Here is a 57,671-nt window from a genome sequence, read left to right on the forward strand (position 1 = left end):
CAAGTGGAACCTTGCACATGGATGTCGAGGGTGTAGATTCATTTATTACCTATGCAGCCACAGATGCTTTTGATTGGAAATTAATCAGCATTACACCGTACCAAGACATTGTTCAAGATGTACAGAAAATGAGGAAAAAGACATACCTCCTTGTACTTTGTTTTATTATTGGAAGCATCTTATTATCCTTTTATTTTTCCAGAAGGCTGTACGCCCCGATCCTTTTGGTTATTCAAAACTTCAAGGTTTTGGAGTCAGAGAAGCGAAATGAATTCTACTATAGAAAACAAAACTTTTTAAGGAAAATGGTACTCTCTGGCGATATCATCTCTGGGGATACCCTGCACTCTCGATTTCATACCTATAAAGTAGATCTCGAACCTTCAGATTCCTATTTGATTCTATTAGTGAAAATAGATCGATTTGCTGAATTATGTGCGAAGTATAGTCTTGGTGATCGAAACTTACTGAAATTCGGTATGGTTAATATTATTTGGGAATTGGTTTCAAAGGCTTATAAACATGAATGTATCGAGATCGAGGAAGATCAAATTCTAGTACTGATCCAATACAGATCAGATGCTTTATACCCTTCAGAGAACGAATTGCTCGTCTCCCTTGCGAAAGAGATTCAACAGAACACACAACAGTTTTTACATATTGGGACATCCATTACCTTTGGCGAAGTATTTGAGACTTTATATCCGCTCAACTTTCAATATTTAAAAACACTTGATTTATCGTATTACAGATTGATCTTGGGTCACCAGTGTATCATCTTTCATGAGAAGATAAAGTATGTGACAGAAGATTTCAAATATCCGCAGGAGCTTGAGAAAGAACTGACAGATACGCTAATTCAAGGGCAGTTCATGGAGGCTAAACATGCCTTATCCAACATGATTGGAAGTGCTTCTAAGTATAGTTTTACAATTCTTAATTCAGTACTTATTCGTATGCTGTTGTCCATTCGTTACGCGATTGAAGTGGTAGAAGCGAATCAATCCATTAAAGTTAATTTCAATTTCAACACCTATCTGGCTAATCTTCAAAAGATGGAAACGTTAGAAGACATTCAAGCCGATTTTTATCATTTGTTTGAGAATCTATCCATGGAGTTGGAATCCAAGAAAGATAATAAATACATCAAGTTGCTTGAAGACGTGAATCAAATCATACAAAAGGATTTTGCAAATCTAGCTTTATCCTTGGATACCATTGCGGAAAAAGTGAATTTATCACCCTCCTATCTAGGGAAATTGTATAAAAAGCACCGACTCATCTCTGTTACCGATTATATGAATAACGTACGACTTGCTTATGCAAGTGATCAGATTGCTTCAACCGAAGAGACCATCAATGACATTATGGAAAAGTCAGGGTTCACAAGTCGCAGTCATTTTTTCACACTATTTAAGAAAGCTTATGGCGTGACACCTAATCAGTATAGAAGTAATGCCAAAAGTCAAACAAGTTGAGAGGAAAGAGGTGAGGAAGATGGAGTATACAGATTTCGGGAATACAGGGCTAAAGGTGTCTGCATTAGGTTTGGGCGGCGCTCCACTTGCCGGTGATTTTGGTGAAACGGATGAAGCTGAAGTGCAGGCTCTCATTCATGAAGCGCTTGATTCAGGGATTAATTTCATTGATACAGCTCCTAAATATGGAAGCGGGGAATCCGAGCGTCGTATCGGTAAAGCGCTTAAAGGACGTCGAGATCAAGTTATTCTTGCGTCCAAAGCAACGCGATTTGACATGAGCTATGATTATGACACGACAATTCGTTCTGTGGAAGATAGCTTACAGAGGCTGCAAATGGATTATATTGATATTTTACAAATTCACGATGTGGAAACGCAGTCCTATGATCTAATTACGAATGAGACAATTCCCGCATTGGAGAAGTTAAGGCAGGACGGTAAGATCCGTTTTCTGGGTGCGTCGACAAGGAACTTACCTTTACTTATGAGCTATATGCTGACGGATCGGTTTGATTTGATTCAATTTTACGCGCGGTACATGCTTATCGATCACACGGCTAAAGATGAAGTTATTCCGTTGGCAAAAAGGAAAAATATGGGCGTTATCAATGGAAGTGTCCTCGGGCTTGGCATGCTTGCGGATGCTCCGGCACATTTTCTAGAAGAGGATGTTCGTATAAAATCCCTTGATCGGATTGCGAAGTTAGCGTTCTTGCGAAAAACGGAGCCGTTTGGACTCATCGAGCCTGCGATGAGATTTAGCTTAAGCAATCCGGATATTCATGTAACATTAACGGGGATATCTTCGCGGAGCACACTTCGTACAAATCTGTCTTTCTGTGATGGAAAAGGGTTAGAGGCCGAAGCGCAGCAACAGATATTTGACTTATTTCAAGGGCAGCCATTGTTTGAATAAGTGAGTACGAAAGGGGAAGCGTGAAATGACAGCATCTCATCATGATAAATCAATGCCATTTGTCCGTGCATCTGGACGTGTGACGCCGCCGCAGTGGGCGATGCAGGAGCAGCTTCTTTTTGAAACTTTGAATCGTGCAGCTAAGGAATTCGTGGCAAGATATACGCATCCGGACGGTACGCTCATTTGGTTTGAGCATTGGCCAGGGATGGACGGCTCCGATGACCCTTATGAAGGCTTTATGAATTTGGCACTCTTATATGTAATTGGAGGAAGCAGCGAGCTGCATGAAATATCCCGTAAAATATGGGATGGTATTACTTGGCAGTGGACCGAGTACGGGCAAATCCACCGAGAATTTGATGCTTATTATGACTGGATGCATCATGGTGAGGGGTACTTGTATCTTTATTTCTTAGGTTTGGCAGGGCCATCAACACTCAAGGATCGCCTACGTGCGATAAATTTTGCGGCGATGTATACAGGAGATGACCCGGATGCTCCAAACTATGATAAACAATTGAAGCTGATTCGATCCCCATTGAATGGAAGTAAAGGCCCACGGTTCGAAGTGTCTAAAGAGGATTGGAGTACGCACCGCGGTATCTTGGATGATTACTTAGCTCCTTATGAAGACATTCCAGGCGTGGACTTCCACAGTCTCAAATGCCAATGGAGCGATGATGAGGTCTATCAACATTTGATTACGATGATGAATGAGCGAATGAATCGCGGTGATGTGCCGCTAAATTTGAATGCGACCGGGTTAATTACCCACGCATTTCTGCATACCGGAGACGAGAGCTTGAAGAGCTGGGTGATTGACTATGTGAATGCCTGGGAAGAGCGAGCTCGGTTGAATGGCGGGATTATTCCGGACAATGTTGGGCTGAATGGAGATATCGGGGAATACAATGAGGGCAAATGGTGGGGCGGCTACTATGGTTGGAGATGGCCTCATGGGTTTATGACGATTATTGAGCCAATTACGAACGCTTGCATGAATAGGGTCTTGCTCACGGGTGACTTCAATGGGCTGCAGTTGGCCAGGGAACAACTGGACCAAAACTGGGAGCTCCGCATAGAACAGGATGGCAAATGGGTTGTACCTTACAAGTATTTTGACAGCGGTTGGTCCGATTATCGCGAGGCAACACCTCAGTATCCGGTCTACCTATGGTCCATGTCCATGGCGGATGAGGATTTGGAGCGAATTGAACGCATCCCGAAAGATCATGATTGGAATGAGGTTATCGTTCCGGGCTTCTCTGGCAAAGACCCCAAAACAGGTAGAGGGACGAAACACTATATCGGCAATACGCAGCCGTGGTATCAATACATTCGCGGACTTTTGCCAGATTATCCCGAGCGAATATTAGCAGCGAATTACACGATGATTGGCAATCAACTAGCCAAAATGCGTTCACCAGAAGGAGACCCCTACAGTTGGACAGAGCATTTCAACGAAGGCATATACTCCGCCATACACATCTGGCAGGAAATGTGTCCGTTATATTTTGAAGGCCTTGTACAGCTAACGCTAGGCGGACCTATGCACATCTCCCATGGGGGTTTGCAACATGGGCGCGTTCGATATTTTGATGCTGAAGAGAAGAGACCGGGATTGCCATCTGGCATATCTGCCCTGGTGGAGAAGCTTACGCAGGATTCAGTGACCGTTCAGTTGGTTAATACGAATCCTTTTGATGACAAGGAGCTCATTATCCAGGCTGGTGTTTTTGGCGAACATCGATTTGTGATCGCGGAGATTATTAATGAAGACGGTGAAATGACAGGAACAGTGGAGGTGAATGGGAAGTGGTTGTTTGTTTCTCTGCCAGCTGGAACAGGAATCACATTACGCATCTCGATGGATCGCTACGTAAATAGCCCAACATATGATTTGCCATGGCCGAATCCTCGTACCCCATCTGGTATCGTAGGGCGAGGAAAATAAGAAAAAACGGACAACAGATACACGTGTTGTCCGTTTTTTCTTGCTTAAATAAATGTTGTAAACGAACATTTAGTGTTATAAAATAACATTAACTATGAGAGAGGTGATCCGTAAAATGTCAGTACAACCAAGACTCAACCGGATGTTCAGCAAGCAGGGCAAGTGCTTTGATGTGGCGATTGATCATGGCTTTTTTAACGAAATGAGTTTCTTGTCCGGCATTGAAAATATGAAGCAAGCGATTGAAACGATTGTGGACGCAGCGCCGAATTGTATTCAACTCAGTATCGGTCAAGCGAAGCATCTCCAATCGATCCCAGGAAGCCAGAAACCAGGACTGGTTCTTCGCACTGATGCAGCGAACATTTATGGGAATACACTTCCGCGTTATGTGTTTAGTGAACTGATTCATCAGGCTATCGAGCAAGCCGTTCGTTTGGATGCAGTGTCGGTTTGCGTTAATTTGCTCCTGCTGCCTAACCAGCCAGAGCTTCATTATCAATGTGTTCAAAACATTTCACGCCTCAAAACAGAATGTGAAAAGTATGGCATGCCGCTGATGGTGGAGCCGCTCGTCATGCTGGCTAACGAAGCTAAAGGCGGTTATATGGTAGATGGCGATATTACGAAGATTCTTCCGCTCGTTAGACAGGCGGTTGAGCTTGGTGCCGATGTCATCAAAGCAGATCCGTGTGATCACGTAGAGGAATATTCCCGTGTTATTGAGATCGCTTCCAGTACTCCTGTCTTGGTGCGCGGGGGTGGCCGTGCAAGTGATGAAGAAATCATGACGCGTACGGTTGCATTGATGAAGCAAGGCGCGTCGGGCATCGTATATGGACGCAATGTGATTCAACATCCGAATCCCGCAGGGATGACCAAGGCGTTAATGTCAATTGTTCATCATGGCGCAACGGCCGAGCAAGCGCTTGCTCAGTTATCCGTTTAGTCCGTATACCGAGAAGGAGGATGTACGCATGTCTAAAACGATTATTCGCTTTGGCGTCATTGGCTGTGGACTCATGGGCAAGGAGTTCGCAAGCGCGGCTGCCCGTTGGTGTCATTTGTCAGGGGTAGATTTTGCGCCGAAGATTATAGCTGTATGTGATGCGAATGCTTCTGCTACTCAGTGGTTTCAAGAGAATATCCCTGGTGTAGAAGCTGCTTATACGGACTACCAAGAAATGCTGGCGAATCCTGATGTGGACGCAATTTACTGTGCCGTTCCGCACAATCTGCATGCTCAAATCTATATCGATATCATCAAATCTGGCAAACATTTGTTAGGGGAGAAGCCATTCGGAATGGATCAGGAGGCGAACACGCTTATCCAGCAAGCCATTCAAGAGAATCCTCATGTTATCGTCAGATGCTCTTCGGAGTTCCCATTTTTCCCAGGGGCTGCGCAAATTGCGGCATGGGTGCAAGAGAATAAGTTCGGGAGAATCATTGAAGTGGAGGCCGGCTTTTGGCACTCCAGCGATTTGGATCCAACGAAACCGATTAATTGGAAAAGGCAAATCGCCACGAATGGCGAATATGGATGCATGGGAGATTTAGGCATGCATGTCCTGCATTTGCCGATGCGTTTTGGGTGGAAGCCCCAATCGGTGAGGGCGCTCTTGTCCAAGATTGTGCCGCAGCGGCCTGACAGCAGCGGAACTATGGTGCCATGTGAAACGTGGGATAATGCGATTCTGGCCTGTGATGTACAGACTGAGAGCCAACAATTTCCAATGGTGCTATCGATGAAACGAATTGCCCCAGGCCATGCCAATACGTGGTTTATTCGGATTACGGGCACAGCGTTTTCTGCTGAATTCACGACTAAAAATCCGAAGCAAGTGGCCTTCTTACCCTATACCCCAGGAGGGGTTCAAGCGTGGCATGTGATGGATATGCCATATAAATCAGCTTACACGACGATTACTGGGGGCATTTTCGAATTTGGCTTCTCGGATTCGATTCTTCAAATGTGGGCTGCGTTCTGCGATGAGCTGGTTCACAAAGAAGCCATGAAACAATCGTTTCATTGCGCGACCCCAGAGGAAGCGGCGGATAGCCATACCCTTTTTACCGCAGCCTTGGCATCACATCGAACAGGTCAAACGATACCGATTGACTGGAGGAACTAAAGTTGTCCAAGATGAATCAAGCGGAAGTAATCGTAGCTGGACATATTTGTTTGGATATTATCCCAGCGATTCATGGCGGGCATACGGCGCTGGATTCCTTATTTGTACCGGGAAAGCTGGTTGAAGTTGGCAAAGCAGTGATCTCTACAGGAGGCGCTGTTTCCAACACGGGGATCGCGCTTCATCGTCTAGGCAGCAAGGTTAGTCTCATGGGCAAAGTGGGCAATGATTTATTCGGCGATGCGATCCTAGCGAAACTGGGAGAACATGATCCAGCGTTAGCAGAGAACATGATTATAGCTTCAGGGGAAAACAGCTCTTATTCGATCGTAATTAGTCCGCCGCAGACGGACCGCATTTTTTTGCATGCGACGGGTGCTAACGATACTTACACTGCGGCTGACCTCCCTATCGAACAGCTGCAAGGAGCGCGGCTATTTCATTTTGGCTATCCCCCACTCATGCGCAGCATGTATCAGAATAACGGGGATGAGCTGGTTATGCTGCTGAAAAAGGTGAAGCGTGAAGGGCTGACCGTGTCCCTTGATCTTGCGAAGCCTGATCCTGCGTCAGAAGCTGGCCGTGCGGATTGGCGAAGCATTTTAACCAAAGCACTTCCTTATGTGGATGTGTTTCTGCCTAGCTTTGAAGAGATCGTCTACATGCTCCATCGAGAACGATATGAGCAATGGATTCAGGAATCAGGCTCGGGAGATTTACTCCCTTATGCAACAGGAGAATTCCTGGCTGAGGTAGCGGACGAACTGATGGATATGGGCGTGGCAATCGTCGGATTAAAGCTAGGTGATCATGGTCTATATGTGCGTACGACAGGGGAAGAAGCTCGATTATTGGCCATGGGAAAATGTTCACCTACAGAACCCATACGTGAGAATTGGCTGGATAACGAAATGCTTTCAACGTGTTATCAAGTCGACGTTGTTGGCACAACGGGGGCTGGTGATTGCACGATTGCGGGATTTTTATATAGTTTCTTAAAAGGTATGGGGCTGGAGCAAGTTCTGCAAACCGCCGTAGGAGTCGGTGCATGTAATGTGGAGCAGGCCGATGCAATCAGTGGAATTCGCTCGGGTTCCGAGGTCTGGGAACGCATCAATAACGGTTGGGCTAAGCGCGAGATGAAGCTAAGCTTACCGAATTGGGTCTTGAATGAGCAGATGATTTGGATAGGTCCGCATCACCAAAAATGCCAGAGGAGCCGATAGCCGATGAAAAGAAGCCAAATTCGTCAAGCGCAGGAACGCACGGCACAAATTTTGCAATTGAGTGGAATTGTGTTAACGGCAGATGAAATTCGAAACATTGAAGTTGCTGGATTTGGGCTCGATCAATTGGACATTCAAGGTCTAGAATTGATAACCTATGTGAATACAGATCGATATTGCGCAAAGGAATTAGTCCTCTTCCCGAGGCAGACTTGTCCTGAACATGTGCATCCTCCAGTAGGAAACGATCCCGGTAAAATGGAAACGTTTCGCTGCCGCTCAGGACGGGTATGGCTGTACGTGGAGGGAGAAGCGCCTGCTGTCATTCAAGCAGAAGTTCCAGCCGGGAGCGAGGCGTACTATACGGTGTTCCACGAGATTGAACTGCTCCCAGGCGAGCAGTATACGATTGCGCCTGGCACGAAGCATTGGTTTCAAGCAGGGGATCAAGGCGCGGTCGTCTCTGAATTTTCCAGCACCAGTCGTGATGAGTTTGACATCTTTACCGACCCGCGCGTTGAACGGATGCCGCGTATTGAGGAAGATTAGTAACATCGATAATGAACATGGAGGCTTTCAACATGCACAACCCGCTCAATCAACGACAGCAGCAAATATTGGATCGCATGGCTGTCGATGGTGAAGTCAAAATGGCCGAGCTCAAAGAAATGTTCGACGTCACCGAGATGACCCTGCGCCGAGATATGGAGAAGCTGGAGCAGTGGGGGCATATTAAACGAACGTTTGGCGGCGCGATATTAGTCGGCAACGATATTACACTGCAGGAGCGGACCGGCGTCTTTATCGACGAAAAAATAAGGATTGGAAAACTAGCCGCGCAGCGGGTTCAGCCTGGGGAGTCGATCTTCCTTGACGGGGGATCGACAACGCTTCAGGTGGCTAGGTTTATACCAGCGAACCAGAATATAACGGTTGTGACCAATGCCCTTAATATTGCTGCTGAGCTGCAAGGAAAGCAGATCTCGACGATCGTGATCGGCGGCATGCTGATGGACCAAACGTCCACGTTGGTAGGTCCAGTAGCGACGCAGGCTTTGGAGCAAATGGCCTTCAATCGCGCTTTCATCGGCACAACGGGAGTGAGCTTGAAGCACGGCTTCAGCAACTCAAACATGCACGAGTCGGAGATTAAACGTCTTGCTATCCAACGAGCTTCTGAAGTGAATGTCGTGATGGATCATTCTAAGTTTGGCAGGCAGGATTTATTCTCCTTCGCCAGCCTAAAAGCGGTTGACCGCATCATGACGGATCAAATGCCGGATCAAGCGTTTGCGGAAGCCTGCAAGGAAGAAGCAGTAAACATTGTGACAAGCATCTAATTCAAGTGATCTTCTAAGAAAAAGCCGTCAACTTTGCTGCAGCAAGCGTTAACGGCTTACTCATTATTTTCCACGTAATAATTTGTTCTTCCGAGTACCGGAAACTCATAAATTCTTATGTGGTAAAGAAGACGAGATAGAAAATTATATAGATGTAAGGCGGGGTGTCATGATCATTCGAACTAGGTTTCCTGTCAAAACAATGTTTGCCAAGTTTTTCTTTGCCTATCTCCTCTTGTTAACGCTTGCAATAGCAGGTATTTCCATTTGGTTGTTCCACATTTTTTCAAACAGCGCGATTCGCCAAATCAATGAGCTCTCAGAGCGAACATTGATGCAAGGCCAGAATTCTACCGAATATCTGCTGAACCAAGCCATGCAAGTTTCCTCACAGCTTTCCTTCGAATATCCGATCATACAACAAATGAATACGGCTGTGAGTGATCCGATTGTCGAAAATAATTCATTAAAAAAGCTGAACGACATCATCTTTATCAATGAAAGTATTTATTCGATCGGTATCTACAATGGGAACAATGCCTCTTTTTTGACAAGCGACTACCCGAATATCGATAACGAAGCGATAGCGTTGTTGAATAGTTCTGACCCCAAAACAAAAGTACGCCTAATCCCCCGAAAATTAAAGCTGATTGCTAGCAAGAATATAGAAGAAAATGTGTATTCCATTTTTTATTACAATCGAGATAAAACAACCAATGCCATTCTTAATGCGCTAATTGTCAATGTGAAAGAAGAAGCTGTTCGGAATGGTATTAACCCGGATGAAAGGTTGGATCAAGGTAACATTCTCATTGTAGATTCAGATGGCAAGATCATCTCGGATCCGACTGGCGGCGAATTTTTGAAGGACTACTCCACAGTAGGTTCTATCCAGAAGGTATTGACAGAGACGGGGACTAACAGTTTTGTTGATATTAGCTCAAGTGGTGAGAAAGTGTTGGTAACTCATAGTTTCTCTCAGAAACTAGGTTGGCATTTTCTTCATGTTGTTCCGTATCAAGCAGCAGTAACCAGCATTAGCAAACTTAGAAATACTGTAATTTGGGTAAGTTTGATCTTAATTGCTTTAAGCGGGATAGCCGCATTGTTTGTGAGCGGGAAGCTTTCATCGCCGTTACGCGGACTTGTTGAAGCTTTGGAGCTAATGAAAGAGAAATCAAAGAACAATCTGAAAGTCGATTATTTAAAAGAGGTGCTATATGGAGTGAAGGATCCGCAGCCTTACAGCGAACTCGATTTTTCAATGCGTGTTGATTTGCTTGAGGGTACGAGCATCCTGATCCTTCGAATTGATGAACTATTTGATACAACTACTTTAGAAGTGGAAGAGTTTTCTGAAGATAGTCACAAACAAATGAGGCTGACCTTACTGAATTTGATATATGAATTTATGTACCCGCACTATGCCTATGAATCCCTTGAAATCAATAAAGATGTTGTTCTGTTAATCAATGATGACAACGCTTTCAATAGTAAACAGCTGCTAGCGGGGATATTGTCGAGTCTACAAGAACAGTTCAAACATTCTATGGACGCCACTGTCACAGCTGCATGGGGGACATTCGTAAATGATTGTACGAAGTACCATGCCTCCTATCGAGCAGCGTTAGAAGCCGCAGATTATCGAATTGTGTACGGCTTAGGCAGCACGCTAATGTATGAAACAGTCTTTGCCAATTTCAAACATGAGTTTGAGTATCCGCAGCAGCCATTAAAAACGCTTTTGGACGCCATTAAGTTAGGCAAAGAGGAATTAATTGGGGGAGCATTGGATGATATTTTTAATGCTTTAAAAGAATGCCAGTTTGAATTGATTAAGCTAGCGGTCAATCATCTCTTGCTTACGGTGTTTATTACGACGGAGCTTTCGATTCATGATGTAAAAGATGATCTCCTCACAAACTTTAACAATGCAGTTAACAAACTGAGGAAATTGGAGACGTTAGAGCAGATGAAGCTTTGGTTTGCTCGATATATTCTTCATGACATGCAGCGAATTAAGGAGAAAAGAAAGCACCTCAATTCGGACCTCCTAGAGCGGATACGTGATTTCGTCGAATGCTGCTACGCTAATACGGAGCTGTCCGTTGAAATGGTTGCGAATCGATTTGACTATAATCCGATGTATTTTGGAAGGCTCTTCAAGGAGTTATTTAACCAATCCTTCTCCGAATACATCACGGAATTGCGATTAAATAGGTCAAAGACCTATTTGGAACAAGATCACATCGCCATCAAAGATGTTGGCATTAAAGTTGGCTTTAACAACCCGTCCTATTTCGTCACGTTATTCAAAAAACATACCGGCATGTCCCCGAGTGAATATCGAAATAAACTAAAAATCTGAAAGCTAAGTTCAGGGGAACGTTCCAGACCACATCCTTTTACATTAAGGAGTGGTCTTTTCATTACCACAAGTATGATTTTGCAACCCTGGTATGCAATTTATAGGCATAGAAGTATGCAAATATAAACCATGTATATTCTTTTAACTTCAACATTGGCTCAAATGCTTATAGACTAACGGTGTAAACAGCAAGCTGCAAGAGGCCGGGGAAAGGTGGAGAGCTAAATCAGAAAAAGAAGATTCATCGCCATTGAATTTTTGCTCGATATTTCAAAAAACAAAATACTATATCTGTTTATGTTGCCTGGGTTGTTGTACTTCATCTTGTTTGCTTATCTACCTATGGCCGGCATTATTGTTGCATTTAAGGATTACAAAGTAAATTTGGGCATCTTGGGTAGCAAATGGGTAGGGTTTGATAATTTTAAATTCCTATTCAGCAGCGATAAAGTGCTTCGAGTTACATGGAATACGGTATTCTTGAACTCGTTGTTTATCTTTTTCCAACAAGCAATTGCCGTCGTCACAGCGCTTTTTCTCAATGAAGTCAGTTCCAAGTGGTTCAAGAAAGTGACGCAATCTTTTATCTTTTTACCCTATTTCATCTCATGGATCGTCGTCAGCGTGTTTGCCTACAACTTGTTTGCTTCGGAAGGCGGTTTACTCAATAGTATTCTTGCATTTCTTCATATCCCAGAGGTTGCCTGGGGACAACGAGCGGATCTATGGCCGGGAATTCTCGTCTTATTCTCAATCTGGAAGTATGCAGGATTTCTGACTGTGATCTACATTGCCGCAATAACGAGCGTGAATACGGAGTATTTTGAATCCGCAGCAATGGATGGTGCTACGAAATTACAACAAATTCGGTATATTACGCTGCCCGTTATTTCTCCGACCATAACGATCATGGTGCTGTTGTCAGTCGGGAGGATTTTTTACGGAGATTTTGGGATGATCTATGCGCTTGTTGGTGATAATGCGAGTCTGTATGCAACAACGGATGTCATTGATACGTTTGTCTATCGCTCCTTACGAACCATTGGTGATGCAGGCATGTCTTCAGCGGCGGGACTATACCAGTCCGTGGTAGGATTTATTCTGGTGCTAGGATTCAATGCATTAGTCAAAAAGTACAGAAGCGAAGGCTCATTATTCTAACGACGTTTAGGAGATTGTGCATGAAAAATAACTATGTGCAGGATAAAATTGTGACTTACTTAGCCTATGTATTTTTAACCTTGTTGGCCTTGGTCTGCGTCATACCTTTCTTCATCATGTTCTCGGGTTCCATTACGGATGAGAAATATTTGCAGTTGCATGGTTACAGCATTCTTCCACATGTATTTTCCCTAAAGGCATACGCTTATATTTTCTCGGGACACTCTTCGATTGGAAAGGCGTATTGGGTGACTATTTTTGTAACCGTAGTTGGTACCGCTTTCAGTATGATCATAACGGGATTACTTGCTTATTCACTGTCCAGAAAAGAATTGAGATTTCGGAATAGCCTATCGTTTATTGTCTTCTTTACGATTCTTTTTAACGGGGGGCTCGTGCCATGGTATATCGTGACGACGAAATATTTGCATCTTGGCGATACGATTTGGGGACTCATTTTGCCCTACACGGTGAACGCGTGGAACATGTTTCTGCTGAGGAACTTTTTCTCGACGATTGACGATGCCATGTTGGAATCAGCAAGAATAGATGGTGCAAATGAAGTCAACATTTTGTTCAAAATCGTATTCCCACTTGCTTTGCCAGGCGTTATGACGGTCGGATTGTTCTATGCATTGCAGTATTGGAATGATTGGTGGCTTCCGCTGCTCTTGATTAATGATCAGAAGCTATATCCCGTACAGTACTTGCTGCGGATGGTCTTATCGAGTATGCAGTACATCTCATCAGGAGGTGTAGGCAGTACGTATGCGGCTTCAGCTGTACCAGCAGAATCGATCAAGATGGCGATTACGATTGTGACAATCGGGCCAATCATCTTTGTTTACCCCTTTGTGCAAAAATATTTTATCAAAGGCCTAACGGTTGGCGGCGTAAAAGGTTAGTTCAGAGATGCGATATATGCGGTTAATGACCGTTTATATAATTTGACCCCTATACCATAATAAATGGGAGGTTACAAACCATGTCAGGACAAAAGACGAAAGGTTCCAAGATATTGGTTTCCACGATGATGATTACCACGATGGCCACACTTGCAGCCTGTTCTTCCAATTCATCTGAATCTACTCCTGCACCAGCTACACCTGCCGCCAGCACGGTAACGAAAGCGACCGATGCGCCTGTCGCAACAGCAAAGCCAATTGACCCCGTTACCTTAAACATTGTGTTTCCTGGAGATCCGCAGCCTGATCAAGCGACTGTCAACGCAGCGATTGAGAAAGCAGTCAAGGATGAGCTGAATGTGAAACTCAATTATACGTACGTACCATGGGGCGATTATGCCACGAAAGTAAAAGTAATGACGTCTACGGGAGAAAATGTAGATATTCTCTGGACACATCCGGAGCTGTTAGCGCAATTGATCAGCTCTAATTCCGTCGCAGCTCTTGACGATGCTATCGCTAAGGTAGGCAAAGACTTAAAAGCGAATATTCCAGATTACTATTGGCCTGTTGTTCAAGTGAAGGGTAAAACATATGGTGTTCCAGCCGCCCAGATCGGTACCGCTGCCGGTTATGCTACTTTCACGGTTAGAAAAGATTTAAGAGAGAAATACGGTTTGCCGGAGATCAAGACATTAGATGATATGTTAGCCTTCTACGCAGCTGTGAAGAAAAATAATCCTGAAATTATACCGCTTAGCCAAGGTAACACTTCCTTTGATTTAAATTTCAAAGAAGAATTTGTGCGCGGATTGCCAAGCGGTGTTGGTATTGATATGAACACTATGAAGGCCGAGAATATGCTGGAAACGCCTGCTTACAAAAAAGGTCTGGATTTTCACAGGGAACTGTTCAACAAGGGGTATATTTCGAAGGATGTTCTATCCATCAAGGATTTCCGTGCCGCATTTGCCGCAGGTAAAGCCGCTTCCGTTATAGGAGATCTACCGGAGTACAATATCAATGCGCGGACGGTATCCGCTATTCCAGGTGCGCAAGTCGAATTCGTTCGAATTCAGATCACGCCAAAGGTATTTCAAGAGGTGACAACTTGGAACTACCAAAGTATTGCTGCAGGAAGCAAGAATATTGAGAGAGCGGTGGCATTCCTTAACTGGTTCCAAAAGAATCAGCAAAACTATGACCTCTTAACTTTGGGTGTTGAGGGCAAACATTATGTCATCAAAGACGGTGCGGTGAACTTCCCTGCTGGCGTTGATCCTGCTAAACCTCCTTACTTGCCATTTGAATGGATCTGGCAAAACCCGAAATATATGAAGTCCAAAGGTACGGATGTGAAGGGATTCTTTGAAGCTTATAAGGACTATGATAAAGATGTAACCTTGAGATTCCCTGCGATGGGCTTCCTCTTCGATACGAGCCCGATTAAAACAGAGGTAGCTTCCCTTGATAGCGTAAATGCTGAATATGGAACAGTCTTAAAAAGCGGTACTGCCGATGTAGATAAAGTGTTACCGCAATTTAAAGAAAAAATGAAACAGGCCGGCATTGATAAAGCGATAGCTGAAGTTCAGAAACAGCTGGATGCATTTATGGCTAGTAAAAAATAGGCATGGCACGATAATGAATCAGGCGGACAATCTGAGATTGATGACGGAATGTCCGTCTGATCTTGTTAAAGGAGATCGAACGATATGCCTCAAAAAATAGAAAAAGTCTATGTGATTTCGCACACCCATTGGGATCGCGAATGGTATCAGGATTTTCAAGGCTATCGCACAAGGCTTGTTTATTTGCTTGACGAGCTCATTGCGAAGATGGAGCAAGACGCGGCCTATCGCCATTTTATGCTGGACGGTCAGACGATTGTCTTGGACGATTATTTGGACATAAGACCAGAGAATAGAGAGAGGCTTCTCAAGCTTATTCAGAGCGGTCGAATTAGCATAGGTCCTTGGTATGTTATGCCCGATGAATTTCTAGTCAGTGGGGAGTCGTTGATACGAAATCTGCAAATTGGATACCGCCGATCGCGCTCTTTCGGCGTCGAACCGATGAAATCCGGGTATATCACCGATATTTTTGGTCACAATAGTCAGTTTCCACAAATCTTGCAAGGCTTCGGGATTAATAACGCTGTATTATTCCGTGGATTTTATGGCGATGCTGACGCATCGGAAATGTGGTGGGAAGGTGCTGATGGCAGCCAGGTATTGGGCCTTAAACTTGATGAGGACCGCTCGTACGGGGACTTTTTCTTTTTTATCCGGTGGCCGTTTGCGAATCGGGAGTTTCAGTATGATCGCGAGGAGCTGATCACGCGAGCGAAGGGGATGCTGGACTACAAATCCAACCGTGCTACAACCTCGATCATGGCTGGGTTTGACGGGGTTGATCATATCGAGATTGAACCCCATCTTCCATGGATATTGGAAACACTGAATACTGCAGATTTGGATGCCAAGTTCGAACATTGCTCGTTGGAAGCGTATGTTAGTGCTTTACGCGAGAAAATTGGTGAGCTCCGAGTTTATCAAGGTGAGCAAAGATCACCTGGGTATAACGGTGTAAATAATTGGGTGCTAGCTAATGTGCTTTCTTCTCGGATTCATTTAAAAATGAATAATCAGGCTTGTGAAGTTCTCCTTGAGAAATGGGCTGAACCGTGGGGCGTATTCACATCGCTGCAAGGTCGATCGTATCCCAAAACTTTTCTGACGAAAGCTTGGGAGTACTTGATTCAGAATCATCCGCATGATTCCATATGCGGCTGTTCGATCGATCAAGTGCATCGCGATATGATGTATCGCTTTGATCAGAGCAGACTTATCGCCGAAGGCATGGTGAGAGAGCAGCTCCTCTTTATATCCAACCATCACGGGTTAACTGATATCGATGGGGATCAAATAATCACGGTCTTCAATGCGACCCAGACCCCGATCGATGGCGTCATCGAGGTCGAATTCGCTATGCCTGCCATGTCAGATGCAGTCGCTACGATGTCTCACTTGGGCGGCACATCATTCCGTCTATATGACCATGAAGGAAATGAGATTCCTTATCAGCTGCTGGAGCTGCGTAAAAATAGTACGCGCATGTGGAGGCCGTATCGAGATATTCCTTATTCGGAGCAAGTGGATCGGTGCCGTATAGCCTTCCAAGCTAACGTTCCGTCATTTGGATATACGGTCTACGTAACTCACAAGACGCCGTTAACCAATCCTGGTCCTGGTGACTACTATGCCCCTACTCTTACGGCTCCTGTGCGTTTACTTGGATCCATGGGGATGAGCGCCAATACGTGGGAAAATGGACGATTGCGAGTGGAGGTCCGTCCGAACGGCACCATTGACGTAACGGATGTACAGACGGGACAGTGTTATTCAGGCCTGCTGCTCCTTGAGGATGAGGCCGATATCGGCGAGGGCTGGAATCATGTGAGTCCAGTAACGAACGAAGTATACACTTCCTATGGGTCGAGCGCACAAATATCCGTTGTCTATGACGGACCGCTGCAGACACGTATTCGTATCCGCACTTCAATCAAAGTCCCCCATGCCATTCATCCTCAGGAAACGAGAAGAAGTGAAGAGGTCGTCGCGATTGAAGTCACGACATTTCTGGAATTACGGAAGAATGATCCGATCCTACGATGCCGAACTGTGGTTAATAATACTGCGCGCGATCACCGCCTACGGCTGTTGTTTCCTTCGGGGCTGCAAACCGAGCATTTTCATACAAGTACACCGTTTGATTATGTGAAAAGGAACATTCAACCACCGGACTATTCGGGCTATATGGAAAAGGCGCGAGATGTGGTTCCACATCAAGGTATTCTTACCATCGATGATGGCAAATGTGGCTTAGCGATCTACAGCAAAGGGTTATATGAAACAGCAGTTCGCAATGATGAACCGAGAACGGTTGCACTGACGTTATTTCGCAGCACAGGTAAAGAAGTTCTCTCCGATGGCGGAGATGGCGGACAGCTGCTCACCGAGCTTGAATTTCATTACGGGATCAGTCCATTTACCGTAAGCGAGTCACATACATGTCGGATTTGGCAAGAACACCAGCAATTCGTTGCGGGAATTCGTTCAGTCGACAGAAAACTAGGGAAAGTTGTGTATGAATCGTTGCAGCGGCGGGAAGCGAATTTATCACTTAGTCATTCCTTTCTACAAGTAAGATCACCTGAGCTTCTCGTAAGTGCCATCAAGCTGTCCGAAGATCGAAACGATAGCTATGTAATCCGTCTTTTCAACATCTCGGAAGGATATGTAGAGGGATCAATCAAGTTTGATCGCAAGGTAGTAAGCGCTTATTACGTTAATTTGGATGAAGAATTGCTAAGTCAGGCTCCTTTCGCAGAGGATGTCGTATCCCTTGCAGCGAAGGCGAAGCAGATTATTAGCATCGAGATTTCATTTTAAAAAAAGAGGGTGCCCTAGACACTTTCATGGCTGGGGACACCCTCTATACGTTTACTCCTCTAAGTACTAAGCTTCTTTGATAATCTGGAACTTCGGCTTCACCTTCGTGAAATTTGGATTTTCTCCGCTGACCATCAAACCCATACCCCAATCAAAATGCTCCTGATTACTAGGGAAATCGCTCGCCTCCCGATATTGAAACAACACATTTCTTCGTGTTCTTTCACTTTTATTCGAGGATGATCCGTGAATCGTTAAGTAATTGAAGAACAATACATCGCCTGCTTCCGCTTCACAAGGTGTTCCCATATGAATCGGATATTCTTTGTGATTCAGGTAATGTGTGCCGATATGGGGTAAACTTCCTTCTTTATGAGAGCCCGGAATGACGCGCAGACAACCATTCTCTTCATCCGCGTGATCCAAATGAACACTAGCCGCGAGCATCGTATGATTCTCATGCGGGAAGTACGGGTAATCCTGATGCATCGGAAAGGCAGCCCCGTTTTCGGGCGGTTTGACTAACATTTTAGAATGATGTAGTTGAACGTTAGGCCCGATAATTTGTCTTAATACAGCGACCATATTGGGATGAATGACAGCTCGCATGAAGGCGGAATCGTGATAGTGAACATCGTGAAAACCTTTCAGAACAAGCTTCTTCAGCTCTTCAGCGGGCAGATAATCGCCTTGCCAAGCATCATTTCTATCTGCTTTCGCTTGCGCCGCACGAATAATAATCTTCTCCACGGCTTCTCTCATCTCAGCAACTTCCGCTGCATTGAAGACCCCTTTTACGAGCAAGTAGCCATTTTCTTTGTAAAAATCAACATCTTTGGATTGTATCATTGTTCCATGCCTCCATTTATAGTTGCTGTGAAAGCCGCTTTCTATTTATAATTATAGGAGGGAATGCCTCAAGAATCTTTTTCAACAGAGGACAACGTTTTGCACAATAAGGACATTTTACTGAAAAGGTGAAGCCATGTATCTGCATAAAGAAACATTTGCGATGCTGAATGAGTCAGTCAACGTGATCCAGGGAGCAGAAGCCTGCTTTAAGGTTCATTATTGGGGCGTGGATCCGTGTTTATTTGAAAATCAACCGCATAAGCATTCCTTTTTTGAAATCTGTTACATATTGGATGGAGAAGGGGAATATTCTGAAGAGGATGTCATTTATCCACTTCGTGCGGGTACACTTTTTTGTTCAAGGCCTGGCATTACCCACCAAATTCGAACGGAAAAAGGGTTAAACATTGTCTATATTGCTTTTGAGCTAGATGAGAGTTTAAGTGAAGATATAATGAAGGAAGCCTTTCATATGCTTGCGCTTGATGGTGAGGCCGTTATTTATGAGGCTAATGATCAACCAACGGCACAATTGTGGCGATCACTTCTCATCCGAGAAAGGCGGGGGAGTCTCCCATTTGCGGCTGTTCAGTCTGTGGCCTATGCATTGCTGGTTTCATTTCCAGCTACATTCGGTACACGTACTAAGTCACCTATCCTTCATCCTAAAAGTAAAAGCACACACGTCTTGATGCGGCGAGCCAAGCTTTATATTCGTGACAATCTCTCACAAGCGCTCCAGCTCAAAGATGTTGCTAACTATTTGAATGTATCGGAACGTCATCTCTCGCGTTTATTCTCTGAGGGCATTCATGAGAGCTTCACCAATTTCATCCGAAGTGAACGCATTCGCCAAGCCGCCCATCTCTTGCTGAGCAGTGATTTACCTATTAAAGAAATTGCGGAAATGACTGGATTTTCATCAGTTCATTATTTTACACGTACGTTCATATTGGAGAAAAAAATACCCCCTGGCCGATTCCGCCAGAAAGAAAAGCGATAGCATGTGGAACAATCTACTACTTATGTAAATTCTACCAATCCTGTATAATAGATGAGAACGAAATAAGCGCCTAATGATGAGAGGATGATTCGATTGTTCAAGAAATTTGCGGCAGATGCACTAGGTTTAAGCGATATTGGTAAAGTGATTAGTCCAGCGGATTTTGATAAAGTCGATTCCGATGATTATGTCATGCATGAGGATGGCGAGAAAATTTTCTTCATTATCAAATCCAAGAAGGATGAGTACTGCTTTACTAACCTTGCCCTCATTCATTTGGATGGAGACAGTGCGATCAGCAGCAAGCGTGTGCTGAAACGTTATAGCTATCACCAACATGCCATTTCCCAAGTCTATATGGAAACGGCTGGAACGATTGATCTTGACGTTGAGATTAAGTTCATTATTGGTCACACGAACTTCTCAATTGATGTGGATAAGAAGCAAATCGAGCAGATTAAGGACTTATACAAAGCCTTAATCAAAATTTCGGAGACGGTATCCCACAACGAAGACTTGTTTGAATATGCCAAGCAAAGCGTAGTCATCGCGAAGGAAGCAACAGGTCGTATCTCAACGCAGTCGACTTCACCTGTAGCTCAATTCGATGCGATCAATGATTCAGCTTACAATTGGTTGAAGGGCAAGCATACGGAATTGAAGGTCAAAGATTTTGGTTCCATCTTTGAACGTTATATTAATAATTAATTTGAATATTAGGAAGCCTTGCTGACGCGCAGGGCTTTTTTTCATTTGAAAGTCTATAAAATCGTGATGAGTCAAAAAAATGGTTATTTTTTTAACTTGATAATCTAAAAAAATGCATATAAAATCCTCTAAGTAAGCGTTAACAACAGGGGTTGCTGAACAAGAATCGATTACTGGAGGGACATGACATGAAAGCAGGAAAATATTATTTTAAGCTGCTTCTGGTCATTTTTATTGTTGCGTTGCTCTATGCATCTGTGACTTCAGGCGTGTATTACTACAATCAGAATGAATTTGCTGACAAACGAATTGATGCGCAGCAGCGGGTTCTGATCGAGCAGGTGCGGGACAAAATTGACGGCATGCTGCTTTCTTCATTAAATAGTATCAACCGATTAAAGAGTAACGACAAGATTGTGGATTACAGCCGAGGGAGAGGCATTAATCCCTATTTTAATACATTAGCACTTGCGGAATTAAGAACGAACAACGATGCTTATGCCAATATTGGCTTTCGAATTGATATGACAATGAACAACTCGGGGACTGTTATTACGCCAGATTATACGATTGATACCGATCGGTATTTTCAAGAGCAAGGATTAAATAAAGAGCAAATTTTGCAGAAGCTATTTGGCCCAGCATCTGAGAATAGGCCGACTTCCATTTATGAGCTAGAAAGCGCAAACTCGCAATCGGTGAAATTAGCCGTGAAGGCTAAGCTTCCTAGGGCGGAGGACGTTTATTTTTTTGTGACCTTCAAGGCGGATGCGTTTATACCAGCATTGGGGAAGTTGACCAATGAAGCAATTTCCATTTTGTATAAGGATCAAATGATGTTTTTCTACACCGGTGATCCAGATTTAAGGGAGCAAAGTGAATTCTTACATAAGCAGTTATTAGCTTGGAATGCGGGCAAACAATTTGCCCAAGTCGAGATGCAGGCCAAAGCGGATCAATCCTTTTATTTGTTATCCAGCAAAGTGTTGAAGGATTGGAATTACAGCTACATTATTAATGAATCAGCAGCCGTTCAGGTGAGTAACGGTGTACTTCGAAATTCGCTCATCATTGGATTACTTTGTTTAATCGCGGGATTAATCATAGCTGCTGTGCTGGCCAGAAACGCTTATAAGCCGGTTCGGACGTTGGTGCATTATCATGAGGCAGCGGGCAACCGGCGTAAAACGAACGGGAAGGAAGATGAGTTTTCATTCCTGAGGTCAGTTACGGATACGTTTCAAAATACAAATAAAGAGCTTACGGAGATCATTCGACATCAAAAAGGCTCCTTGCAATCGAAATTTTTAAGAGATTTGCTGATTGGCAAGGTTTCCTATGCCGCTATGGAGGATGAGCTGTCCAAACATGAACTGCAGGTCATTGATCTGCCTTGTTCAGTTGCCGTTTTCGAAATGACAGACATTAAATCCCTGGATACGATGGAGCGAGAAAGCGTGCTGGCGGTGAAATCGCAATTTATCGCAAAAGCTGAGGAAGATCTTCGAGAAGCTGGAAAAGGTTTTGTCATCGATTTGGACTTTCATCGATTAGCGATCTTAGTGTGTGGCAAATCGGTTGATGATATGACCAAGTTCTGTAATCAATACATTCAAGAGATGGATCGTAATTATCCATTGCAATGGAAAGCTGTCGTAGGTAGAACCGTCACGGCGTATGCAGATATTGAAAGATCGTATCGAGACTGCTTGTATTTATTAGAGCTAGGCTTTGAATTTACGAGAAAATCTGTTATTTCCGCGGAAGATCGATCTACTTGGTTTATCAATCATTTGTATTACCCGCTGGAGGCAGAACGTGAACTCATTCAGTCGATCATGACGGGAGATGAGAAGGAAGCTGAAAGCTTGATCCATCAGCTGATCGCAAGGAATTGTGACTCAGAAGATGCCTTAAGCGGCAATATCAATAGCTTAACATTTGCATTCATTACCACGATTAATCGGATGTGCTTGCAGCTGCAAATACAGTCTTCAGATATCTTCGGACAAGAGTGGCAAGTCCGCTTGCTTCAACACCAGGAGCATGTGGATGCATACCGACAATCGATTATGGATTTGGTCCGACAGCTGCTAAATAAAGTAGACGTCAAAAATGCAGAGCTCGATCACGTATTGACGGATAAAATGGTGGCCTATATTCGAGATCATTATGACAAAGATATCTCTTTAACCGATATAAGTGAATATTTACAGCTTTCCTCGAGTTATGTGAGCGTCATTTTCAAGCAGTATACAGGTGAAAATTTTAAAGATTACTTGAATATGTATCGCGTGAAGAAGGCGAAGGAGTTCATAGAGCGAGAAGATGTCAAAATTCAAGATTTGGCTTTGCTCGTCGGATGTAATAATGCGAATACGTTTATTCGCATTTTTAAGAAATACGAAGGCGTTTCGCCAGGCCAGTACATGAAAAAACGAGATGCAGATGTGGGATAGCCCATAACTGCATCTCGTTTTTTTTGGATATACAAGCTTAATATCCTTATATATTGCGGGTTCTACAAGATCGTGATCATCACAAATTTTAATGATTTACGGTGAACCCAATCTGCCTATATAACTGATCTAAGAACCAAACGATGCTCACATATCCAGTAGGCCAGAAGGAAGTGAATGAATTGATAGGCAGAAATGTAAACGGTATCACAAGCAAGATAAGAAGAGATTACGCTTTATATCTATTGTTGGCCCCTTTCGTAGTATGGTACTTCCTGTTCCAATATAAGCCGATGTACGGGTTGATTGTGGCCTTTCAGGAGTACAACTTATTTAAAGGGATTAAGGGAAGCCCCTTCGTCGGGTTTGAAAACTTTGAAGTCTTCTTCAAAAGCCCCTATTTCCTAAGAAACCTGTCAAATACAGCGTTGATCAGTCTGTACAGCCTTATCTTTGCCTTTCCAGCGCCAATTCTGCTAGCTCTACTTCTGAATGAGGTGAGGAAGCTCTGGTTTACGAAAATCATTCAGACGATGACGTACATGCCGCATTTTATCTCCATCGTCATTGTTGCCGGGCTTGTGACTAACTTTTTAGCGCCAACGAATGGTTTCATTAACCTTTTGATTGAGAAGCTTGGCGGGGACAAAATTTACTTCCTCACCATCCCAGAGTATTTCCGCACCATTTTTATCTCGATGGGAATATGGAAGGAAGTCGGCTTTGGTGCCATCATCTACATCGCCGCTTTGTCTGGGGTGAATCCGGAGCTGTATGAAGCAGCCACGATGGATGGGGCGAACAAGCTGAAACGGATGTGGCATATTTCCATACCAGGCATTTTGCCCACGATTGTCATTATGCTGCTGCTCCGCATTAGTAACTTTCTTGAAGTTGGACACGAGGCAATCATTTTGTTATATCAGCCGTCCACCTATGCAACAGCAGATGTGCTAAGCACCTACACGTATCGGTCAGGACTAGTCCAAGGGAAATATGATTTGGCCACCGCTGTCGGGCTCTTTAACAATACAGTAGGTCTGATTCTAGTTTTCCTAAGCAATAAGATCAGTAAAAAATTAACCGGCAACGGACTGTGGTAGGTGCCCCCTATGAGACTATCCAGAGGAGAAAAGATTTTCTCCGCTATCAATTATCTGTTTCTTTCATTGCTCGCTATCTCCACGATTTATCCGTTTATTTATGTGTTCTCTGCCTCGATCAGTCAGGCGCAGTATGTCTTAAGAGGAGACGTGTATTTACTTCCAAAAGGAATTACGTGGGAGTCGTATCGGACAGTGCTGCAGGAGAAAGGGCTCTGGGTCGCTTATGCGAACACGATCTTTTATACGGTGGCAGGGACGCTCGTCAACCTGCTCTTCACAACAATGGGGGCGTATCCGCTCTCGAAAAAACGGTTAATGGGCAGAACAGCGATCGGCTTCTTCATTGCTTTTACGATGATGTTTAGCGCAGGGATGATACCCACGTACTTGAACCTTAAGGATTTGGGCTTGCTCAATAGCCGAACAGGATTTTTGCTCGCCTTTGCGATCTCGACGATGAATGTCATCATTCTCAGAACGTTCTTGCAGGCGATACCGGAGGAAATGGAAGAATCGGCGAAGGTCGACGGAGCCAGCGACTGGCGAATACTCTGGAGCTTCTATCTCCCGCTTTCGAAGCCAGCGTTGGCGACAATCGGTCTGTTCTACGCAGTTGGGCATTGGAATTCCTATTTCTGGGCGATGGTGCTGCTAAAGGCAGAATCGAAAATGCCCTTACAGGTATTGTTGAAGAAGCTGGTCGTGCAAATGGAAGTTGCTGACGAAATCAAGAATTTGAGCGATTTAAGTGTGACGGCGCAAGAAACTGTGATTTATGCCACGATCATTGTGGCGACACTGCCGATCCTGATAGTGTATCCATTCGTTCAGAAGTTTTTTGTAAAAGGTGTCATGATTGGCTCTTTGAAGGGGTAGTGCAATTCTGATAGAAAAGAATCAGGATTGTTAACTTTTGGAATTACGTCACATGACGTTTTTCTTATATATAATAAACATATAATGGGAGGTTTTCGATCAATGATGAATAAACCGTCACGCATGAACAAAGGGGTCGCGCTAGTATTAACAATGGGTCTTGCAGCAGGTTTAGTGGGCTGCAGCACGAGCAGCAACAGCAGTGAGTCAACAGCAGCAAGCAATGCGCCTGCAGCAACGCCAGAGCCGAAGAAATTAGCAGGCTCCCTAGTGAGTGAGAAGCCTCTCGATCTAACGATACATATGCATTATGGCGATCGCTTTGCATTCGATAATAACTGGGCCGTGTTCAAGAAGGCTGCTGAGTTAACGAATGTGAACTTGAAAGGCACAGGACCAAGCAGCGGCTCAAAGAGCGGCGAAATGTTCAACCTGATGATCGCATCGAACGAAGTTCCCGATATCGTACACGGGTTCCGTGAAACGATGAAAACATATGGCCCACAAGGTGCTTTGATGGACTTAACCGAGTTGATTAATAAAAACGCACCAAACTTGAAGAAGTTTATGGATAAGGATCCTGACTACGCCAGATATGCCAAAGCGGCTGATGGCAAAATTTACTTCATTCCGTACGTCTATGATGGAAGCGGTGTTAGTAAAGGCTGGCTTATTCGCAAAGATTGGCTGACAAAGCTGGGTCTCCAAGTTCCTAAGACGTATCAGGAGTATTATAACGTGTTGAAAGCGTTTAAGGAAAAGGACCCGAACGGGAATGGCAAAGCGGATGAAGTTCCGTATTTCAGCCGAGATACTAGCGGGATCTATGATCTGCTTGTGTTTTTTGATGCGACGTACGGTGGGGATCTGACGCTGCAATGGGCGGAATCTGGGGGCAAGTTGACTTATGGACCTACACAGCCGCAATTCAAGAACGCTATGATTAATATTGCCAAATGGTATAAAGAAGGACTTATTGACGTTGAAATCTTTACTAGAGGGGCTAAAGCTAGGGATGTTCTGTTAGGCGAAAATAAAGGCGGATCAACGCATGACTTCTTCCCAAGTACATTGAACTTCAATCGCTCGTTGGCTACGCAAGTGCCAGGCTTTGAATTAGCTGTCATCGCCCCTCCTCAAAACGTAAACGGCAAGCATGTCGAGGCGACTTGGCAGCAAAAATTCGGTAATCATGGCATGGGAATCGGCGCGAAAAATAAATACCCTGTAGAATCCATTAAATACTTGGATTTCTGGTTCTCGGAAGAAGGCAATCGCTTGGCCAATTTCGGGGTAGAAGGTCAAACATATACGAAGGAAAACGGACAAATTAAGATGATGCCGGAAATTATGAAAGGCACACCTTTGGAAAATATGTATAAGTTCGGTGCGCAGCATGAATTCGGTTATGTGCAATCGCTAGAGTTCACTAAGCTTGTATCTACACCGGATTCCATCACAGCTGTGGAGGACTACTCCAAAAATCAGTATATGAAAAAGCCGTTCCCCATCTTAAATTATACGGCAGAAGAGAAAAAGAAATTTGATCAATTATCAGTAGCGATTAACACCTATGTGAGAGAAATGGTTCAAAAGTGGATTATGGGTGCGGAAGATGTCGAGAAGAGCTATGACGGCTTTATGAAGAAACTGAAAGATATGGGTGTTGATGAATTCACTGAAGTACAGCAATCCGCTTATAGCCGCTATATGAAATAAGGAATTGAAGACATATACGGAGTAGGTGATTGGGCTGGCAGGCTGGATGCAGGTAAGAGATTTGGCAAGAGAAGAACTGCGGCAAAAGCGAGAAGAAGGCTGCGACGTGACGGAATTTGAAGCGCGATGGGCAGCTTCCAAAGAATGGACGGAGGATGAGCTGAAGGCATTTTACCAAGCCTTAACTCAACTAAGCCCTCAATCGGACTTCCCATATAACGAGCCGAACTCCTTAGAAGAGATTAGACAGTTAAGACCGGAAAGTCCCCAAAGAAGCAACCCTACTTTTACGGATGAAGAATGGAGAGATAAGTTCCATGGCGCATGGCTTGGTCGGTGTTCCGGCTGTGCGCTGGGGCTGCCTTTCGAAACGGCTCCGTTCATGAAAGGGGATAGTCGGCATCCTGGTTGGAAATACGTCAAGCTGTGGTTTAAGGGAGCGGATGCATGGCCAATCGACAATTATGCACCGATGCACTCGCAGGTAGAACAAAACGGGGCGTTATCGCTTCGTCCGTCGAATCTGATTGCGACTCGTGAACAACTGCAGTTCATGCCGACCGATGATGATATCCGCTACACCGTTCTGGGATTAGTTTTGCTCGAACGCTATGGCTTGGCGTTTAACACATGGGATATTGGCAAGCTCTGGCACCAAATGCTGCCCTATCAGGCGGTTTGCACAGCTGAAACCCAAGCGTATTTGAATTTCGCCCAGGTGACACATCACCTGGGTGCTACACAGCCAGAAGACTGGCAGGATAGGCTAAACTGGGTGAGACATCATCTCAACCCCTACCGGGAATGGATCGGCGCACAGATTCGTGCGGATGGTCTGGCTTATGGCGCTGCTGGAAATCCGGAGTTAGCAGCAGAATTGGCCTGGAGAGATGCGTCATTCTCCCATGTTAAGAATGGGATATATGGGGAAATGTTCGTTGCGGCGATGATCGCATCTGCTTTTGTGGAAACGGATATCGAAAGGGTCGTTGAGATCGGCTTGCGTGAAATTCCGCATACTAGCCGGCTAGCCCACGATATTCGCAAGGCGATTCAGATTGCCAAGACCACGCCGGATCAACTCGAGATGATTGACCGAATTTGGCATGCTTTTAACCATTATCACGAGGTGCACACCAACAATAATGCTGCACTTGTAACAGCTGCGCTCATCCATGGTGATGGTGATTTTACCAAGGCGATCGCAACTGCGGTACTGGGAGGCTGGGATACGGATTGCAATGGCGCAACCGTTGGTTCGATCATGGGCGCTTTCCTTGGCGCGAAGAACATTCCGTCGCAATGGACACGGCCATTGAACGATACCTTGTATTCGAATATTCCAGGTTTTCACCCCATTGCGATATCGGAATGTGCGGAGCGGAGCTTTCAGGTGTTTGAGAAAATAAGATCAGAACAGTAAGTATCTTTTCCAATATGGAGGAGGAACGAACTTTGAAGAAAATGGTATCAGCTCTAATTTTATTGATTACGATATTTACCTGCTCAAGCATTGTTCATGCGGAAGACAACCAAACCAATAGCGGTTGGACGGAAATTAGTACGAGCTCAGACAGCTTAATCGTATATGTAAGCAGCTCTGAAGGTGATGATTCCTCGGATGGACTTTCAGCTAACACGCCTGTGAAAACGCTTGCTAAAGCAGCTTCGTTGGTTCGAGATGGGTATCCGGATCATATGCTGTTGAAAAGAGGGGATACGTGGACCGACGAAACGTTAGGCCGGTTTAAATCAGGCCGAAACGCAAGCGAGCCGCTTGTCCTTTCCTATTATGGTCACACTGGTGATAGGCCGAAACTGAAGATTAGTACCCATTTTATCGATCATAACGGTCAGGTGCGTTCCCATTTAGCTATCATAGGTCTTCATATTGTGGCTTATAAAATGGACCCCGCTGATCCCGCTTTCAACGGGACTTCGATGGCAAGTTTACGCTTCGTGGGCGGCGGAGACAATATCTTAGTCGAAGATTGTAAGTTTGAATTTACAGATATCATTGTCCAAAACTATTTAACCTTTAAATATCAAAATTTTAAACTCAGAAGATCCATTGTAACAGATGTTTGGGCACCGAATACGTCGACCAGCAATGCGATAAGACCTTCGGGCATTTATGCGACAAGTGTAGATGGACTTTTACTGGAAGAAAATCTGTTTGATCACAACGGTTGGAATGAGTCCGTTCCTGGTGCTGGAGCCAATCAATACAATCACAATATGTATATTCAGACGAGCAATGTAGGCAATCATGTCGTTGTGCGAGGGAATATCATTGCGCGAGGTGCCAGTCATGGCATTCATGGTCGGCCAGGCGGCTTGTATGAGGATAATTTGATCGTGGAGAATTCCGTCGGTTTACAGATGGGCTATAGCGGTACACCATTGGCAGCCGGAACGTTCGCCCATGCCAAGAATAACGTTATTTTGGCAGGAAAAAGGATGGATCCAACCAATAGCAGCGCACCCAGAACAGCTGCCGTATGGGGACTTTGGCTCGATGATCTAGGGAGCGGGACAGTTACGCTCGAGGGCAACATTGTTGCTAATCGGAAAGAGCTAGGCTCCTATGTCGGGATTAGGAATTACGCTGGGATTAATTATGCGGGAAATATCCAGTATAACTGGGGCGGCGGGATCGGCGATATGGTCAATCCCACTTGGGACGATCCTTCGCGCTCAGTTGATTCCTACCATGGCACGTTAGGTAAAACCGCAACCTTACAAGCCTTTTTAACAGAGACCAGAAACCGTGGACTCAAAGAATGGCCGCTTGAATATACATCCTATCAGGTCAATGCTTACATTCGCGATGGCTTTAAAGATACGAAAGCGCCTACGGCAGCTGTGACATATAGCACGGTTGATCCTGGAGCAGAGGAAGTCATAGCCACGATAACACCAAGTGAAGCTGTGACCATCACGAATAATGAGGGTTCAAACAGCTACAGATTCCTTTTTAATGACACCTTTACGTTTGAATTTGTAGATGCCTCAGGAAACCGTGGTACAGCTACTGCGATAGTTGGGAATATCCCCTCTAAGAGTACAGGCAAGCCTGGCAAGCCAGTTCTAAGCGATGATAATGGACATGATACCGGGCTGCTAGATGGCAATTATCAAGTGAAAATGAATTTGTACTACGGAAATAACGGCCGAGTGTATAAGCTTTACGAGAATGATGTCCTTATGGATACGGTCATTCTAATGGATGAATCACCAAGCGCACAAACCGTAACAACCTCCGTCTACGGCAAAAAGAACGGCAGCTATCGGTATTATGCGGAGCTTACCAATGCATTCGGTACGACAAGAAGTGAAGTCCGAGAAGTGAAAGTAACGAATGCTGCTCCAGGGAAAGCCGTTCTTTCCTCGGACAATTGGGATGGAGATGGCAGCTATAAGGTTAGTATGCATATGTGGTGGGGAACGAACGGCTCGACCTATCATCTCTATGAGAACGGCGTGCTCATCCATACACAATCTTTGATTCAGCAAACACCAGCTGCCCAATCAGCGGAGGTCCTATTAACGAATCGAAGCGTTGGAACGTATGCGTATCGCGCAGAGCTTGTTAATGATGCTGGGGCAACATCAAGTGAGGTATTCATTGTAAACGTTAAGAAATAAGCACAATAAGCTTTAGGAGGCTGATTTTAATGAAAAACATATCCATTGCTTCATATTCATTTAACGGACTGCGCAAGGAAGGCAAGATCGACCTATTTGGGTACTTGGAGTCCTGCAAATTCCGTTACGGCTTGGAAACAGCCGATATTTGGAACGGCATGCTGCTCAGCACGGAAGAAGATTATCTACGAAAAGTTAAAGAAGCGCTTGAAGAAAAGGAACTTAAGCTCGTAAATCTGTGCGTTGACTGGGCAGATTTGTGGCATGACGATCGGGAGCAGCGCGAGGAGCTGCGTCGTAACGCATTTGCCCATCTGCGTGCGGCAGAGTATCTCGGAGCGAAGACGATGCGCCTCGACTTTGGGGTACGTGATCAGACGGATCTGACGGAGGAGCAGTTCGACTGTATCGTTTCCGGATACAAGGAATACAGCGAATTTGCTTACAACGCCGGGTTCAAGGTAGGACCCGAAAATCATTACGGCGCTCAGCTGTATCCCGACGTGATGCAGCGGGTTTCCGAAGCCGTTGACCACCCGGCATACGGGATTCTGTTGCATTTTAACCGCTGGCGCAGCGATATCGAGAATGGCGATCGTAGGCTAGCCAAGTACATTATGCACACCCATCTAGACGCCAATAATATGGTGAATCGTCTGGAGGAATGTCTAACAATATTGCATGATGCCGATTACCAAGGCTGTGTAGGCTTGGAGTACAATGCACCAGGGGATCAATATGCTGAGGTGGAATGGTTGCTTTCCTCGGTCAAGCGTGCTATTAAAACGAAATCACTACATAAGGGAGAATAACAATCATGGGGAAAAAGAGAATCGGCATGATCGGCGTTGGACAAATTGCCAAAGGCCATTTGAAGCGATATGCAGAAATCGCAGATGCGGAAATCGTTGCGGCTTGCGATATTAATGAAGCGGAGCTGGATCGCGTCTGTACGGCAAATCAAATCCCGCATAAGTATACGGATTTCCGTAAACTGTTGGAGCGCGACGATCTAGATGCTGTGGATGTGTGCCTTCATAATAACTACCATGCGGCTGTAACCATTGCCGCGTTGGAAGCTGGGAAGCACGTCTATTGTGAGAAGCCGATTGCCGGCTCTTACACAGACGGCGTCAAAATGGTTCAGGCTGCGGCGGACACCGGTCGTATGCTTCATGTGCAGCTTGGACAGCTGTACACGAAGGAAACGAAGGCAGCCAAGCTGCTCATCGAAGACGGCAAGCTGGGCCGACTGTACCATGCTCGCTCGACAGGATACCGGCGTCGCGGTCGTCCTTACGTCGACGGCTATGGCACGCCGACGTTTGTACGCAAGCAGGAATCTGCAGGCGGCGCGCTGTTCGATATGGGCATCTACCACATTTCACAAATGCTGTACCTGCTTGGCCAACCGACGGTGGAGCGGGTGAGTGGGAAAATCTATCAAGAAACGGACATGGACCCCAAGCGTCGCGAGGAGAGCGGCTACAATGTCGAAGAGCTTGGGCTTGGCTTCGTGAAGTTCGCTGGCGGTGCGTCGCTGGATATTATCGAAGCGTGGGCGATCCATATGAACGAATTCGAGGGCAGCAGTATCGTCGGTTCACAAGGCGGCATTCGACTGTCACCATTCAGCTATCATACGACGATTAGCGATTTGGAAATTGATTCGACCGTGAAGCTGGATGCGATGGATTTCCGCCGTCACAAGCTATTCGAGAATGAGGATGCCTATGATTCCTCCCAGAATCACTGGATCGCAGCGCTGCAAGGACGCGTGCCGCTGCTGCCAACAGCGCAGCTTGCGCTGCAGACGATGCTGATCAGTGAAGGGATTTACATGTCCGATCGACTGGGCCGAGAAGTTGGAGCGGACGAAATTCTCGCCGAATCCACTTCTACGATGATTAATATCTAATGGCAGGCAAGCTTGAAAAGCAAGCAGCCTCAGTGCCCGCGTCGATATCGGTGTCGATGAACACCCATTTAACGAAGTATTCCATGCACCTCTATATTTTGCTGTACTATATGGCGGTTTCTTCTTACCAGCCATTTTTGAGTTATTGGTTCTCCCAACAAGGTCTGAGCAACAGCCAAATCGGTCTTCTATATTCACTAGGACCGATGATCGGACTTGCGGCTCAGCCTGTATGGGGGCTGCTGAGCGACCGGTTTGACATCGGCAAGCGACTAGTTTTGGCCAGTCTTTTACTGACTCCGCTAGTTGCTTTCTGTTATCTGCTGGCAGGGGATAGGTTTTACTTGTATATTATTGTGTCCGCTTTTTACACCTTTTTGTTCTCCGTTGTGAGACCGAATATGGAACAGCTGACAGTAGGTCATGCCAAAGCGCACGGACAAAGCTACGGCAACATCCGTGTGCTAGGATCGATCAGCTTTGCACTTGCGGTGACGCCATTAGGCATCATGTACAACAAGTACGGCATTAATACGATGTTTGTCGTCCATATGCTCATGATGGCGCTCGCGTTCGGTGCGCTGCTGCTCGTCAAGCCGGTAAGCTCCGGTACACTGAAGACGAAAGCGATGGCATCTGGCTTTCAGCAGTTAATGGGTAATCGCAGTTTTATTTTATTTCTCGTGTGTGCGTTTCTACTCGGCATCGCCAGCAACTTTTACAATGTATTTTTCCCGATGCTTGTTAGCAAGCTAGGTGGCGAAGTGGCACAGAACATCGGCCTGCTAAATACGGTTTCGGCCATTAGTGAATTGCCTTTCTTGATATTATCGGGGTATTTGCTGAAACGATTTGGTTTTTTCAACATTCTTGCCTTGTGCGCACTTGCAGCTGCGCTGCGCTGGTTCGTGATGTCCATGGAGCCGGCCTTCGGTTTGCTGCTTATCAATCAAGTACTTCACGGCATAACGTTTGGTCTGTACACAGCAGCTGGCATTACTTTCATTTATGAAATGACTCCGGATGGACTTAAGACTACTGGGCAGACGATGTTTGCAGTGATTTCAGTCAATTTGGCGAGCCTGATATCCAGCAATGGGGGTGGCTGGATTGTGGATCGATTTAATTTTAATACGTTGTATACAATTGGAACGTTGTTAGCCCTTGTTGCAGCCTTCATGTTCTGGTACATGTCTGTGATGCATCGACGGGAGCAACGCAATGTGCTGAATCCACAAGAATGAGGAGGTCTGAAAACACCATGGCTTATAGGGAAGAAAGCAAGCGTTGGCAAGGCATGTGGATTTGGACCGATGGTATGGAGCGAAGCAGCGCTTTAAGAGACCATGAACTTGTCTATTTCCGACGCGAATTCGAAGTTGAGCATGCGACAGACGTTAAACTCATCGTACAGGTTTCTGCAGATAGCCGATACCGGCTGTATTTGAATGGAGAATCGGTGGCAGTCGGTCCTTGTAAAGGGGATGCATGGAATCATTACTATGAAACGGTCGATCTAACTGATCAGCTTAAACCAGGAAAAAACGTGCTGGCAGCGAAGGTGCTGCATTATTACTATGCATCCCCGTGGCATGGCGAAGGGAAAGCGGGTCCAATGTCTGTCACTCGTGCGGAGTTAGGCGGATTCTGGTTGGATGGAGCATTGGTTAGGGCGGATGGAAGCCTTGTCGATGCCTTACATTCGGATGAAAGATGGAAATGCTTCGCGGACAAAGGCTACCATTTAGAGCCGACGAAGGTAACTTCGTGGCTTGGCGGCTTGGAGTGTGTCGAAGGCACGCACATCCCGCACGGCTGGCAGCAGATCGCCTTCGATGACGGTGACTGGCAATCAGCAGTACCTTTTATGGCTACAAGGGATAATTGGGGGTTGTTTTTGCCATGGAATTTGAAAGCTAGACCGATTCCTGCGCTTGCTGAGAAGGTAACCGATTGGGCAAAGGTAGTACGGACTGAGGGGATAGAAGCCGGTAAGTTTCAACGGTTGGCTGAAGGTACTGATGTTGTCACCGTGCAGCCGGGAGGCAAGGTATGGGCTGAGTTTGATGTGGGCATGCTCGCAACCGGCTATATTCAGCTGTCGATGATCGGTGGCGCGGGAAGTCATATCCGCCTGTTATGTGCAGAATGCTATGAACCAATACCGTCAATGACGGGCAAAAGGGAAAAAGGAATTCGCGATCAGGCCGAAGGCGGCTGTCTGCTCGGCGAATTTGATCAGTATACGGTGGCTGGCGTCGGAACGGAGCAAAGTCCTGAGAGCTATGAACCATTTACGTTCCGTACGGCTCGTTTCGTACGGGTTGAAGTGCAAGCTGGAGATGCACAAATCCAACTAACCAGCTTTACATTTAGGGATACCGGGTATCCGCTTGAAATAGAAGGAACTTTTACCTGTTCGGATCCGGAGCTGAATCAAATTTGGGATATAAGCATCAATACACTTCTAAGATGTATGCACGAGACGTATGAGGATTGCCCCTATTACGAGCAATTGCAATACATTATGGATACTAGGCTGCAAATGATGTATACCTATCAGCTATCGACGGATGATCGTCTGCCAAGACGCGCGCTGTTCGATTTTCATAGCTCAAGACTGCCATCCGGCATGTTGCAATGCCGATATCCGTCGATGGAGCCGCGTGTGATTCCGTCATTTTCGTTGTATTGGATTCATATGTTGTATGAGCATTATATGTACTTCGGAGACCTGGAGCTGATCAAGTCATATCGGGCCACGATGTCTGATCTGCTGCAATGGTTCGACGACTTACTTACGCCTGAAGGTTATGTTGGGTCAACGCCAGATAAGTACTGGTGCTATATCGATAATGTAAAAGATTGGACTTCCGGCTCGCCTGCAGGTCGAGAAAACCCGCCGCTTACGATTCTAAGTCTGATGTACGCTGCAGCGCTCGAAAGAGCGGCAAAGCTCTACGAGTGGACTGGTTGGCGAGATGCGGCACGGGAATGCCTAGATAAGCAGGAGCAAGTCAATGAGGCGGTGCGCAAACATTGCTGGTCGCAAGATCGTAAGATCTTTGTGGATATACCTCAAACGGACAAAACCAGCCAGCATGTGCAGGTTTGGGCTGTTTTATCTGGTGCGGTCAAAGAGGGAGAAGCTCGTGAGCTGATGCTGCGCATGTTGGACGACAATACGTTGGACAAGGTATCTACGCCAATGTCCTTCCAATTGTGTAGAGCATTGGAAATGACTGGTTTGTATCCCCATGCCCATCAGCAATGGGATCGTTGGAGATCCTTCCTTGACCAGCATTTGACGACACTTCCGGAGATCGATCATAAATCTCCGCGCAGCGATTGCCATGCTTGGAGTGCGTTACCGCTATCCGAATATGCCACGATGGTGCTTGGTGTTCAGCCACTCGAGCCGGGCTTCAATAAAATTAAGATTGCCCCCCAGATTGAGGGCTTGCAATGGGCGAAAGGCACGGTGCCAACGGTGAAAGGGCTTGTACACGTGGAATGGAGCGTAGAAGCGAGTGTACATGTTAAGATACGTTTGTCAGCGCCTACTGGCGTGCCTGTCCAACTTAATCTCCCTAACGGGACGGAAATCATGGTAGAGGACTGTCAAGCGTATGAAATCTGGTGCCGATTGGATGAATAAACAGAAGCAGGTTTATTTGATTACGCGTGGGGATGATTGTGGGCTTAACGCTTCTACGAATAAGGCTCTACTAGAGGCATGTCAAAAAGGGATACTAAAAAATGTGTCCGTTATGGCCAATGGACCCGCAATCGAACAAGCTGCTGAATTGTTCGCAGGTCATCCTGACATTTGTTTTGGACTGCATTTAACCTTCAATTCCGAGTGGGATCGGTTGAAATGGGGCGCGGTCCAACCGAAAGATAAGGTAGCATCGCTTATAGACGCTGATGGTTACTTCTTTCCAACAACGGCGATGCTTAAAGAAAATCATCCGAGCTTGGAAGAAGCGATGTCCGAGGTGCAGGCACAGTTAGACAGACTTCGCGGGCTAGGCTTTCATATTTCGTATGTGGATGAGCATATGCAATTCGGACTTGTTATTAAAGGTTTTACGGAGGCGTTGGATGCTTGGTGCCGCCAAGAGGGGCTCATTTATTTTCGCTGGATGGATCACCGCATGCCCATGGTTTGGATAGGCTCGGATCGCGTGGACAATGTGATAGCGGCTCTGAGCGGACTTGAAGCCGGATGCTACACATGGGTTACTCATCCTGCTGCATACAGCAAGGAAGATATCCGCCTGCTTGGCAATGAGCGTTATCCTGGGGAAAAAGTGGTCACTGACCGTAAATGGGATCGGGAACTGCTGCTAAATAAACGTATTATGGATTTTTGTATGGAGCATGGGATTCAGCTGATTCGATATGATGAAGTTGATATTAATGGAGCTAGGCGGCTTTAATGCGCTTAGCTCTTTTGCTTTAGGCATCCGAGCCGCCATTAATAACATCCAATGGAAATTCCTCTCATATAAGCCACAATTCTTGAATACATATGTGTAAAGTGACCTGCATGTCCAGCCAAGAATTGAATGAGCAAGGGGATGAGCATAAACCATGGAAAAAGATCACGTTATTGCAATTCTTGGAATTGGCACTGCTGTGCCAGAATTCCGTTTAGATCAAGCAGATACCTCTGGGCGTTTAACGGATGCATTACGAGATAACCCTAACTCTGCCCGGTGGGCGAAGAAAATTTTTAAGCAATGCGGCGTAGAAACGCGCTACACCTGTGAACCTAATCTGCTGGAAACAGCTGAACATTGCCGTTATTTTTCACAAACGAATCAAGAAGCACCTTCGACATCTGATCGCATGGCTACCTACAAGCGGGAGTCTGTGCCTTTAGCTTTACAGGCGGCTAATCAAGCGCTGATTGATGCCAAAATTGCCGTGTCTGACATCACGCATCTCATCACCGTAAGCTGTACAGGACAGTTCCTGCCAGGGCTGGATGCGGCCTTGACGCAGCAGTTGGGACTAGCCGCCAATGTGAATCGGATTCCGTTCAATTTTCTCGGGTGCGCTGCTGGGTTGAAAGCAGTATGTTTATCCCGTCAAATCGTTTCCACGAATCCGACAGCCAACGTGCTCGTTGTCTGTGTGGAGTTATGCACGCTTCACATTCAGCCATCTAGTGATCGAGAGGCTTTATTTGGTGCTTCCTTTTTCGGTGATGGAGCCTCGGCCTGTGTGGTTGGTGTCGGCAGTGACCTGCGGCATCCTATTTTCCAATTAGGGAACGATCACTCAATTCTATTACCTAATTGTGCAGATGAAATGAAATGGGATGTAGGGAATCACGGTTTTGATCTCTATCTATCTCCGAATATTCCTAAGTTAATTGGGACTTGGATCCCTGAACAAATTGAGCATCTGCTGGCTGGGGGTCCAAAACCGGAGTTATGGGCGATTCATCCTGGAGGCAAAGGGATTATCGACACGCTGGAGGAAGTTTACGGGTTAACGGAAGAAGAAACACGTCCGAGCCGAACCGTTTTGCGTAATTATGGCAATATGTCCTCGGCGACGATTCTTTTTGTATTAGATGAGACTAGGCAGCAGCTTGCGAATCGTGGAGCGGGACCGACAAGTGGAATATCCCTTGCTTTTGGACCCGGACTGACGTGTGAAATGATTCAAATCACCTATCTAGGTGTTGCGGCCATTCAAGAAAATAAGTTAGATGAAACGTATGTTTAAGGGGCTCAAGCAACGGGCAGTGCAGCATGAATTAATGGATGACTTCTCGTCGGGCGGTCCGGAGCTTCGGCAAGCCTTGCAGCATTTGCGTTTGCTTAATCGCATATTTGGTGCTGCGGGGCCAACCTTATTCGGCTTAAAACGTTTATGGCTGCAGGCAGGCAAGCCGAAGTCGTTAACGATTCTCGATATTGGATCTGGTTCAGGTGACGTCAATCGGCAATTATTACGCTGGGCGGACGAGCATGGGGTAGCGCTTACCATTACGCTCGTTGACATTACGGAGGAGGCTTGCGCGGAGGCACGGGAACTTTTTCGCACTGAACCACGCGTTCGTGTGATGAGGAGCAGTTTGTTTCAGCTTCCGGAAAATGGGGTCGATATCACGACCGGCACGCAATTTGTGCATCATTTTACGAATGCGGAGCTTCCTCAGGTTGTGGGCTGTATGCTGAAGGCTTCCCGAATGGGAGTCGTGATTAATGATATTCATCGGCATTGGCTCGCTTGGGCAGCGGTTTGGGTTACGGCTCGCATGATTTCTAAAAATCGCTATATCTTGAACGATGGTCCCTTGTCTGTGGCTAAAGGCTTTCGCGCAAAGGATTGGACAAACCTCCGTACATCCATGGGCCTATCGGATATGTTGGTTTCCTGGAGACCTTTGTTCAGGTATGCTGTTGTGATTGTGAAAAGGGAGCGGGCGTGATGACACACAGCTATGATGTTGCCGTTATCGGAGCAGGAATCGCGGGCAGTGTAATGGCGAAGTCCTTAGCCGACCAAGGCTGGGATACGGTGCTATTGGATCGTAAAGCATTCCCAAGGCATAAGGTTTGCGGGGAATTTTTGTCTCCAGAAGCACTTACGATGCTGAAAAAGCTTGGATTGCGTAAAGCTGTAGCAGCCCTGAAGCCAAGTGCAATCCATAGGACAAGCTTGAGCCTTAACCGAGGACAACCTCTGGTGATTACGCTTCCAGGAAAAGCTTGGGGAGTTAGCCGATTCCAGCTTGACGCTGGGCTTCATCATGCGGCTTTACGCTCCGGTGTGCAAGTGGAGACTGAAACGACGGTGATGTCTGTGGAACCGAGTGAGCGAGGCTACTTTATAGAAGCCAAAAAGCAGGGGCACGTACTTGGATATCATGTACGAGCTGTTATTGCAGCTACGGGCGTAATGGGTGTTCCTGGTCATCGTAGTCAACGTCCGCTTGACGGTGCATCCACTAAAGGCACGCACCTAGGCGTGAAATCCCACTATACAGGCATTGAAATGAATGGCGTGGTGGAGATGTACTTTTTTGATGGCGGATACTTGGGGATTTCTCCCATTGAAGACGGTCGAGTAAACGTAGCAGCTCTGCTGGAACGCAAGGCGTTCCAGCAGACTGAAAAATCAATCATAGGGTTAATTGAAGCAGCCTCCCTAAGGCATGGGAAGCTGTTCGAACGGCTAGCTGCTGCGAAGCCCGTACCTGGCACGCAGGCAGCTGTTGCTCCTGTGAAGCTAACACGCAGTCCGCTTGCGTGGGACAGTTTTCCACGCCTTGGAGACGCTGCAATGATGCTGCCGCCGCTTTGCGGTGACGGGATGTCGATGGCGCTGCGTTCAGCGATGATATGCGCTCCTCTCGCATCCCGCTATTTAAAGGGAGAAATCTCCCTAGCGGAATGGGAGCGGGAGTACACGCAAGCTATTCATCGGGAGTTCAAAGGTCCCTTGAAATGGGGGCATCTGCTGCAAGGCATGCTGGCTGTGCCGTATTTACCGCACATGATGCTTGCGGCTGCGAAGTTCACACCTGGATTAGCACAGCGCTTGGTTCAAGCGACTAGGCTGAGAGAAGCCGAGTTGTAAGGAGGAGGGATGACCTTGCAGAAGCTTGCTATGATATCCCTTCGTTATCCCAAAATGATCCTCCTCATCTGGGTCATTTTTTTCCTCTATTTTGGGTTCTACGCCCCTAAGCTGCCAGCTGTGCTGAAGGATCATGGTCTGATCTCGAACGGCGCTTATGCGCAAGTCGAACGGACGCTTGCAGCTGATTTTCACATCCCAGCGAACCCTGTCATTGTTGTTTTTGAGAAAAAAGCGCTGGTGGATGCTCGGCAATTTGAGCGATACATTCAGCAGTCTCTCTTAACCTTACGCGGTATGGAAGCGTTAAATGAAGTGATCTCGCCGCTCGAAAGAGAGGGAATGCTGCAAGGAGATCACGCCTATGCGCTGCTTGGCTTTCAGCAACGTCCGCATGAAATGAAGCCTGTTCTGCATGAACTCCAAATGCGTTTGCCGAAGCATCGTGATATGAGTGTGCAGTTGACAGGGAAGTCAGCGGTGCAAGAAGACGTGAATCGTGCGAGTGAACATGATTTGAGAAAAGCGGAGAGCATTGGCCTGCCAGTGGCATTTTTCATTTTGTGGCTGGCTTTTGGCGGGATGACCTCGGCGTTAATCCCAATTCTCGTTGGCGTAATCGCAGTCTCAGGTACGATGGGGATGATGGTGTGGATTGGCACACGTATCGACTTGTCTAACTTTGTGCTGAATGTTATTCCGATGGTAGGTTTGGCGCTTAGCATCGATTTTGCTTTGATGATGGTGAGCCGCTTTCGCGAGGAAATCCATGTACACCCCGCAGGACAAGCCATCCTGATCACGATGACAACGGCTGGAAGAGCTGTTTTATTTTCTGCGCTCAGCGTGTTTTTAGGCCTCATGGGCATCTTGTTCATTCCGCTGCCGATCTTTTCGACCATTGCGTTAGGTGCGATGACGGTTCTGGCGGTTTCGGTTTTGCTATCCTTAACGCTAGTGCCGGCTCTTCTAACCTTGTGGTGGCCGGCTATTCGAGCTGAACGTAAGCCGCTATATAACCGGCATGGTAAAAGCAATATTTGGTTGGTTATCGCGCGCTTTGTGATGCGTAAACCTGTTCAAATGAGCCTGCTCGCTACTTGTATACTTATCTGCTGTTTCATGCCGCTTACGAAGTTAAAATTAGCGATTCCAGATGCAACCTCCTTGCCTGAGGGCTATGCATCCCGAGCAGCTTTTGAGACGTATCAAGCTCACTTCGGTTCTCAAACAAGTTCAGATGTGTATCTCATTGCTCAGGGGAAAGCTTCCAAATTGACGATTCAGGACTGGAAGAAGACGGCTGCGCTTATCCAAAAAATAGAGAAGGATCCGCTCGTGGAAGACGTCGAGTCGGTATTTTCGAAAATGCGAATGCCGTATGATCAACTGTATGCTGTGTTTCATAATCCGCTTGCTAGCGCGAAATACGAGCGAATTTTGCAAGCTTTTGTTCATGAGAATGAAATGCTCGTGCAAGTTCGCTTGAAGGGGGACCCCGCCTCGCAGCAGGTGAAGGATTGGCTGAGACGCTGGGAAAAAGAAGGGACCTCAGCAGCATCGCTGCCCTATCTTCTAGGCGGTGAAGCGAAGTATCAGCAGGAGATTTTCGATGACATTTTTGACAATTTAAAATATGTACTGCTGTTCATTCTTGTTTCGAATTATGTGGTGTTATTCATCGCGTTTCGTTCTATTCTCATCCCCTTAAAAACCATTCTCATGAACCTGTTAAGCTTAGGTGCGTCTTTCGGGATACTGGCGTGGCTATTTGAGGAGGGGCATTTCGGCTTGGAACCGAGTCGGATCGCGATTATGATTCCCGTTTTTATATTCGGACTGGCGTTCGGGATCTCGATGGATTACGGCGTTTTCTTAGTATCGCGGATTTACGAAGAGTACCAACGAACACACGATAATCAGCGCGCTGTGCTGGTGGGTTTGGGTTCGATCTCTAAAATCATTAACTCCGCTGCGGCGATTATGATCGCGGTCACCTTGCCGTTTGCATTTGGCGATGTTGTTGGTGTAAAACAACTGGGCATTGGTATTGCCGCAGCCATTTTCATCGACGCCACGGTGATCCGATTGGTGCTTGTGCCCGCATTAATGGTCATTCTTGGTAAATGGAATTGGTGGGGGCCTGGATATCGGAATGAGAAATGCTGGAAGAAATAGTTGCACATTTGCACGCATTTCGGATCGAGTGCTTACCTCAATTCAAAAGGTTGCACTTTCGCATTTACCATGTTTCACAAAAGGGGTCCCAGCCACAGAAATGGCCTTGGGACCCCTATAATTATTTCACCACAATGACGATCTGTTCCGTCGCCAAGCCCTGCGCCTCCGCCCTCACGCTGATCTCACCAGCCGCAACGCCAGCTCGCACGAAGGCAAGCAGCTTGCCATGGTACGCTTTGCGAAATGCAGAGCTGTACGGCTCTACATCCTGAGCATCGCCGTTTTCCAAGCCAATGAGCACACCTGGTCCCTCGATGGATACATGGATGAGATGATCTGCCAGATAAACGAGATTCCCATGGCTGTCGGTGATCTCAATCTCAACATGGGCAATATCCTGTCCATCTGCGCTTAATTCAGGAGAGTCCACACGCATCGCAAGTTTTTCTGGCTTTGAGACTGTTTGCAACGCATAGGTGCTTTCGGAGCCGTCGGGGCCAGTGGCTGCAACGCGAAGCGTGCCTGCTTCAAAGCCAACCTCCCAAGACAGATAGCCTTGCGGCGAATCCTTGAGAAGCTTGCTTCCGAGTGATCGCTCATTGAGAAAAAGCTCCGCTTTTTCACAGTTGGTATAACAGAAGACGTCCAGCTGCTCGTTTGGTTGCCAGTTCCAATGGGGCGCGCCGCCGTGCCATCTTTTGTTCCCTGCATGTGCAGGATCGTCTTTCCTAGCGGCAGCGAGGAATGCCATCGGCTCCTGCTTCCACAAGCTCTTTCGGAAAAAGTAGCTGGCTTTCTTAAAGCCAGCTAGATCCAGGAATCCGGCTTGCGAAGCTCGGACTGGCCACCCTTTTGCCTCGCCCATATAATCGATTCCCGTCCAAATAAACTGCGCACAGATCGCGTCGTTGTCCCTGACAGCAAGCCAAGCCTCTAAACTGGCGCTATTCTCACTGCCTAAGGTGACGCGATTCGAATACTGCTGCCGCGCCTCCTCATACAGATGCTCTTTGTAATTGTAGCCCACCACATCCAGCGTATCCGCATAACCAATCAAATTCGCCAATTCCGGAAAAGCCAAAGCTGCCGTAACAGGTCTAGTTGTATCGCATTCCTTCACATAACGCACAAGTCGTTTGGCAATCGTGGTCAGCCTATCGCTTTGCGGTTTATTCGGATCATATTCGCGTTCGGCCGCCGGTTTGTTGGCATCGTTATTGCCTGTCATCGTTTGAAAATAGGGATGGCAATAAGGATCGTTTGGATAATCGACCTCGTTACCGATGCTCCAGAGAATAATGGACGGATGGTTGCGATCCCGCAATACCATCTCTTTGATGTCTACTTCGCCCCATTGGGGGAAATCTTCATAGTAGCCAAAATGCTTAGGCGGGTAAACATTATGTCCAGTGGACCATTTATGTTTCACGCCTTCCCATTCATCAAAGGCTTCATCAATGACAAGAAAACCCATGCGGTCGCATAAGTCCAGCAAAGTCGGAGCAGGTGGGTTATGGCTCATTCGGATGGCATTACAGCCCATCTCCTTCAGGGCTTGAAGTCTGCGTACCCATACTTTCTCGGGAACTGCCGCACCCAGTGCACCTGCATCATGATGGACGCAAACGCCTTTGATTTTCATATTCACACCGTTTAAGAAAAAGCCATTCGCCGCATCAAATTCGAACCAACGAATGCCTACTGGCGTATTGACATGATCGAGGAGTTCGCCGTTTTGTCGAATTTCTGTACATAATACATACAATTCAGGGGTGCTCGGAGACCATAGGCGAGGGTTAGTCACCTTGATAGCTTGATTCAATTCGTACTTGGAAAGAGCCGGGACTTCGCTAATCTCATTTGCGGAGTCGAACGGGTTTCCGTCGGCATCCCAAAGGGTATTCGTTACTTGAATCGTCGTATCTGCCAGTGAGTCATTGGACAATCGCACGTTAACGGCGATAGTTGCCTGTTCTTCAGAGACGTCAGGCGTTGTGACGAACACACCGTATTGATCAATATGTATGGCATCTGTGATGGTTAGATAAACATTTCTATAAATGCCGGAGCCGGTAAACCAACGTGAGTCAGCAATATCCTTATGGTCGACCTTGACGGAAATCACATTATCATGTTTCCCAAAGGATATGAAATCTGTAATGTCATACGTAAAACTGCTGTAGCCGTAAGGTCGCTTCCCGAGATAATAACTGTTACACCAAACTTGGGAGTTGTTATAGATGCCCTCGAACGTCAAATAAACGCGTTTGCCTTCTAATTCCTGAGGAAGCGCCAAGCTTTTGCGATACCATCCGATGCCGCCAGGCAAGTAACCAGTACCGCTGGAGTGTTCTTGCGAAAAAGGCTCTTCAACAGACCAATCGTGAGGAAGAGTCACTTCACGCCAACTGGCATCTTCAAAACCTCGATACCAAGCTTTGGGTTCATCCCCCCTCAGAAACTTCCAATTCAAATTGATAGGTTGAATGATTCTGCTTTTGTTCATCTTCGTTCTCCCTTCATTTGGGTATACGCTTTCATTATAAGAGTAGGTCGCAATCACCGCTAGAGCCATTTAAAAAGGATTTTCAAGCTAGTTACCGAATTGACAAGATAGGAATTTGTCGAATTTTGGTGAAGGGGTTCAAGAATGGCGAGGATTTTAATAGTCGAAGATGAAGAAGTATTGCGGATGCTTATTCAAGATACGTTGGAAGATGAAGGACACGATATAGAGGAGGCTTCCGATGGAGAAGAGGCGATCGAGCTCATTCGAAGCCAGACGTATGATTTGATTATTTTAGATTATATGATGCCGCGCATGTCAGGACTTGAGGTTGTTGCTCAGGTGAGAAAGCTTTCGGGGAAAGAGCATACCTTAATTTTAGTCCTTTCAGCAAAAAGCCAACGTGCGGATCAGGAGCTCATTTTGGTGGCGGGAGCTAATTATTTTATGTCCAAACCATTTAGCCCAATGGAGCTAGCCAGCCGAGTAAAGGAGATCTGCCATGTCTAATCTTATGAAAACGAGCCTTTCCCGCAGATTTGTTAGAATGATTTTGTTTTTTGCCTTACTCGTCATGGTTGGAGCTTCTGTCGTTTCACTGATAGGCAACAATGTCCAGCAGGCTTACCAAGAGCGCATCACACTGTTAAAAGAGAAAGAAAAAGCGACGGCATCGATTTATATTCATTATAATCAAATATTTTTACATGCCAGAGCTTTTTACTCTTTTCGTCAGGAATTCGAATATGATGCCGTGATGAAGGAAAAACCCGAGCTGGAGCAAGCATTAGAAACGTTTATGCAGCTCCCCTTAACGAATCAGGAGCAAGAGCTGCTTGCAACCTTAAAGTCATTTGAGAAGAACTATTTTGAAAATGTGTTTCCTAAATATGTGAAGCTTGCGCATGACCCAGATCCGTTGGCGCTAGTGAGAGCGGGCTCGACGACACCTAACGGCAGCGTGGGGACAAGTGTTTATGATCTCTTAAACAAAATAAATGATATTTCCCTGCACATCTCCTCTCAATCGGAAATGGAAGCACGGAACTTGTTTAAAACCTTATCCAATCTGAATTACGTATTTTTTGCGTATGTGTTTGGCATCTTGGTATTCATTACGTTCCTGACTTCGCTTACAGCCAAGAATATCGGCAGACCGCTGCGTAAGCTGGCAGACAATGCAGCCAAAGTGACCTTAGGACAGTCGGTCGAACTGGAGATGCTCAAGCGGAACGATGAAATCGGCCTCGTCAATCGGTCCTTTCACACGATGCTTCAGAAGATTCAAGCGAAGGAAGAAGAGCTGCTGTCACAGAATGAAGAGTTGATTGCTCAGCAGGAAGAGCTGCATATGCAGCAACAAGAGCTTCAAGAAATGCTGCGTAAAATGGAAGAAAACGAAGAGCTGCTGATGAGTGAAAGAGCGCTTACCAGAGACATCATGAACACGATTCAAGAAGGTTTGCAGTTTGTCGATGTTGAGGGAGTTATTGTAAAGACGAACTCAACGATGCATCAATTGTTTGGTATACCAGAGCAGCAGGCCATGTCTGACATACCTTTAGCAAATTTCATTGCCTCCGTGTCACATTCGATCGAGGATAACACAGACTTAAAGTCGTTTATGATCAAACAGGTAAGCGAAGAAGTGTTGGACCAAAGGTCGTACATGTATGAGATTACCTATCCGATCCGCAGGGTGATCCAAGCTTACGCAGAGCCGTTGTTTGGGGAGACGGGTAGAATTGGTACTGTTTTTGTACATCGAGATATTACCAAACAGGCTGAAGTGGATCAAATGAAGTCTGAATTCGTCAGCACGGTTAGCCATGAGCTTCGTACACCGTTATCCAGTGTGTTAGGCTTCGCTGAACGACTGCTTACCAAAGAGACGAGTCCAGAGAAGCAGCAAAAATATTTAAAAACGATCCATCAGGAGACAGTCCGTCTGACAGCGTTAATTAATGATTTTCTGGATGTTCAAAGGATGGAATCCGGCAAGTCGACGCATCAGAAAAACCCGGTTGACCTTTTCGAGGTGTTAAATGATGTATTTACGTTGCAGCAAGGCAGCTCGACCAAGCATATCTTTCATGTTCCTAGGCCAAAAGAGCCGTATGTCATCTCCGGTGACCGGGATAATTTGACCCAGCTTTTCATGAACTTGGTCAGCAACGCAGTGAAATATTCACCAGATGGCGGACGTATCACAGCCAACCTATATGCGATTGGTACGCAAGCGGTTGTGGATATTACCGACGACGGATTGGGCATTCCAGAAGAAGCGATTCCGAAGCTGTTTACGAAGTTCTATCGTATTGATAACTCGGACCGGAGAACAATCGGCGGAACGGGATTGGGACTTGCCATCGTAAAAGGAATTGTAGAAGCCCATGGCGGCGAAATATCCGTGCACTCGAAGCTTGGTGAAGGGAGTACGTTCCGTGTAAGCTTCCCATTGATCTCGAAGCCTGAATTCATGATCGAAGCCGAGCTGCTTTCCGCAGCCGCAGATGAATTCACGGGCAAAACCATTGTCATCATCGAAGATGATATCAGCTTGACGGAGCTGCTAACCGAGGAACTCACCGAGAAAGGCTTTCGCGTCATCCCTTACACGACAGGTGAGCATGCGCTGGGTGAGATGTCATCGAAGAAACCGGATGCCGTAATTGTAGACATTATGCTGAACAACAGCATGGATGGCTGGGAAATTATTAATCAAATGAAGGTGGATCCCCAACTGCATCATTTGCCTATTTTCATTTCTTCTGCACTGGATGAGATTGAGAAGGGGAAGGAAATCGGGGCCAACATGTACTTTGTAAAGCCATATCCACCCAGCCAATTATCAAGCATATTGATTGAAATTCTTGGTGGGAAAAGAGTGTAAGAGCAGCACCCTGTAAGTTGATGAAAATGGGATTGATTTCCCGGAATCTCAGCTTTCGGGGTGTTTATTTGTCTATTATGATATAATTTACGCATTAGAATGAAGAGCTCGGAAAGAGTGTATGGGAGGCCATGATGGTAACGAAGAAAAAGATGGACGTTTCCCTTCCTATATATTGGAATGAACAGCATAGCGGTTTGCTGGATTTTATGAGGATTGCCGAAAGTATGGCAGAAGCGCTTCAAGCGTTTCATATCGAAAATGGTATCCATCGCCGTTTGAATCCGGAAGCGTTTGTTATTGAAATCGCAGATGGGGTTTCGCCTGCTGTGAGGCTGATGAAGGAGCAGCTGGAAGCCTCTGCTGGCAATGAACTCGCCGTGTCCGGCTGGGCGTATCGTGCGCCAGAACAATCAAAGCGCATGAATCAAGAGATCGATGCACGCACGGATTTGTATGCGCTTGGCGTCATTTTTTATGAGCTTTTGACCAGAGAACTCCCGTATGCTGCTGAAGAACCGACCGATTGGATCTATGTGCATTTGGCGAAACGTCCGCCGCATCCTAGTGAGTTGAATCCGCATATTCCCCAAATGATTGGCAACATCCTCGTGAAGCTCCTGGCGAAAACGCAGGAATTGCGCTACCAGAGTGCATATAGCCTTCACTATGATATGAAAAAGTGCCGCTCCACTTGGGAGCAAAGCGGTATCATTGAATCTTTCCCGCTGGGCAGTAAAGATTTTGCGAGCCAAATACGGATGCCGATTGTTGTGAGCGGCCGGGAACAAGAAGCCTCAGGATTGACGGAATCTTTGATCAGCAGCATCAACGGCAATTCAGAAATCGTCGTTATTAGCGGAGAGGCTGGCAGCGGAAAGTCGACACTCGTGCGCGAGTGGTTCCGGTTCCAGCAGCAAGAACGATGTATTTTTATTTCCGGGAAATCGGATCAGCTGCTAGGGGATGTTCCTTATGCGCCGTTGCTGCAAGCATTTCGTGAGCTCATTCATCGCTTTCTATCAGGCAGCACGGAACAGCTGGCGCGTTGGAAGGACAAGCTGATTTCGGCACTAGGCGATCACGCGGGTATTGTGACTGAAATCATCCCGGACATCAAATTAATCATTGGCGAGCAGCCTGCTGCTGAAATATTGCCATCCGTAGAGGCAAGAAATCGGCTTCATTTGGCTTTTCAAGCGATGATCCGTACGATCGCGGGCAAAAGATCTCCGCTTGTCATGTTTCTCGACGATGTCCATTGGGCGGACGCGGCAACAATGGATTTTATACGCAGCCTCGCGGATAGCCGGGAACTAGGCTATTTCTTATGTATTGTGGCGTATCGCGAGAAAGCGATGCCAGTTGGACATTGGCTGTGTAGCCCTGAAGCGTGGCCACAGCGTAGAATCGTGCTCTCTTCCTTAACTTTGGCAGAGACCGAAAAGTATCTGGGCGAAACGCTGCAAATCGATGCAGCGCGGTCGTTGGCTGAAGTGATTTTTCAAAAAACAGCAGGCAATCCGCTCTATATGAAGCAGCTTTTGCAATCTTTATATGAGCATAAATGGCTGCGATTTAACACCCGTGAGGAAAGCTGGCAGTGGGATGCTGACGAAATTCGCAAGCTGGACGCGCTTGGCGATGTACGGGATCTTATGCTGGATAAACTGCAAACGCTCCCTGAGTGGGCGGGGCATTCACTAAGCCTGGCAGCGTGTATCGGTCATTCCTTTGATTTGCACACGTTGGCTGCGATTTGCCAAGAGGCTTCCGAAACCGTGATGGCACATTTGGAACCGGCGCTGCGTGAAGGGTTGGTTCTGCCAGTTCGGGAACGTGAGTCGTGGCAAGGGCGATCACAGGTTGGGGATGCGTTGTCCACTACAGCTACGCAGCCGAATGTTTGGTTCGTCTTTATCCACGATACGATTCAACAAGTGGCCTATGGCGCGATTCCCGCTGATGTGAAGGCAACGATTCATGCGGAAATTGGTCATTACAAATGGGGGCAATACTCGGCGGAGAAGCCGGAGGAGCAGTTGTATACCCTTTTGCACCATTTGATACTTGGGAAAGAGCAGTTGACCGATCGTGAGGAAAAGCTTCAGGTTATTGAGTTCGCCTTACAAGCGAGTCGGAATGCTAGAAAATCGGCAGCCTACCTCTCGGCCGCGGCTTTCATTGCTTTTGGCACGGAGCTAATGACCGAGAGAAATTGGGAAGCGCAATTTCAGCTTACTTATGATGTGTACTTGGAACGTATGCAGGTTGAGTACGCCTGTGGCCATCTGGATGAGGGACAACAGGTCTACGAGCAGCTCATCGCGCATTCGGAAGGCCGCCAAGAAGAGCTGCGGGTTCATGCGATCAAGCTGGAATTAGATATTAATCGAGGTCAGGCCAAATCAGCGTTTCAAGCTGGTGTGCAGCTGTTGGATCGATTAGGTGTGAGGCTGCCAAGGAAGGTCGGCTCGGCTAGGCGTAAAAAAGAACTGAATCAAACGCGCATGCTGCTCCTTGCTGGCATGGCTGGCGAGCTTCAAGCTAAAGGCAGGCACGAAGCCGCGACGCAAGAATTGGCGATGCTGCAATTGCTGCCTATCGTTGCGCGAGCGTCCTCTTTTGTAGATATGAATCTATTTGTGGTAATTATTTGTCAAAGCATCCGTAAAATGCTCGACCATCATGCGGCGAATCAGTTTCCGGAAATTATTGCGATTTTTGCATCCTTCATTTCCAGTGAGGAAGGTTGGCACCAGGATGGCATTGAGCTGTCAGCAGCAGCATTGCGCCTCGGGGAGGAGTCCTTTTCTCCAGGTAAAGCGAAGCTTTCGTTTATTTATGCTCTAACCCATTTCTTGTGCAGGAGTGCGCAGGAAACATGGCCTTTGTTTAAAGAAGCTCACCGGCTCAGTCTGGCTAGCGGAGATTTGTATTATGCGGGATTTTCGCTTCGCGGGTTAATGTTTAGCTTGTTTTTCGGCGGTCAAGTTGGCGAGTTGCTCGAATTTTGCCAAACCGAGGGTGGGACTTTGCATAAGAAAGACCCATTCACGATGAAATCTTTTGAGCTGTATCAACAGTTTGCGAAGTGTTTGCAAGGAGAGACAGAGGCACGCTGCTCCATGAAGGATAGCTCATTCAATGGGGAGCTGTTTCTACAGGAGTTGAGCCCCGCGGAGATTCGGATTGGGCTTGCTTTTGAATATGATATTTGCAAAATCCAACTGATGTATTTGTTCGGCGAATATGCTTCAGCCGCAGAGCTTTGGGAGAAAACAGAGCATCGTGAGCGGTACTATACGTATCATTCACATTTGCCAGAGGGTATGCTGTACGGTTACTTGGCGATGTCGCGGATTTATTTGGGAATGCCCGTGGCGCAGCAAGCGGAGGCAGAACGTAAAATGCGAGCGATGCTCGCGCAGATGCGTAAGTGGTCGGAGCTTGGACCGAGGCACTTCCTGCATAAGTATTTACTTATGCAAGGAGAGGCAGCTCGGCTGAAAGGGAAGTGGGAGCAAGCGTTAGCCTGCTACGATGAAGCGATCGAGTCCGCGCGCGATTGCGGCTACATTCATTTGGAAGCTGTGGCGTGTGAGCTGGCTGGCAGTTTGCTTCTCACCATGGGCAAGAAGAAGTTCGCAAAAACGTACCTGATGGACGCCTATTCCAGCTTCAAGATGTGGGGCGCGCACGAGAAGTGTGTGCAGCTGCGCGAGCAGTATCCTGAGTTTCTGGTGATGACGACGGAGTATGCGCGCGTATGGGAGCAGGATTTGAAGCTTGCTCGTGAGTCGGCACAGGTTGAGCAGGCGGACGCGGATGATGAGCATGAGCTGCCATTGGAAGTGGAGCGGGATATGTTCAAAAAAGCAGCAGCCCGACTGACGCAAGCAAGCGGCTTTGAACAGCTGCTCGGCCAATATTTAGTCACTCTGATTGAGAACGCTGGAGCGGCCAAAGGCTTCTGGATCGTGAACAAAGAGGGAGATTGGTGGATAGAGGCTGAGCATGACGTTAATCGTAACGTGTCGAGAAGTGGTCATTCCGCTTCGCTGGAAAGCTGCTTTGATTTGCCGATATCCGTGGTCCGATTCGTATCAAGAACCCAAGAGCCGTTAGTGCTTGACGATGCCCATCTCGATGATCTATTCGCATGGGATCCGTATATTCGCCGCGTACGACCGCGTTCCATCATTTGCTTGCCTGTTCAGCAATTAGGCAGATTAGCAGGAATCGTTTACTTGGAAAATGAGGCTGTGACTGGGGTGCAAGCCAGCCAGCGTTTGGAGCTGATGCAAATGATGTCTGCTCAGCTCGCTGTGTTGAACCGTTTCGCGAGTGAGGCCGCAGACGGCAAGGTAGAGCCAGTGATCTCACCTACGGGGAGATCGAAGCTAGAAGCGAGTCTGCTCATCCAATCGCTGACAGAGCGAGAAAAAGACGTGCTCCGCCTGATGGTCAAAGGCCTGTCCAATCCAGAAATTGCCCAACGTCTGGAGCTGGCCGTCGGCACGGTCAAGAACATTACGCTTGTCATTTATGGCAAGCTGCAGGTAAACCGCCGCACACAGGCCGTCGCGAAGGCGAAGGACTGGTCGATTTAAAGGATAGCGCTAAGCAGCTGAGCTGCTTAGCGCTATTTGTTGTGTCTCGCAACATATTTTCTCCAAAATGACCTTTGGTACTATCGAATCCTGTCGTTTCGCGCTTAGAATAGGGTGGTTCTAGCATCGCTGGTTCGATCAAAGGAGGCTTTATGAGAAAAATTATTGCGCTTGTAACATCAATGTTACTGGCTACTTCGTCATCAGTAGTACCTTTCACACATACAACGATGGCTGCCACGTTAAAACCTGCAGGTGCCGTCAAGCAGCCTACAGCTGTCACGATCAGTTCAGTCGAAGCTGCGGTTTCTCCGGTAAACGGCAAATACTTTTTTACAGCAGGGCAGACAATCAAAATGAGTGTTGCGTTTGAGTCGTCGAGTCCTTCTGTCAAATGCGATATGGAATCGGTGATTCCCATCTCCATTGGCGGTACACAAGATTGGCTTCGTTTGTATAATGCTGTGTTCGAGGGATACTCGCCGCCGGTGTACGCACGGGGGATAACCGCGGATATGACATCGGGCCTCATCGCGGTTCAAAGAGGCCCAGATGGCTGCGGCATTTCTGACGGCGTGTCCCTCCCCATAAATAGTTGGAACCCGAACGCCAATGGCACAACGCAATTCACCGACGGTACGTCAATGAATAACGTTGCTTATTTCAACAGCCTTGTGTCAACGCCGATGTATATTGACAACTCGGCACCGACGATCGCTTTTGGCAATTTGCCAGCGGACGCGAATTATCGAAAAGCACTGGGAATTACCCTATCGGCCAATGATCTACCTCTGAACGAAAACTTGAAGCTCTACTACACGTGGACGCAAAGCCAGACGGCACCTTCATCTTCAGCCATCACCACGCAGATAACAAGTGGAAATGCAGTAGCAGATCCTGCCACACCGGGCACTTATTTTCTCCATGCTCGCGCGGTGGACGTTGTTGGACACGAAGTTGTCCAGTCGAAAGGACCCTTCAATTTTGATAATACGGTCCCGACACTTACTTTTGGTAAGCAGTCGGATGCCACCTATAAGAAGAGCCATGGCGTCACAGTCACAACCTCGGACACGCCATCAACAGCGAATACGAACCTCTTCTACACATGGTCACAGAGTGCAACACCACCGGCAGCATCGGGTATTTCAAGCAATCTCATCAATGGGGCTGCACCCGTAGACCCGACAGGGACTGGGGCTTATTACTTGCATGCAAAGGCAATCGACCTTGCAGCCAATACGATCATCAAAACAGCGGGGCCTTTCAATTACGATAATTTAGGGCCGACAGCCACCATTACACCGAATTCAGGCGCAGCGAAGCAAAGCCATTCGGTTACTTATACCGTCGCCGATGCGAATTCTGGTGTGAAACAAGTCAGTTATGAATGGCTAAAAGATGGCGTTTCCTATTCAACAGGAACAGGAAGCATCACGGGTGGAACACTGGCCGTGCCTAACACTGCTGAAGGCAGCTACAAATTAAAGCTCACCATTAAAGACAACTTGGATAATGTCAGCACGCAGGAAAGTGCAGCCTACATCATCGACAAGACGGCGCCGAGCGTCACGTTTACGACACAGGGCAATCTGGCAGCAGCCGTTTCCCGTCAAGTGGGTATCACCTTACAAGAGTCGAAAGGCACGTTAGGACAAGCGTACTACATATGGTCTACCGATGCAGCGACACCGAGTGTGAACGATTCCCGCTGGCAGATGACTTTTGATGGGCTAGGGACAAAAACCACATGGAGCACGACATTAACTTCCCCATCCACAGCGAATGGTCTCACCTACCTTTATATCAAAACACTCGACAGCGCTGGCAACATCGGCTATGCGAAAACAACGCAGGGCTTTAAACTCGACACGACAGCGCCAACGATTTCTTTTACATTAAATTCGACGACTGCTTACAGCAAATCTGTGACGACCACGTTAAATGTGACGGATAACATCACAACGACGCTAGCCTCCTTTGTCATCAAATATAAAATTGATAATCAAGCATCAACGGATGGTAACGATGCAACCTGGAACACGTCCACGAGCAATGAATTTACCATTTCGGGCCAGACGGGGAACTTTTATATCCATGCCAAAGTGTACGATGAAGCGGGGAATGCGACGCTGGTGAACAGCGGTATGTTTAAGCTGGATAATACGAGCCCAACTGGAGCGTTGACCATACCGAATAAAGTTACAAATCTCACCTCTGTGCCAGTTCAACTGAGTGCCACGGATGCACTAGGCTCTGTAGATAAGATGAGATTTTCCGTTGACGGCGGGGTGTGGAGCAATTTGGAAACCTATGTGGCCACTCCTCCACTGAAGTCAATTACGATTCCTGCGACTCAGGGCTTACACACGATATCCGTCCAATTTATCGACGCGTTGGGCAATTACAGTACGACGTATTCCGATACGGTAACCTATGACACGGTCAAACCCGTTCTGAATAAAATTGTGTACAGCACGACTACATGGACAAATCGGCCTGTGTCAGCGACCATGTCTGCAACGGATAATGTTACGCCTGCCGCTGACATAACGGTGGATAGTGTGACAGCGGCTACTTATCTCTTTCAGGCAAATGGTCAATATACGTTCACCTTTCGAGATAAGGCGGGCAACACGAACACGGCTCTGGCGAAAGTAGACTGGATTGAAAAGACCAATCCAATCATCAGTTTGACTCAGAACGGTTCCTCTTCGCAGCAGTCCGTGAGTACTCGGGTGACGGCGACGGATACGGGTGCTCCACAGAGTGAATTAACATTCGAGCACGCTTGGTCTACCTCAAACTCGGCGGTACCAACACTTTGGACACCACTTGCTACAAATGCTACAGGTGATCGAGTTGCAACGAAATCTGATGTGACTGGTACATGGTATTTATGGGTAAAAGTCACAGATAAAGCAGGCAACGCTGCAACGCTAGTCAGCAATCCGTACCTCTTAGATCATACAAAGCCTATAGGCACAGTTTCCTATAAGCCTACTGGTTTGACAGCGAATAATGTAACAGCGACGCTTTCTACGAACGAACTTGTCACCGTAACGAATACGGACCTTGGCAAGAAAGAAGTTGTGTTCACAGAGAACGGACAATTTGGATTTCAATTTAGAGATGCTGCTGGAAACGTAGGGACAGCGACAGCAACGGTGACATGGATTGATCGCAGCCTGCCGTCAGCAGAAGTCACGATAGCTCCAAGCGGTTGGACGAATGGTCCCGTCCGCGTCACGATTGATGCGGAAGGCAGTCCTGACCGTGAGTTAAAAGATTTTGAAATAACAGGCGATGCCCAAGTCATTAGTCAGACCGTGACGAAAGCGGTGTATGAAATTACATCCAACGGCTCGATCCACTATACCGTACGTAATGTGAGCACAGGTATTACGAACAACGATGAAGTGATCATCGATAACATCGATCTAACTCCGCCAACAGCGGATTTCATCTATATCACGAATAGCCCGACGAATCAGGATGTGACGGTGACGTTGGTCACGGAAGACAACAATAACGGAACTGTGAGCATCGTAAATAATGGGGGAAGTCCTACCTACACGTTTACGGAAAATGGTCAATTTACATTCGATTTTAAGGATGAAGCAGGCAACCTCGTTCAAAAAACAGCAACGGTCAGTTGGATCGACAAGGAAGCACCGCAGGCACAGCTGACTTACAGCAACTCGAACTGGACGACCCAGCAAATAGATGTCGACATTTCCTTCACGGATGCCTCTTCGGTTGAAGTGACGAACAATGGAGGCAGCATGCATCATACTTTTTCTGAAAATGGTACGTTTACCTTCGAATATCGCGATGCTGCTGGGAATGAAGGCCATATCGTGGCATCGGTGACGACGATCGACCGCGTAGCTCCAACAGCCGCCGTCTCGTATAGTCGGATCGGATGGACGAATCAGGACGTCGTTGCAACATTGACGATAGAAGATAATTCCGGTGAGTCTGTGCGTTTCCTAAGCGTTGGCGGAAATACACATACGTTTACACAGAATGGATCGTTTACTTTTATTTACGAAGATTTGGCAGGCAATCAGCAGCAATTCGTTGCTTCTGTTGATCGGATTGATAAGACGCCAGCGATTGCGACGATTCAATATTCGGAAACGTTAAAAACAAGATCGGATGTGCGGGCAACAGTGCTTGCAGACGAGCCAATCACGGTCTTTGGCAATAACGGCAATACAGCGTATGACTTCACAAGCAATGGAAGCTACACCTTTGTCGTTGCGGATCGGGCTGGCAATCAAAGCACGGTTAGCGCAACGGTCAATTATATCGATCGGACACCGCCAGTACCGAGACTTTCGTACAGCACAACAGCGCCTACCAAAGAGGACGTCATCGTAACGGTAGATGCAGATGAGCCCTTCTATGTATTAAACAATAACCGGGCGAAGCAGGTTGTGTTTAAGGATAATGGCACGTTTACTTTTTATATCCAAGATATCGTTGGGAATTTAAGTGAAATTCAAGCAACGGTGAGCAACATTAACAAAACGAAGGCGAAAGTTATCGCTACTTACAGTGAAACGATGCCTACGCGAAATGACGTGAACGTCACGTTAACTTCAGACCTGCCGCTTACTTATGTCGGCTTGAGCGGCAGTACGATTACTTTTACAAGCAATGGTACGCGTTGGATCGATGCTGTAGATGCGCTTGGCAATACGTATGCGATGCGTGTGGATGTGAACAACATTGATCGCGAAGCGCCAAAGCTGCGGTTTATCGGAGGCGAGCAGCTGCTGGTAGAGGTTGGCGGCAGTGTGAATCCATTAGCTGATGTTGTGGCGACAGACAATTTGGATGGGGAGATCACAGCAAAAATCATCGTCAGCAGCAATACGATCAATCGCCAAGTGCCTGGTGAATATTCGGTCATGTATCGTGTGACAGATCGTGCTGGCAATGAAACCACACTTACACGGAAGGCCATCGTCATCGCGCCTACGGAATTCACGATCTACGTGAATGCTGTGAAAGTCCAAGATACAGATGCCATCGTATATGGGGATGCGATTCAACTTTCGATGTTTGGCATGCAAGGCAGTTCGATCATCAAGTGGGCGCGAGGCCCCAAAAGTGTTGGTGATTTTAAGCTTAATGCGAATAAGGTGACGAATGGGATTTTACCGATTACGGAATATGGCTACTATACATTCCTCATTCAGGATCAAGAACGTCAGTTAAAGCTGATTCGTGTGTATATTTTGCCAAGGCAGGCTTCTTAGGAGTGTGAGCAATGAATAAAGCAAGGTTCAAGCTAGGTACCAAGTTACTGGTCATAGGAGCCATTCTTGTGCTGCTTTTTCCGGTTGGAAGCGGTCTGGTGTCTGCCTTAGAGGCAGAACTAGCGCCTGTGACGGTTGCCAATACTTTCATGGAAATCACCGTCAACAGAGAGTCCGGAAGATTCAGTGTCAATACGAAGCAAGGTTCTCCATTAAAAGGGGGCGATGACAACAAAGCGCTCCTGTTTAAGGACCGTCTGCCGGAGACTTCCTTTACGACGTTTCGGATCAACGGGAAGGATTATATTTTTGGAAATAATTACGGCTTTATGGGTTCGAATAGTAGTTTCACGTTCTCTCCTGCTAATCAAGGG

37 protein-coding genes (2 of these 37 cut by a window edge) are annotated in these 57,671 nt (G+C 46.6%); 35 read left to right on the forward strand and 2 right to left on the reverse strand.

Annotated elements, in window-relative coordinates; all coding sequences use genetic code 11:
• The 13 genes from AC58UX_RS03490 to AC58UX_RS03550 all read left to right on the forward strand — a co-directional run.
• On the forward strand, positions 1-1,478 hold the 3' portion of the coding sequence (locus tag AC58UX_RS03490; RefSeq protein ID WP_497249700.1) for an AraC family transcriptional regulator. It extends 778 nt beyond the left edge of the window; only the last 1,478 of its 2,256 coding nucleotides appear in the window; its start codon lies beyond the left edge, outside the window; its stop codon occupies positions 1,476-1,478.
• Between the two features lie 19 nt (positions 1,479-1,497).
• The gene (locus tag AC58UX_RS03495; protein ID WP_497249701.1) at positions 1,498-2,397 is read left to right on the forward strand and encodes an aldo/keto reductase; all 900 of its coding nucleotides are present in this window, start codon (positions 1,498-1,500) and stop codon (positions 2,395-2,397) included.
• A gap of 25 nt (positions 2,398-2,422) precedes the next feature.
• The gene (locus AC58UX_RS03500; RefSeq protein ID WP_497249702.1) at positions 2,423-4,354 is read left to right on the forward strand and encodes a DUF8034 domain-containing protein; all 1,932 of its coding nucleotides are present in this window, start codon (positions 2,423-2,425) and stop codon (positions 4,352-4,354) included.
• A gap of 115 nt (positions 4,355-4,469) precedes the next feature.
• On the forward strand, positions 4,470-5,303 hold the full coding sequence (locus AC58UX_RS03505; protein WP_497249703.1) for a class I fructose-bisphosphate aldolase: 834 nt from the start codon (positions 4,470-4,472) through the stop codon (positions 5,301-5,303).
• Between the two features lie 28 nt (positions 5,304-5,331).
• On the forward strand, positions 5,332-6,489 hold the full coding sequence (locus AC58UX_RS03510; protein WP_497249704.1) for a Gfo/Idh/MocA family protein: 1,158 nt from the start codon (positions 5,332-5,334) through the stop codon (positions 6,487-6,489).
• Positions 6,490-6,500: 11 nt separating this feature from the next.
• Positions 6,501-7,715: a carbohydrate kinase family protein gene (locus AC58UX_RS03515; RefSeq protein ID WP_497250044.1), complete on the forward strand. Its 1,215-nt coding sequence runs from the start codon at positions 6,501-6,503 to the stop codon at positions 7,713-7,715.
• A gap of 3 nt (positions 7,716-7,718) precedes the next feature.
• Positions 7,719-8,264, forward strand: a complete 546-nt coding sequence (locus tag AC58UX_RS03520; protein ID WP_497249705.1) for a D-lyxose/D-mannose family sugar isomerase — start codon at positions 7,719-7,721, stop codon at positions 8,262-8,264.
• Between the two features lie 32 nt (positions 8,265-8,296).
• The gene (locus tag AC58UX_RS03525) at positions 8,297-9,055 is read left to right on the forward strand and encodes a DeoR/GlpR family DNA-binding transcription regulator (RefSeq protein ID WP_497249706.1); all 759 of its coding nucleotides are present in this window, start codon (positions 8,297-8,299) and stop codon (positions 9,053-9,055) included.
• A 169-nt stretch (positions 9,056-9,224) separates the two neighbouring features.
• Positions 9,225-11,423: a helix-turn-helix domain-containing protein gene (locus AC58UX_RS03530; RefSeq protein ID WP_497249707.1), complete on the forward strand. Its 2,199-nt coding sequence runs from the start codon at positions 9,225-9,227 to the stop codon at positions 11,421-11,423.
• Positions 11,424-11,765: 342 nt separating this feature from the next.
• Positions 11,766-12,584 (forward strand): ABC transporter permease, encoded by an 819-nt coding sequence (locus AC58UX_RS03535; protein WP_497249708.1) that lies wholly within the window; start codon positions 11,766-11,768, stop codon positions 12,582-12,584.
• A 20-nt stretch (positions 12,585-12,604) separates the two neighbouring features.
• Positions 12,605-13,489, forward strand: coding sequence for a carbohydrate ABC transporter permease (locus tag AC58UX_RS03540; RefSeq protein WP_497249709.1), 885 nt, complete (start codon positions 12,605-12,607; stop codon positions 13,487-13,489).
• A gap of 80 nt (positions 13,490-13,569) precedes the next feature.
• A complete protein-coding gene (locus AC58UX_RS03545; protein WP_497249710.1) occupies positions 13,570-15,120 on the forward strand; it encodes an ABC transporter substrate-binding protein in 1,551 nt (516 codons plus the stop codon).
• 84 nt (positions 15,121-15,204) lie between these two features.
• Positions 15,205-17,943 (forward strand): alpha-mannosidase, encoded by a 2,739-nt coding sequence (locus tag AC58UX_RS03550; RefSeq protein ID WP_497249711.1) that lies wholly within the window; start codon positions 15,205-15,207, stop codon positions 17,941-17,943.
• Between the two features lie 66 nt (positions 17,944-18,009).
• Here AC58UX_RS03550 and AC58UX_RS03555 read toward each other — a convergent pair whose 3' ends face one another.
• On the reverse strand, positions 18,010-18,792 hold the full coding sequence (locus tag AC58UX_RS03555; RefSeq protein ID WP_497249712.1) for a phytanoyl-CoA dioxygenase family protein: 783 nt from the start codon (positions 18,790-18,792) through the stop codon (positions 18,010-18,012).
• 136 nt (positions 18,793-18,928) lie between these two features.
• On the opposite strand from AC58UX_RS03555, the gene AC58UX_RS03560 reads away from it, so the two are divergent.
• The 17 genes from AC58UX_RS03560 (at position 18,929) to AC58UX_RS03640 (ending at position 42,012) form a co-directional block, all read left to right on the forward strand.
• Positions 18,929-19,798 carry a helix-turn-helix domain-containing protein gene (locus AC58UX_RS03560; RefSeq protein WP_497249713.1) on the forward strand — a complete coding sequence of 290 codons (870 nt, stop codon included), beginning with the start codon at positions 18,929-18,931 and terminating at the stop codon, positions 19,796-19,798.
• Positions 19,799-19,891: 93 nt separating this feature from the next.
• A complete protein-coding gene (locus tag AC58UX_RS03565) occupies positions 19,892-20,506 on the forward strand; it encodes a PH domain-containing protein (protein WP_497249714.1) in 615 nt (204 codons plus the stop codon).
• A gap of 188 nt (positions 20,507-20,694) precedes the next feature.
• The gene (locus AC58UX_RS03570; protein WP_497249715.1) at positions 20,695-22,965 is read left to right on the forward strand and encodes an AraC family transcriptional regulator; all 2,271 of its coding nucleotides are present in this window, start codon (positions 20,695-20,697) and stop codon (positions 22,963-22,965) included.
• 173 nt (positions 22,966-23,138) lie between these two features.
• Positions 23,139-24,068, forward strand: a complete 930-nt coding sequence (locus AC58UX_RS03575) for an ABC transporter permease (protein WP_497249716.1) — start codon at positions 23,139-23,141, stop codon at positions 24,066-24,068.
• Between the two features lie 9 nt (positions 24,069-24,077).
• Complete coding sequence (locus tag AC58UX_RS03580) at positions 24,078-24,947, forward strand: carbohydrate ABC transporter permease (RefSeq protein WP_497249717.1); 870 nt, start codon at positions 24,078-24,080, stop codon at positions 24,945-24,947.
• 102 nt (positions 24,948-25,049) lie between these two features.
• Positions 25,050-26,666, forward strand: a complete 1,617-nt coding sequence (locus AC58UX_RS03585) for an extracellular solute-binding protein (RefSeq protein WP_497249718.1) — start codon at positions 25,050-25,052, stop codon at positions 26,664-26,666.
• Between the two features lie 34 nt (positions 26,667-26,700).
• A complete protein-coding gene (locus AC58UX_RS03590) occupies positions 26,701-28,089 on the forward strand; it encodes an ADP-ribosylglycohydrolase family protein (RefSeq protein WP_497250046.1) in 1,389 nt (462 codons plus the stop codon).
• Positions 28,090-28,121: 32 nt separating this feature from the next.
• Positions 28,122-30,314, forward strand: coding sequence for a hypothetical protein (locus tag AC58UX_RS03595; RefSeq protein WP_497249719.1), 2,193 nt, complete (start codon positions 28,122-28,124; stop codon positions 30,312-30,314).
• Positions 30,315-30,343: 29 nt separating this feature from the next.
• Entirely contained in the window at positions 30,344-31,126 is a 783-nt protein-coding gene (locus tag AC58UX_RS03600; protein ID WP_497249720.1) for a sugar phosphate isomerase/epimerase family protein, read from the forward strand.
• A 5-nt stretch (positions 31,127-31,131) separates the two neighbouring features.
• Complete coding sequence (locus tag AC58UX_RS03605; protein WP_497249721.1) at positions 31,132-32,232, forward strand: Gfo/Idh/MocA family protein; 1,101 nt, start codon at positions 31,132-31,134, stop codon at positions 32,230-32,232.
• Positions 32,232-33,476 (forward strand): MFS transporter, encoded by a 1,245-nt coding sequence (locus tag AC58UX_RS03610; protein ID WP_497249722.1) that lies wholly within the window; start codon positions 32,232-32,234, stop codon positions 33,474-33,476. The genes AC58UX_RS03605 and AC58UX_RS03610 overlap by 1 nt, the downstream gene beginning before the upstream one ends.
• A gap of 17 nt (positions 33,477-33,493) precedes the next feature.
• Positions 33,494-35,890, forward strand: coding sequence for an alpha-L-rhamnosidase-related protein (locus tag AC58UX_RS03615; RefSeq protein WP_497249723.1), 2,397 nt, complete (start codon positions 33,494-33,496; stop codon positions 35,888-35,890).
• The gene (locus tag AC58UX_RS03620; protein ID WP_497249724.1) at positions 35,883-36,674 is read left to right on the forward strand and encodes a ChbG/HpnK family deacetylase; all 792 of its coding nucleotides are present in this window, start codon (positions 35,883-35,885) and stop codon (positions 36,672-36,674) included. Before AC58UX_RS03615 ends, AC58UX_RS03620 begins: the two co-directional genes overlap by 8 nt.
• A 154-nt stretch (positions 36,675-36,828) precedes the next feature.
• Entirely contained in the window at positions 36,829-37,974 is a 1,146-nt protein-coding gene (locus AC58UX_RS03625) for a type III polyketide synthase (protein ID WP_497249725.1), read from the forward strand.
• Complete coding sequence (locus AC58UX_RS03630; RefSeq protein WP_497250048.1) at positions 37,967-38,683, forward strand: methyltransferase domain-containing protein; 717 nt, start codon at positions 37,967-37,969, stop codon at positions 38,681-38,683. Before AC58UX_RS03625 ends, AC58UX_RS03630 begins: the two co-directional genes overlap by 8 nt.
• A complete protein-coding gene (locus tag AC58UX_RS03635; protein ID WP_497249726.1) occupies positions 38,683-39,834 on the forward strand; it encodes an NAD(P)/FAD-dependent oxidoreductase in 1,152 nt (383 codons plus the stop codon). The genes AC58UX_RS03630 and AC58UX_RS03635 overlap by 1 nt, the downstream gene beginning before the upstream one ends.
• 9 nt (positions 39,835-39,843) lie before the next feature.
• Entirely contained in the window at positions 39,844-42,012 is a 2,169-nt protein-coding gene (locus AC58UX_RS03640) for an MMPL family transporter (RefSeq protein ID WP_497249727.1), read from the forward strand.
• 121 nt (positions 42,013-42,133) lie between these two features.
• On the opposite strand, the gene AC58UX_RS03645 is transcribed toward AC58UX_RS03640, so the two are convergent.
• Entirely contained in the window at positions 42,134-44,521 is a 2,388-nt protein-coding gene (locus AC58UX_RS03645; RefSeq protein ID WP_497249728.1) for a glycoside hydrolase family 2 TIM barrel-domain containing protein, read from the reverse strand.
• Between the two features lie 144 nt (positions 44,522-44,665).
• On the opposite strand from AC58UX_RS03645, the gene AC58UX_RS03650 reads away from it, so the two are divergent.
• From AC58UX_RS03650 to AC58UX_RS03670, 5 genes are all read left to right on the forward strand, one after another.
• Positions 44,666-45,031 (forward strand): response regulator transcription factor, encoded by a 366-nt coding sequence (locus AC58UX_RS03650; protein ID WP_497249729.1) that lies wholly within the window; start codon positions 44,666-44,668, stop codon positions 45,029-45,031.
• Positions 45,024-47,414 (forward strand): ATP-binding protein, encoded by a 2,391-nt coding sequence (locus AC58UX_RS03655; RefSeq protein ID WP_497249730.1) that lies wholly within the window; start codon positions 45,024-45,026, stop codon positions 47,412-47,414. Before AC58UX_RS03650 ends, AC58UX_RS03655 begins: the two co-directional genes overlap by 8 nt.
• 134 nt (positions 47,415-47,548) lie before the next feature.
• Positions 47,549-52,027 (forward strand): AAA family ATPase, encoded by a 4,479-nt coding sequence (locus tag AC58UX_RS03660; RefSeq protein ID WP_497249731.1) that lies wholly within the window; start codon positions 47,549-47,551, stop codon positions 52,025-52,027.
• A 152-nt stretch (positions 52,028-52,179) separates the two neighbouring features.
• A complete protein-coding gene (locus AC58UX_RS03665; RefSeq protein ID WP_497249732.1) occupies positions 52,180-57,297 on the forward strand; it encodes an immunoglobulin-like domain-containing protein in 5,118 nt (1,705 codons plus the stop codon).
• 11 nt (positions 57,298-57,308) lie between these two features.
• On the forward strand, positions 57,309-57,671 hold the 5' end (the start) of the coding sequence (locus AC58UX_RS03670) for an S-layer homology domain-containing protein (protein WP_497249733.1). The gene runs 6,030 nt beyond the window's last position; only the first 363 of its 6,393 coding nucleotides appear in the window; its start codon is at positions 57,309-57,311; the stop codon falls past the right edge of the window.

This window comes from Paenibacillus sp. J22P90 (assembly GCF_059692195.1).

Bases quoted from the DNA above. Each gene is read 5' to 3' on its own strand.
- AC58UX_RS03495 (WP_497249701.1), top strand. From the start codon at position 1,498: ATGGAGTATACAGATTTCGGGAATACAGGGCTAAAGGTGTCTGCATTA.
- AC58UX_RS03500 (WP_497249702.1), top strand. From the start codon at position 2,423: ATGACAGCATCTCATCATGATAAATCAATGCCATTTGTCCGTGCATCT.
- AC58UX_RS03505 (WP_497249703.1), top strand. From the start codon at position 4,470: ATGTCAGTACAACCAAGACTCAACCGGATGTTCAGCAAGCAGGGCAAG.
- AC58UX_RS03510 (WP_497249704.1), top strand. From the start codon at position 5,332: ATGTCTAAAACGATTATTCGCTTTGGCGTCATTGGCTGTGGACTCATG.
- AC58UX_RS03515 (WP_497250044.1), top strand. From the start codon at position 6,501: ATGAATCAAGCGGAAGTAATCGTAGCTGGACATATTTGTTTGGATATT.
- AC58UX_RS03520 (WP_497249705.1), top strand. From the start codon at position 7,719: ATGAAAAGAAGCCAAATTCGTCAAGCGCAGGAACGCACGGCACAAATT.
- AC58UX_RS03525 (WP_497249706.1), top strand. From the start codon at position 8,297: ATGCACAACCCGCTCAATCAACGACAGCAGCAAATATTGGATCGCATG.
- AC58UX_RS03530 (WP_497249707.1), top strand. From the start codon at position 9,225: ATGATCATTCGAACTAGGTTTCCTGTCAAAACAATGTTTGCCAAGTTT.
- AC58UX_RS03535 (WP_497249708.1), top strand. From the start codon at position 11,766: ATGGCCGGCATTATTGTTGCATTTAAGGATTACAAAGTAAATTTGGGC.
- AC58UX_RS03540 (WP_497249709.1), top strand. From the start codon at position 12,605: ATGAAAAATAACTATGTGCAGGATAAAATTGTGACTTACTTAGCCTAT.
- AC58UX_RS03545 (WP_497249710.1), top strand. From the start codon at position 13,570: ATGTCAGGACAAAAGACGAAAGGTTCCAAGATATTGGTTTCCACGATG.
- AC58UX_RS03550 (WP_497249711.1), top strand. From the start codon at position 15,205: ATGCCTCAAAAAATAGAAAAAGTCTATGTGATTTCGCACACCCATTGG.
- AC58UX_RS03555 (WP_497249712.1), bottom strand. From the start codon at position 18,792: ATGATACAATCCAAAGATGTTGATTTTTACAAAGAAAATGGCTACTTG.
- AC58UX_RS03560 (WP_497249713.1), top strand. From the start codon at position 18,929: ATGTATCTGCATAAAGAAACATTTGCGATGCTGAATGAGTCAGTCAAC.
- AC58UX_RS03570 (WP_497249715.1), top strand. From the start codon at position 20,695: ATGAAAGCAGGAAAATATTATTTTAAGCTGCTTCTGGTCATTTTTATT.
- AC58UX_RS03580 (WP_497249717.1), top strand. From the start codon at position 24,078: ATGAGACTATCCAGAGGAGAAAAGATTTTCTCCGCTATCAATTATCTG.
- AC58UX_RS03585 (WP_497249718.1), top strand. From the start codon at position 25,050: ATGATGAATAAACCGTCACGCATGAACAAAGGGGTCGCGCTAGTATTA.
- AC58UX_RS03600 (WP_497249720.1), top strand. From the start codon at position 30,344: ATGAAAAACATATCCATTGCTTCATATTCATTTAACGGACTGCGCAAG.
- AC58UX_RS03605 (WP_497249721.1), top strand. From the start codon at position 31,132: ATGGGGAAAAAGAGAATCGGCATGATCGGCGTTGGACAAATTGCCAAA.
- AC58UX_RS03610 (WP_497249722.1), top strand. From the start codon at position 32,232: ATGGCAGGCAAGCTTGAAAAGCAAGCAGCCTCAGTGCCCGCGTCGATA.
- AC58UX_RS03615 (WP_497249723.1), top strand. From the start codon at position 33,494: ATGGCTTATAGGGAAGAAAGCAAGCGTTGGCAAGGCATGTGGATTTGG.
- AC58UX_RS03620 (WP_497249724.1), top strand. From the start codon at position 35,883: ATGAATAAACAGAAGCAGGTTTATTTGATTACGCGTGGGGATGATTGT.
- AC58UX_RS03625 (WP_497249725.1), top strand. From the start codon at position 36,829: ATGGAAAAAGATCACGTTATTGCAATTCTTGGAATTGGCACTGCTGTG.
- AC58UX_RS03630 (WP_497250048.1), top strand. From the start codon at position 37,967: ATGTTTAAGGGGCTCAAGCAACGGGCAGTGCAGCATGAATTAATGGAT.
- AC58UX_RS03635 (WP_497249726.1), top strand. From the start codon at position 38,683: ATGACACACAGCTATGATGTTGCCGTTATCGGAGCAGGAATCGCGGGC.
- AC58UX_RS03640 (WP_497249727.1), top strand. From the start codon at position 39,844: ATGACCTTGCAGAAGCTTGCTATGATATCCCTTCGTTATCCCAAAATG.
- AC58UX_RS03645 (WP_497249728.1), bottom strand. From the start codon at position 44,521: ATGAACAAAAGCAGAATCATTCAACCTATCAATTTGAATTGGAAGTTT.
- AC58UX_RS03650 (WP_497249729.1), top strand. From the start codon at position 44,666: ATGGCGAGGATTTTAATAGTCGAAGATGAAGAAGTATTGCGGATGCTT.
- AC58UX_RS03655 (WP_497249730.1), top strand. From the start codon at position 45,024: ATGTCTAATCTTATGAAAACGAGCCTTTCCCGCAGATTTGTTAGAATG.
- AC58UX_RS03660 (WP_497249731.1), top strand. From the start codon at position 47,549: ATGGTAACGAAGAAAAAGATGGACGTTTCCCTTCCTATATATTGGAAT.
- AC58UX_RS03665 (WP_497249732.1), top strand. From the start codon at position 52,180: ATGAGAAAAATTATTGCGCTTGTAACATCAATGTTACTGGCTACTTCG.